We start from the raw sequence: 43,474 nt of genomic DNA, 5'->3' as shown, positions 1-43,474 counted from the left end.
GCCGGCACCGCCGCTTCGCGCCGCGGCGGCGCCGGCGCAGCATGACGGCCGGCGGGCGCCGGCGGGGGCGGATCGCGGGCGGGCCCGGACAGCCGGGCGCGCCGGCGCCGCATGCCGCAGCCTGGCCCGCCACGATGCGACGCGAACCCGCCCCGGTTCGCCCAGGGAGGATTGCGCATGACGGCCCGCCGCCGCGCCCAGGCATTCTGCGACCGCTTCGGCCTGCGGGTCCCCATCCTGCAGGCGCCGATGGCCGGATCGGCGCCGCCGGCGCTGGCCGCCGCCGTCGCCTCGGCCGGCGGGCTGGGCGGCTTCGGGGCGCTGATGTCCTCCCCGGCGCAGATGCGGGACTGGGTGGCGCGGTTCCGCAGCGCCAGCAATGGCGGCTTCCAGATCAATCTCTGGGCGCCGGACCCGCCGCCGGCCCGCGACGCGGCGCAGGAGGCGCGGGTGCGCGAGGCGCTGTCGGCGCTCGGCGGCGTCGCGGTGCCGGATCCCGGGCCCGGCCCCTTCGTGCAGGATTTCGCCGCGCAATGCGACGCGCTGGTGGAGGCGGCGCCGGCCGTCGCCTCCACCATCATGGGGCTCTTCCCGCCGGAGGTGGTGGCGCGGCTGAAGGCCCGCGGCATCGCCTGGTTCTGCAACGCCACGACCGTGGCGGAGGCGCGTGCCGCCGAGGCGGCCGGCGCGGATGCGGTGGTGGCGCAGGGGGCCGAGGCGGGCGGGCATCGCGGCACCTTCGAGGATGCGGCGGCCGAGCGCAGCCAGGTCGGCCTGTTTGCCCTGCTGCCGCAGGTGGCGGATGCGGTGCGGGTGCCGGTGATCGCCGCCGGCGGGGTGATGGATGCGCGCGGCGTCGCCGCGGCGCTGACCTTGGGCGCCAGCGCGGTGCAGATGGGCACCGCCTTCCTGCGCAGCCCGGAGGCCGGCATCCACCCGGCCTGGGCCGAGGCGATCGGCCGCACCGCGCCGGAGGACACGGTGCTGACCCGCGGCTTCTCCGGCCGCCTCGCCCGCGGCATCCGCAACCGGGTGACGGAGGCCTTCGCCGCGGAACTGGCGCCGGCGCCCTATCCGGTGCAGCGGGCGCTGATGCTGCCGGTGCGGGCGGCGGCGGAGACGGCCGGCGACGTCACCGCCATGCAGGCCTGGGCCGGCCAGGGCGCGGCCCTGTCGGTCGCCGAGCCGGCGGGGGACCTGGTCCGCCGGCTCTGGGCGGAGGCGGAGGCGATGCTGGCCTGAAGGGGCGCGCAGGCCCGCCCGGCCGCGGCCCGGGACGCAGGCGCGGCGCCGGCCCGGCGCCGGCCGGGTCAGGCGGCGCGCAATCCGCGCACCAGGCCGGCCACTTCCTCCCGCAGGGTCGCGCCCTGATGCGCGACGCGCACCGTGCTCTCCTGTAGGGTGCGCAGGGCGCCGGCGGTGTCGCGCGCACCGGCATTGACATGCACGATGTTGTCGGAGACGGCGCGCGTGCCCGTCGCGGCCTCCGCCACGTTGCGGGCGATCTCCTGCGTGGCGGCGCCCTGCTCCTCCACTGCCGCGGCGATGGTGGTGGCGATCTGGTCCACCTCCCCGACCACGCCGGAGATCCCCTTGATGCTGTCGACGGCGCGGTCGGTCGCCGACTGGATGGCGCCGATCTGGGCGCCGATCTCCTCGGTCGCCTTCGGTCTGGCCGGCCAGCGCCTTCACCTCGCTCGCCACCACGGCGAAGCCCTTGCCCGCCTCGCCCGCCCGCGCCGCCTCGATCGTCGCGTTCAGCGCCAGCAGGTTGGTCTGCCCGGCGATGTCGCCGATCAGCCGCAGCACGTCGCCGATGCGCTGCGCCGCGTCGGCGAGGCCGGCGACCTCGCCATTCGCCGCCGTCACGTCGTCCGAGGCGCGGCGGGCGGTCTGCGCCGCCCGCGCCACCTGGCGGGAGATCTCGTTCACCGAAGCCGACAGCTCCTCGGCCGCCGCCGCCACGGTCTGCACATTCGTCGTCGCCTGTTCCGCGCCGATGGCGGCGGAGCCCGCCCGCTCCGTCGTCGCCTCGGCCGTCGCCGCCAGCCGGGTGATGCCGGCTTCCAGCGCCGTCGCGGCCTGCGCCAGCTCCTGCATCACCGCGCCGAGCTGCCGCTCCACCCGGTCCGCGAGGTCGAGCTGGGTCTGCCGCCGCTGCTGCTCGGCCGCCAGGCGCGCGGCCTCCGCCTCCCGCTCCAGCGTGCGGGCGCGCAGCGCGGTCTGCCGCAGCCCCTCCAGCGCGCGGGACATGGACCCGATCTCGTCGCCGCGGTCCTGGTGCGGCACCGTCGCATCCAGGTCGCCCTGCGCGACGCGGCCCATCAGCGCCGCCGCCGCCTGCACCGGCCGGGCCACGCCGCGGGCCAGAATCCAGGCGAGCAGCGCCGCCAGCAACGTCGCCGCCGCGCTGCCGGCCAGGATGGCGGTGCGCGCCCCGGCATGCGCGGCATCCGCGGCCTGCGCCGCATCCGTGCCGCCCTTCACGTTGTAGTCGGACAGCGCCTGCAGGCCCTCGCGCAACCGGCCGAAGTTGCTGCGCATCTCCCCGGTGTAGAGCGCGGTCGCCTGCGGGTCGCCGGCGCGGGACGCGGCGAGCAGCCGCTCCTCATAGCCGAGATAGGCGAGCCAGGCGGCACGCGCGGCATCGGCCAGGCGCCGTTCCTCCGGCGTGGCGACCAGCGGCGCGTAGTCGCGCCAATAACCTTCCACGTCGGCGCGGGTGCGGGCCAGGTTCTGCTCCTCCCGCCGCTTCGCGTCCGCGCCGGTCGCCATCACATGCACGGCCTCGAGCTGGCGGTAGCGCGTCGAATGCTCGGCGATCCGGCCGATGACGCGGGTGCTGGGCAGCCAGTGGTCGCGCAGGTCGGCGGCGGCGTGGTTCACCACGTCCAGCCGGTTCAGCGCCCCGAAGCCGAGGCCGAGGGTCAGGATCAGCATGAGGCCGAAGCCGAGGCCGAGCTTGCCGCGGATGGACAGGGTCAACAGGGCACGCATTCGGCTCATCTCCCGGCGATTCAGGCATCGCGGGGCGGGTTCATAAGTATGTGAAAGTTACAACTTCATTACACCTCCTTCGGCGGGCGCATTCCCGCAGCCGCATCGGGAGTCGGCGAAGCCGACCAAGCGGTGAAGATGGACGCGGCGCAACCATCCCGGAAATGCCCGCCGGCAGCGCCCCGCCGCCGCGCGGAGCGGGCCTGCCGCCCGGCCTCGGGGTCGACCCCGATGCCGGACGGGGCCGGGCCAGCCGCGCGCCGGGGCGGCGGCGCGGCAGGATGTGGGGCTGCGGACGGTCACGGGCTTCGAGGGGCGGCCTCCCGCCGATGGCGGCAGGGCGGCCATCGCAGGGTCCCGATCCGCCACGGCGTCAGTCCGGCGTGATGTTCGCCGCCTGCGCCAGGGCGCGCTGCTTCGCCAATTCCTCCCGCGTCAGCGCCGCCAGCGCTCCGGGGTCGAGCGGCATCGGCTGCAGCCCCTGCCGCTCCAGCTCCTCCCGCGCCGCGGCTGCGCCCAGCGAGTCCCGCACCAGCCCCGCCAGCCGCGCCACCACCGGCGTCGGCGTGGCGGCGGGGGCATAGAGCGCCCACCAGCCCTCCACCACCGCGCCCTCCAGCCCCGACTCCAGCAGGGTCGGCACCGCCGGGAACAGCGGATGCCGCGCCGGGCCGGTCACCGCCAGCGGGCGCACCGTCCCGGCCCGGATATGCGGCAGGAAGCCCAGCGGGTGGTATACCATGGCGTCCAGCGTGCCGTTCAGCAGGTCCGCGACGGCGCGGGACCCATCGCGATAGGGCACATGGGTCAGCGCAAGGCCGGCCCGCAGCGTGACCAGCGCCACGGTCAGGTGCCCCGTGGTGCCGGTGCCGGCGGTGCCGACCGAAAGCGGCCGCTGCCGCGCCAGCGCCAGGAATTCCGCGAACCCCGCCACGCCAAGCTGCGGCCGCACGCCCAGCACCACGGCGGTGCGGGCATAGCCGGCGATGGGCGCCAGGTCGCGCAGCGGGTCATAGGGGATGGCGGGCATGATGGCCGGGTTGGTCGCCATGGTGCCGCTGGTGCCGAAGAGCAGCGTGTGCCCGTCCGGCGCCGCCTGCGCCGCCGCCTGGGTGCCCACCGTGCCGCCCGCGCCGGCGCGGTTGTCCGCCACCACCGGCTGGCCCAGCCCCTGGGCGAGGGCCGCGCCGCAGAGCCGCGCCAGGATGTCCGTGGTGGTGCCGGCGGCGAAGGGCACGACCAGGCGGATGGGCCGGTCCGGCCAGGCCGCCTGCGCGCGGGCGACGGGCAGCGCGGCCGCCGCCGCGAGCAGCGCGCGGCGCCTCATGGCGCGGGATCCGGGGAGACGACGGCGCCGAGGCCCGGCTGCGCCGCGCCGCGCAGGATCGGCACGCAGGCGGCGGGCGGGGTCGCCAGGAATTCGACGCCGCGGTCCTGCAGCCTGCCCAGCACGCGGTCCAGGTGTCGCATGGCGCCGTTCGGCAGGTCGTGCAGCACCATCAGCACCGGCGCCGTGGCGGCGGCATGCTGCGCCAGGGCCCGGTCCGGCCAGCCATCCGGGTCGTCGAAGTCGCGCGGGATGGCATTCCACAGCACCACCGTGTGCCCGCCCGCCTGCAGGTGCCGCGCCGCGGCGGCGTTCAGCAGATGCGGCCCCAGCGCGCCGCCGCCGCCATTCGGGCGGAACAGCCGCTCCGGCTCCTGCAGCCCGTCGAGCAGCGCGTCGCAGGCGGTGATCTCGGCCACCGCCTCCGCCCCGCCGCGGCGGCCGAGCGGCGTGCCATGGCTGAGGGTGTGGTTGCCCACCGGAAAGCCCTCCGCCCGCGCCCGCTCCGCCAGGGCGCGGCGGGCGGGGTCCCGCAGCTTCTCGCCGACGACGAAGAACATCGCCGGCAGGCCCCGGCGGCGCAGCGTGGCCAGCACGCCGGGCGTCACCTCCGGCTCCGGCCCGTTGTCGAACGTCAGGCAAACCGGCTGCACCGCCGCCATCCCGTCCCTCCCCCTTCCTGGCTTGCGCTATCCTGGGCGGCAGGGCCGGGAGCGACAAGCGGAGGGAGGCGGCGCCATGCGGCGGGCGATCCTGGTCATCGGCCTGGTTGCGGTCCTGCTGGTCGGCGGCCATGCGCTGCTGGTGGCCGGCGCGCGGTGGGAGGGTGCGCCCTCCCGGCTGGCCGGCGGCACCTGCGCCGCCTGCCACGCGCGGTGACCGGCCCGGGGGCATCGAGGCGGCCATCCCCCCGATGCATCCGCACGCGTGCCTCGCCCCCCTGGCGGGCCGGCGCCCGGCCGTGGCCGGTGCGGGTCGGACCCGGGCCGGCCCAGGGTGGCGCCGGACGTCTGCCGGCAGGGCGGCGCACGCCCGGGACGGTCGGCTCAGGTCAGCGCGAATTTCACCACGCAGAGCCCGGCGATGATCCAGACCGCGCCGCTCACCTCCGCCGCCCGGCCGGCCGCAACCTTCAGCAGCGCATGGGTGATGAAGCCGAGGCCGATGCCCGTGGCGATCGAGAAGGTGAAGGGCATCGAGAGCGTGGTGATGACCGCGGGGACGTAGTCCGTGGCGTCGTCCCAGGCGACGTCCCGCAGCGCCTGTGCCATCAGGCAGGCGACGAAGACCAGCGCCGGCGCGGTGGCGAAGGCGGGGATGCTGGTGGCGAGCGGCGCCAGGAACAGCACCGCCAGGAACAGCACGGCGGCGGTGAGGGCCGTCAGCCCGGTGCGGCCGCCGGCCTGGATGCCCGCCGCGCTCTCGATGTAGCTGACGGTGGTGGAGGTGCCGAGCGCCGAGCCGATGATCGCCCCGCCGCTGTCGGCCTGCAGCGCCCGGCCGAGATTGGGCACCGAGCCGTCCTTGCGCATCAGCCCGGCGCGGTGCGTGGTGGCGATCAGCGTACCGGTGTTGTCCAGCAGGTCCACCAGGAAGAAGGTGAAGACGATGCCGAGCACGCCGAGCTGCAGCGCGCCGGCGATGTCGAGCTGCAGGAAGGTCGGCGCCAGGGAGGGCGGCAGGCTGACGATCCCGCTGAATTTCGTCAGGCCGAAGGGGATGCCGAGCGCCGCCGTCGCCAGGATGCCGATGACGATCGCCCCCGGCACCCGCCGCGCCGACAGCCCGGCGATGATGACGAAGCCCAGACAGCCCAGCAGCACGGAGGTCTCGGTGAGCTTGCCGAGGCCGACCAGCGTCGCCGGATGGTCCACGACCAGGCCCATGTTCTTCAGCCCGATCAGGCCGAGGAAGAAGCCGATGCCGGCGGCGATGCCGAGCTTGAGGCTGAGCGGGATGCCGTTGATCAGCCATTCCCGCACCCGCAGCAGGGACACCGCCAGGAAGAGCAGGCCCGAGAGGAAGACGGCGCCGAGCGCCACCTGCCAGGTGACGCCCATCCCGAGCACCACGGCGAAGGCGAAATAGGCGTTCAGCCCCATGCCCGGCGCCAGCGCGATGGGGAAATTGGCCAGCAGCCCCATCAGCGCCGACCCGATGGCGGCGGCCAAGCAGGTGGCGACGAAGGCGGCGCCCTGATCGATGCCGGCCTGCGCCATGATCCCCGGATTGACGATGACGATGTAGACCATCGTCAGGAAGGTGGTGGCGCCCGCCAGCACCTCGGTCCGCACCGTCGTCCCGCGCTCCCGCAGCGCGAAGAATCGCTCCATGGTCCCTGTTCCCCTCTGGCCGCCGAAGCCCCGGCGGCACCCCCGAAGCCGGCCCTGCCCCGGCCGCCCTCCCCCCCCTGCCGCACTTGCCGCGCGGTCAGCCGTCATTCACCCCGATCACCTCCCGCACCCGCGGATAGATCTGCGTCGCCCAGCGGCGGCCGCTGAAGACGCCGTAATGCCCGACGCCGGTCTGCAGGTGGTGGCGCTTCATCGTCACCGGCACGCCGCGGCAGAGATCCAGCGCCGCCATGGTCTGGCCGATGGCGCAGATGTCGTCCTTCTCGCCCTCCACCGTCAGCATGGCGGTGCGGCGGATCGCCTCCGGCCGCACCGGCCGGCCGCGCCAGGTCAGCCGGCCGCGCGGCAGGGCGTGCTCCTGGAACACCTCCCGCACCGTCTCGAGGTAGAACTCGGCCGGCAGGTCCATCACCGCGAAATACTCCTCGTAGAAGCGCCGGTGCTGGCTGGCCTTCTCCGCCTCCCCGTCATGCAGGGCCCAGAACTGGTCGCGCTGCGCCTTCACATGGCGGTCGAGGTTCATGCCCATGAAGGCGGCCAGCTGCAGCGCGCCGGGATAGACCCGGCGGCCGCCGCCGCGATGCCGCCAGGGCACGGTGGCGATCATCTTCTGCTCGAACCAGGAGATCGGCTGGGCCTTGGCCAGGTGGTTCACCCGCGTCGGCTTCACCCGCGTATCCACCGGGCCGGCCAGGAGCGACATGCTGCGGGGGGAGCAGCGGTCGTGGTCCTCCGCCATCAGCGCCACCGCCGCCAGCACCGCCACCACCGGCTGGCACACCGCCAGCACATGCGCACCGGGCCCGATGGCGCGCAGGAACTGCATGACATGCTCGGTGAACTCGTCGAGCCCGAAGCGGCCGGCCGCGAGCGGCACGTCGCGCGCATTGTGCCAGTCGGTCACGTAGACGTCGTGGTCCTGCAGCAGCACCTGCACGGTGTTGCGCAGCAGGGTGGCGAAATGGCCGGACATCGGCGCCACCACCAGCACGCGCGGCAGGCGCTGGCCGACATCCTTGCGGAAATGCAGCAGGCTGGCGAAGGGGGTGGCGGCGACCACCACCTCCTCCACCGCCACCACGTGGTTGCCGACGCGGACGGGGCCGATGCCGAATTCCGGCCGGGCATGGGTGATGCCGGCATGGCCGAAGACATCCAGCGCCGCCGCCCAGGGGCGCAGCGGGTAGAAGGCCGGGTGCCGCAGGTCCATCCGCCCGAGCATGCCGGCGCCGCCCCGCGCCGCGCGGCGCAGCGGGTGCAGCCAGTCCTGGCCGGCCTGCAGCATGTGGTAGATCATCCGGCCCGCGGTCCCCTTCTGCAATCGCGCCCGGCCGCGCCGCGCCATGGTGCCAGCCCGGCATCTTTCCGCAACCGCGAAGCCGCTGCTAGCCTGCCGCCGACACGCAGCGAGGAGAGCGCGCCATGGCCGAACGGACCCGCCGCCGCGGCGTCGCCACGGCCAAGGCGCCGCCGGCGGTGCTGCGCATCAGCAGCCGCAACTATTCCTCCTGGTCGATGCGCGGCTGGCTGCTCTGCCGCATGGCCGGGCTGGAGTTCGAGGTGGAGGCGGCCTCGGCGGAGGACCCGACCTCCCGCGCCGAGCTGCTGCTGCAATCCTCCTCCATCCTGCTGCCCTGCCTGCGGCATGCGGGGGCGGAGCTGTGGGACACCCTGGCCATCGCGGAATACCTGAACGAGGAATTCCCCGAGGCGCGGATGATGCCGGCCGAGCGGGTGGCGCGCGCCCGCTGCCGCGCCGTGAGCGGGGAGATGCATGCCGGCTTCGCCGCGCTGCGCAGCACCCTGCCGATGAACCTGCGCGCCTTCGTGCCGAATTTCACCCTGTGGTCGGGCGCGCGGGCGGATATCGAGCGGATCAACTGGATCTGGACCGACTGCCTGGAGCGCTGGGGCGGCCCCTGGCTGCTGGGCGCGGAGAAGAGCGTGGCGGATGCGATGTATGCGCCGGTGGTGCTGCGCTACCGCAGCTACGATGTCCGGCCGGATGGCGCGCCGGCCGGGTACATGGCCACCATCCTGGCCTGGCCGGAGGTGCAGGAATGGATCGAGGCGGCGCAGCGCGAGCCCGAGCCGCACATCGTCGAGCTGGACCTGGAGGCGGAGTTCTGAGGCAGGCTCACAGCGGCCAGGGGCGGCCGCGCACCGGCTCCCGCGGCGCATCCGGCACCTGCGTGATCATCGGCACCGCGCGGGCATGCTCGCCCGGGCGGCCGCGGCATTCGCTCGGCGACTGGCCAGCCGGATAGGCGCCGACCACCAGCAGGTCCGGGCTGGCGCCGAGGTTGCGGTGGCCGGTGCCGGCCGGCAGCACCACCACGTCGCCGGCCGCAAGCTCCACCGCCTGCCCGCCCGCCCCGCCCAGCATGACCCGCACCGTGCCGCGGGCGATCGCCAGCGCCTCATGCGCGTCGGGGTGGTAGTGGTGGTAGGGGTAGATGCCGTTGCGCCAGGCGGGCGGCCAGCCATGCCGGGCGAACAGCGCCTCGGCCGCCGCCGGGTCGCCGGCCGGCAGGACGGCGCGGAACAGCAGCGCCGGCAGGCGCGGATTGTTCGGGATGCTGCCGTCGTCGGCGAGGAAGAAAAGTTCGGGCCCTTCGGTCATTTGCGCCTCCGCAAGCGCGCAACGGCCGGCAGCATGGCATGGTTCGCCGGCGAAGGGTGGGGGAGGAACCGATGGCAGGTATCGCCCGGCTGCGGGATTTCGTGCAGGGCATGACGCGGCTGGCCGATGGCGGCGGCGGCGAGGCGGAATTCCTGGCCGAGGGCGCCAGCCTGCTGCGCGGCCTGGTCGCGGCGGATGACTGGCTGCCGCCCGCCTGCGCCGTGGTCGGGCCCGGCTACCGGCAATACCTGCTGCATTGCGACCCGGCCGAGCGCTTCTCCGTCGTCAGCTTCGTCTGGGGCCCGGGCCAGCGGACACCGATCCACGACCATCTGGTCTGGGGCCTGGTCGGGCAGCTGCGGGGCGAGGAGATCTCCACCGAATACGTCCTCGGGCCGCCCGGCACGCCGCCTCGCCCGGGCCGGCGGGACCGGCTGCGGCCGGGCGAGGTCGCCGCGGTCGGCGCCGCCAGCTACGACATCCATGTGGTGGAGAACGCGGTGCCGGATGCGCCGAGCATCAGCATCCATGTCTATGGCGGCAATATCGGCGCGGTGCGGCGGCATGTCTTCGACCCCGGCACGGGCGAGGCGCGCGCCTTCGTCTCGGGCTACGGCAACGATGCCGTGCCGAACCTGTGGGACCGCAGCGCGGGGTAGCGCGCGGGCGGGTCCCGCTGCCATGTGGCAGCGGCCCCGACGCGGGGGGCCGTGGCGCCGTGCTGCCGGGCGCGGATGGCGCCCGGCCGGCCAGTGGCTGCCCGGGGGCGAGGCCGCGTCGCCTGCGGCCGCGCCCGCGCCGCACGAATTGCGGCGGTGCCTGGCCCGATGCCCGGCCCCTGCGGCGGAATGGCATTCGGACCTGGGCGCGATCCGCGCTAGCCTCGCCGCCAAGGACCACCTGGGAGGACCGCCATGACTGCCATGCCGCCGCTGGGCGCGGAGGTGCTGCCGCCCGGCATCCGTGCCCGCATCATCCCCGGCATCAACGGCCTGGCGATGCATGTGCTGGAGGCCGGGGAGCCGGGCACGCGCTGCCTGCTGCTGCTGCACGGCTTCCCCGAACTCGCCTGGTCCTGGCGCAAGGTCATGCCGGCGCTGGCCGCGGCCGGCTACCACGTGGTCGCGCCGGACCAGCGCGGCTATGGCCGCACCACGGGCTGGAGCGCCGACTACGACGGCGACCTCGCCCCCTTCCGCATGCTGAACCTGGTGCGCGACCAGCTCGGGCTGGTGGCGGCGCTGGGCTATGGCCATGTGGAGGCGGTGCTGGGCCATGACTTCGGCTCGCCGGTCGCCGCCTGGTGCGCGCTGATCCGCCCCGACGTGTTCCGCCGCGTGGCGCTGATGAGCGCGCCCTTCGCCGGCCCGCCCGCCTTGCCGGAGGAAGGCCCGGACCGCCCCTCACCGCCCGACATCCATGCCGCGCTGGCGGCGCTGCCGTGGCCGCGCAAGCACTACCAGTGGTACTATTCGGAGCGCGGCGCCAATGACGACATGTGGCGCAGCCCGCAGGGCGTGCACGCCTTCCTGCGCGCCTACTACCACATGAAGAGCGCGGACTGGTCCGCCAACAAGCCCTTCCGCCTGGCCGGCTGGACGGCCGAGGCGCTGGCGCAGATGCCGACCTACTACATCATGGACCTGGACAAGGACATGGCGGCGACGGTGGCGCCGGAGATGCCCTCCGCCGCCGCGATCGCCGCCAATCGCTGGCTGCCGGAGCGCGATCTGGCGGTCTATGCCGGCGAGTATGACCGCACCGGCTTCCAGGGCGGGCTGCAATGGTACCGCTGCCGCACGACGGGACGGTTCGAGGCGGAGGCGCAGGTCTTTGCCGGCCGCACCATCGACGTGCCCTCGGTCTTCATCGCGGGCGCCAGCGACTGGGGGATCGAGCAGGTGCCGGGCGCCATGCGCCGCATGCGGGAGGTGGCCTGCACGCGGATGAGCGACGTCCACCTGATCCCCGGCGCCGGCCACTGGGTGCAGCAGGAACAGCCCGAGGCCGTGGTGGCGCACCTGCTGAAGTGGCTCGGCTAGAGCGGATCCCGCTCAGGTGGACCCGCCTGAGCGGGTGACGCCGCTCGCAGCGTCGAATGACCGGAGCGGTTGCCGTGGGCCATGGCGAGCGGGAACCGCTCGACACCCGGGGGTTCCAGGGGGCTCGACGCCTGCGTCGAACCCCCTCGCGGGTGGGGTCCGGAACGGGCAGCGCCCGTCCCGGACCTACAGCTTCACCTTCAGCGCGTTGCCGATCTCGCCGACCAGGCCGCGCCGGAAGGCGAGCACGCAGAGCACGAAGATCACGCCCTGGATGACGGTGACCCAGGCGCCCATCTCGGCCAGGTAGTTCTGCATGGTGACGATGACGGCGGCGCCGACCACCGGGCCGAAGACGGTGCCGAGGCCGCCGACCAGGGTCATCAGCACCACCTCCCCCGACATCGACCAGTGCACGTCAGTCAGCGTGGCGATGCCGAAGACGATGGACTTGGTCGCGCCGGCGACGCCGGCCAGCGTCGCCGAGAGGATGAAGGCCATCAGCTTGTAGTCGTCCGTCCGGTAGCCGAGCGAGGTGGCGCGCGGCTCGTTCTCCCGGATCGACTTCAGCACCTGGCCGTAGGGGGAGTGGATGATGCGGTGGACCAGCAGGAAGCCGCCGAGGAAGATGGCGGCGACCACCCAGTACATCGCCATGTCCTGGTCCAGCGGGATGGCGCCGAACAGCTTGCCGCGCGGGATGGCCTGGATGCCGTCCTCGCCGCCCGTGAAGGGGGCCTGGACGCAGAAGAAGTAGACCATCTGCGCCAGCGCCAGGGTGATCATGGCGAAGTAGATGCCCTGGCGGCGGATGGCGAGGGAGCCGGCGACGGCGCCGAGCAGCCCGGCGGTGACCGCGCCGAGGAGGATCGAGATCTCCGGCGTCAGCCCCCAGGCCTTGGCGGCATGGCCCGCCAGGTAGCCGCCCATCCCGAAATAGGCGGCATGGCCGAAGCTGAGCAGCCCGACATACCCGATCAGCAGGTTGAAGGCGCAGGCGAACAGCGCGAAGCAGAGCAGCTTCATCAGGAAGACGGGGTAGAGCAGGAAGGGCGCGACCGCCAGGAAGGCGATCAGCAGCCCCAGCGCCGCAAGCTGCGCCCGGGTGAAGCCCCAGACGCCGTGCGATTCCTGCGCCGGGTCCGGAATGGCGGCGGCGGTGATGGTGGTGGTGGTGTCGGCCATGGCTTCAGGCCCTCCCGAACAGGCCGGCGGGACGCGCGAGCAGCACGATCGCCATGATGACGAAGATGACGGTGGCGGAGGCTTCCGGCCAGAAGACCTTGGTCAGCCCCTCGACGATGCCGAGGGCGAAGCCGGTGAGGATGGAGCCGAGGATGGACCCCATGCCGCCGATGACGACCACGGCGAAGACCACGATGATGAGGTTCGAGCCCATCTGCGGGTTCACCGAATAGATCGGCGCCGCCAGCACGCCGCCGACCGCCGCCAGCGCCACGCCGAAGCCGTAGGTCAGCGTGACCATGCGGGGGACGTTCACGCCGAAGGCCTGGACCAGCGCCGCATTCTCGGTCGCGGCGCGGAGATAGGCGCCGAGCCGCGTCTTCTCGATGATCAGCCAGGTGGCAAGGCAGAGGATCAGCGCGGCGATGACCACCCAGCCGCGGTAGACCGGCATGAACATGAAGCCGAGGTCCCAGGCGCCCGACAGCTCCGCCGGGATGCGGTAGGGCAGGCCGGAGGAGCCGAATTCGTTGCGGAACACGCCTTCGATGATCAGCGCCAGGCCGAAGGTCAGCAGCAGCCCGTACAGGTGGTCCAGCTTGTACAATCGGCTGATGAAGGCCTTTTCCAGGATGATGCCGGTGATGCCGACGATGATCGGCGCCAGCAGCAGCGCCGCCCAGTAGCCGATGCCCAGCCAGTTCAGCAGCATCCAGGCGGCGAAGGCGCCCATCATGAACTGCGCGCCATGCGCCATGTTGACGATGTTGAGCAGGCCGAAGATGACCGCGAGGCCGAGCGAGAGCATGGCGTAGAAGGCGCCGTTGATCAGGCCGAGCAGCAGCTGCCCGAAGAGCAGCGGCGCGGGGATGCCAAATAGGTCGTCCATGCGGGTATTCCCGGTCCTCAGATCTTGACGAAGGGGCAGCCGCCCTCGGCCAGCGGGCGCGCCGCCTGGTCCGCCGGGGTGGTCGCGATGACTTTGTGCAGGTCGAAGGGCCCGGTCGATTCCGCCGGGGTCTTCACCTGGAACAGGTAGCCGGGCGTCAGCTTGCGCCCGTCCTGGCGGATGGTCCCGGCGCCGAAGGCGTCGTCGTCGCAGGGCATGGCCTTCATCCGCTCCACCACCTCGAGCCCCGAGGCGCGGGCACGCGCGACGCCGAGCGACTGCACCGCCTTCAGGTAGTGCAGCGTGCCGCCGTAATTCCCGGCGCAGGAGGCATTGACGATGCGCCCCTGCAGCCGGCCCCTCACCCGTTCGGCGAAGGCGCGGGTGCGCGGGTTCAGGTCCCAGTAGAAGCTCTCGGTCATCAGCAGGCCCTGCGCCTCCGGCAGGCCGAGCGAGAGCGTGTCCACCACCGTCATCAGCAGGCAGGCGAATTTCACGCCCTGGCGGGCCAGGCCGAACTCCCGCGCCTGCTTGATGCAGTTCACCAGGTCCGCCCCGGCATTGGCGAAGCCGATCACCTTCGGCCGCGCCGCCTGGGCACCGAGCAGGAAGGAGGAGAAGTCGGTCGTCGCCGGGAAGGGGTAGCGCGCCGCGCCCAGCACCTTGCCGCCCGCCGCCTCCACGAACCTCGCCGTGTCGGCCTGCAGGGCATGGCCGAAGGCGTAGTCGGCGGTGACGAAGTACCAGCTGTCGGCGCCCTGCTTGACCAGCGCGTCGCCGGTGCCCTTGGCCAGCATGTAGGTGTCGTAGGTGAACTGCACGCTGTTCGGGCTGCACTGCGCGCCGGTGAAGGCGGTGGAGCCGACGCCGGAGCCGACCACCGCCTTGTTCTTCTCCCGCGCCACCTGGGCGACGGCGAGCGCCACGGCGCTGTTCGGCAGGTCGGCGATCATGTCGACGCCGTCGCGGTCGAACCACTGGCGGGCGATGTTCACGCCGACATCCGGCTTGTTCTGGTGGTCGCCGGCGATCACCTCCACCGCCATCCCGGTGGCGGCGGCGAACTCCTCCGCCGCCTGCCGGGCGCCGGCCAGGCTGCTGGGCCCGGTCAGGTCGCGATAGGGCCCGGACATGTCGGTCAGCACGCCGATGCGGATCGGCGCCGCCTGCGCCTGGCCGGCGCCGGGCCAACCGCCCAGCGCCGTGGCGGCCGCGGCGGTGCCGAGCAGTCCGCGTCTCCTGATCCTCATGCCCGTTCCCTCCCCCTCACCCGCTCAGCTGCGGACCAGGCTGCAGCCGCCTTCGGCCAGCGGGCGGAAGGCTTCCTCCGCCGGCGTGGTCTGCAGCAGCTTGTAGTAGTCCCAGGGGGCCTTGCTCTCCTCCGGCTTCTTCACCTCGAAGAGATAGCTGGGGCAGAGCTTGCGGCCGTCCTGCCGGATGCGGCCGGCGCCGAAGGCGTCGTCGTCGCAGGGCATCGCCTTCATGCGGTTCACCACCTCGACGCCCGAGGCCTTGGAGGCCGCGACGCCCATGTCGGCCACCGCCTTCAGGTAGTGCAGCGTCGCCGAGTAGTTGGCGATGGAGGCCATGTTCGGCTTCTGGTCGCGCAGCCGCGGCTGCAGCCGCTGGGTCACGGCGCGGGTGCGGTCGTTCAGGTCCCAGTAGAAGCTCTCGGTCAGCACGAGGCCCTGCGCGGTCTGCAGCCCCAGCGCATGCACGTCCGGCAGGAACATCAGCAGCGCCGCCAGCTTCACGCCGCGCCGCATCAGCCCGAACTCCGCCGCCTGCTTGATGCTGTTGATGGTGTCGGCGCCGGCATTCGCCAGGCCGATCACCTTGGCGCGGGAGGATTGCGCCTGCAGCAGGAAGGAGGAGAAGTCGGAGGTCGCGGGGAAGGGATACTTCACGCTGCCCAGCACCCGGCCGCCGGCGTCGCGCACGAACTTCGTCGTATCGCGTTCCAGCGCATGGCCGAAGGCGTAGTCGGCGGTGATGAAGAACCAGCTGTCGCCGCCCGCCTTCACCATGGCGCCGCCGGTGGACTTCGCCAGCATGTAGGTGTCGTACATCCAGTGCACCGTGGTCGGGCTGCACTGCGCGCCGGTGAGGTCGGAGGTGGCCGAGCCGGTGTTGATGTAGGCCTTGTTCTTCTCCCGCGCGACGTTGTTCACCGCGAGGCCGACCGAGGAGGTCGGGACGTCGATGATCAGGTCCACGCCCTGGTCGTACCACTGCCGCGCCAGGTTGGCGCCGACATCGGGCTTGTTCTGGTGGTCGGCGGTGATGACCTCCACCGCGAAGCCGCGGTTGCCGCCGGCGGTGAACTCCTGCACCGCCTGCTGCGTGCACTGGATGCCGTAGGGGCCGCTGATGTCGCGGTAGGGCCCGGACTGGTCGTTCATCACGCCGATCCGGATGGTGTTGGCCGCCTGCGCGCGGGACTGGCGCGGCAGGGCCGGCAGCAGGCCGGCACCGACGGAAGCGGCCACCAGGCCGCGACGGGTCAACGACATTCTCAACCTCTCCTCACCAGCCGCGGCGGGGGATTCCGGCCCCGCCGCGGATATGCTCTCCCGGCCATCCGGCCGGCGCGCGCTGCGGGCCGCGGCCGGGTGGCGGAACCTCTCTGCCGGCGCGGCTGCGCCGGGTGCCGGCATCAGGCGCGGATCAGGGCGCAGCCGCCCTCGCCCACCGGCCGGAAGGCCTCGGCCGCCGGCGTCTCCTGCACCAGCTTCAGGTAGTCCCAGGGGCCGCGGCTCTCCTCCGGCTTCTTCACCTCGAACAGGAAGCTGGGGCAGATGCGGCGGCCATCCGGGCGGATGCTGCCGGGGCCGAAGGCCTCGTCATCGGTCGGCATCGCCTTCATGCGGTTGACGAGGTCGAGGCCGGAGGCCTTGGCCGCCGGCACGCCCATATCGGCGATCGCCTTCAGGAAATGCAGCGTGCCGGAATAGCAGCCGGCATGGATCATGTTCGGGTAGTTGGTCGGCGTCCGCTGGATGACCCGCCGGGCAAAGGCGCGGCTGCGGTCGTTCAGGTCCCAGTAGAAGGTCTCGGTGCAGGTCAGGCCCTGCGCCGTCTGCAGGCCGAGGCCGTGGACGTCGTTGATGAACAGCAGCAGCGAGGCGAGCTTGATGCCGCGCCGCGTCAGGCCGAACTCGGCCGCCTGCTTCACGCAGGTCTGGGTGTCGGCGCCGGCATTCGCCAGGCCGATGACCTTGGCGCGCGACGACTGCGCCTGCAGCAGGAAGGAGGAGAAGTCGGTCGTGCCCGGGAAGGGCGTGCGCACGCTGCCCAGGATGCGCCCGCCGGCCTGGCGGACGAAATTCATCGTGTCGCGTTCCAGCGCATGGCCGAAGGCGTAGTCGGCGGTGATGAAGAACCAGGTGTCGCCGCCCGCCTTCACCGTGGCGCCGCCGTTGGACCGCGCCAGCATCCAGGTGTCGTAGGCCCAGTGGACGGTGCTGGGGCCGCATTGCGCGCCCGTCAGGTCGGCGGTCGCCGAGCCGACATTGATGTAGGGCTTGTTCTTCTCCCGCGCGACCTGGTTCACCGCGAGCCCGACCGAGCTGGTCGGCACGTCGATGATCAGGTCGATGCCCTGGTCGTACCATTGCCGCGCCAGGTTGGCGCCGACATCGGGGCGGTTCTGGTGATCGGCCTCGATCACCTCCACCGCGAAGCCGCGGTTGCCGAATTCCTGCGCCGCCATGCGGGTGCAGGCGACGGAGGTCGGGCCCGTATTGTCGCGATACATGCCCGACATGTCGGTCATCACGCCGATGCGAATCGTGTTCGCCGCCTGCGCACGCGACAGTGTGGGAAGGGCGGTCACCGCGCCGGCGGCGGCCCCCGTGGCAAGCAGTGCCCTGCGTCCCAGATGCATCCCGTTCATCCCCAGTTCTGCCCTGTTGAACGGCCGGGTTTTCCCGGTCCGTAAGCGTGGGGGCGGCCCGTCCCGGGCCCGCCCCGCATCCGTCCTGGCGCCGGCCCGGCGGGCCGCCGCATCGCCTTCATCCCCCGGGCCCGCCAACCCCGACCCGCCAAGGCGCCCGTCACGGCGCCGGGCCGCCGCGGACCATGCCGCGCGCCGGCCCGGATGGCCCGGGACGGCGCGCGCGGGGTCCGCGCGCCGTGCGAACCGCGCTAGCTGCGGACCAGCGGGCAGGCGCCCTCGGCCAGCGGCCGGAAGGCCTCCTCGGCCGGCGTGGTCTGCAGCAGCTTGTAGTAGTCCCAGGGGCCCTTGCTCTCGGCCGGCGACTTCACCTCGAAGAGGTAGGAGGGGTGGATCTTGCGGCCATCGGCGCGGATGCTGCCGGCGCCGAAGCAGTCATCTTCGGTCGGCATCGCCTTCATGCGCGCCACCGCCTCCGCGCCGCTCGCCTTCGCCTTGTCGGCGCCCATGTCGGCCGCGGCCTTCAGGTAGTGCAGCACGGCGGAATAGCAGCCGGCATGCGACATCGCCGGCATGTTGCCCGCCAGGTGCGGCCTGACCTTGTTCGTGAAGGCGCGCGTGCGGTCGTTCAGGTCCCAGTAGAAGGTCTCGGTGCAGACCAGCCCCTGCGCCGCCTGCAGGCCCAGGCCGTGCACGTCGTTGATGAACATCAGCAGCACCGCCACCTTGGTGCCGCGGCGGGTGATGCCGAACTCGGCCAGCTGCTTCACCGCGTTCACCGTGTCCGTCCCGGCATTGGCCAGGCCGATCACCTTGGCGCGGGACGACTGCGCCTGCACCAGGAAGGACGAGTAGTCGGTGTTGCCCAGCGGGTGGCGCACCGCGCCGACCACGCGGCCGTTCTGCGCCTTGACGAAATTGCCGGTGTCGCGTTCCAGCGCATGGCCGAAGGCATAGTCGGCGGTGATGAAGAACCAGGAATCCCCGCCCGCCTTCACCATGGCGCCGCCGGTGCTGCGCGCCAGCATCCAGGTGTCATAGGTCCAGTGGACGGTGTTCGGGCTGCATTGCGGGCCGGTCAGGTCGGCGGTCGCGGCGGTGCTGTTGAGGTAGACCTTGTTCCTCTCCCGCACCACGCCGTTCACCGCCAGCGCCACGGCGCTGTTCGGGACGTCGACGATCACGTCGACGCCGTCCCGGTCGATCCATTGCCGGGCGATGTTGGACCCGACATCGGGCTTGTTCTGGTGGTCGGCGACCACGACCTCGACATTCAGGCCGCGGCTGCCGAGGTCCTGGACCGCCTGCCGTACGCAGGCGACGGAGGTGGGCCCGGAGATGTCGCGATAGACGCCGGACTGGTCGTTCAGCACGCCGATCTTGAGGGTGTTCGCCTGGGCGCGGGCGCCGCGCCAGGGCAGGCCGCCCAGCGCCGTGGCGGTGGCGGTGGCGCCGGCGATGAGGGAACGGCGATTGGTCATTGGCTGGGGCATGGGTCTTTCCGTGTGCAGGGCGCGGCGTCGGCCGCCACGCGCGGCGGGCGGAACGCAGGCCCTGCCGGGTTCGTTCGCCGCCCGGCCTTGGTCACCTGCCCCGCCCGCATGGCCCGTCCCTCCCCCGTCCCGGCTCAGACGCCGAGATATTCGTGCAGCCGGTCCATGCTGGCGGCCAGGTCGGCATTCGCCACCATGTCCACCACCCGGCCGTGCTCCATGACGTAGTGGCGGTCCGCCACCGTCTGGGCGAAGCGGAAATTCTGCTCGACCAGCAGCACGGTGAAGCCGCGCTGCTTCAGCTCGCGGATCGTCCGGCCGATCTGCTGCACGATGACCGGGGCCAGGCCCTCGCTCGGCTCGTCCAGCAGCAGCAGGTTGGCGCCGGTGCGCAGGATGCGGGCGATCGCCAGCATCTGCTGCTCGCCGCCCGACAGCTTGGTGCCCGGGCTGTTCGCCCGTTCCTTCAGGTTGGGGAACAGCGCATAGATGGTGTCGAGGTCGAGGCCGCCTGGCTTGACCACCGGCGGCAGCAGCAGGTTCTCCGTCACCGTCAGGCTGGCGAAGATCCCCCGCTCCTCCGGGCAGTAGCCGATGCCGGACCGGGCGATGAGGTCGGAGCGGTCGCCGATCATCTCCCGCCCGTCGAAGCGGATGCTGCCGGCGCGCTTGCCGACCAGGCCCATGATTGCGCGCAGCGTGGTGGTCTTGCCGGCGCCGTTGCGGCCCAGCAGCGTCACCACCTCGCCCGGGCGGATCTCGATCCCGACGCCATGCAGGATGTGGCTCTCGCCATACCAGGCCTCGAGGTTCTTCACCTCCAGCAGGGCCTGGCCGGTGGCGGCCGGGGCGGGGCGCGTCGTCTCCAGCGCTGCGGACATCAGGCCGGCACTCCCTCGGTCACGGTATGCGCCTCGCTGCCCAGATAGGCGGCGATGACCTCCGGGTTGCGGGCCACGGACTGGTAGTCGCCCTCGGCCAGCACGCGGCCCCGGGTCAGCACGGTGATGGTGTCGCAGAGGCCGGAGACCACCTTCAGGTTGTGCTCCACCAGCAGCACGGTCCGGCCCACCGCCACGCGCTTCACCAGCGCGACGATGCGGTCCACATCCTCATGCGTCATGCCCGCGGTCGGCTCGTCGAGCAGCATCATCTGCGGCTCCATCGCCAGGGTCGTGGCGATCTCCAGCGCCCGCTTGCGGCCATAGGGCAGCTCGCCCGCCGTCAGCGTTTCGTACCCCGTCAGGCCGACATCGGCGAGCAGCGCCCGCGCCCGGTCGTCGAACTGCCGCAGCAGGCTGTCGGAGCGCCAGAAGTCGAAGCTGCCGCCGCGCTGCCGCTGCAGCGCCACCCGCACATTCTCCAGCACCGTCAGGTGCGGGAACACCGCCGAGATCTGGAAGCTGCGCACGAGGCCGAGCCGCGCCACCTGCGCCGGCTTCAGCTTGGTGATGTCGCGGCCGTCATAGGTGATGCTGCCGCGCGTCGGCTGCAGGAACTTCGTCAGCAGGTTGAAGCAAGTGGTCTTCCCGGCGCCGTTCGGCCCGATCAGCCCATGGATGCTGCCGCGGCGGACCTTCAGGGAAACGTCGCCGACGGCGACGAAGCCCATGAATTCCTTGGTCAGGCCATTGGTTTCCAGGATGGTGTCTGACACCCGGATCGCTCTCCCGTTTGCGGCAGGCCCCGGCAGGCCGGGCCCGTGGCCCGATGGGCTTACGTCCGGCATGCGTCTGGGCCGTTTCTGACGCGGGCCGCCGGCCCCTGCCGCTGGCATGCGCCGTCATGGCGCGCGTGGGGCCGCGGACCGCCGTCCGTCGTTGCTGGGGTGTATGCCCATGCCCCGCCCCCTTTGCAAGGGAGGGGGGCGGCCTGCGCGGGTCTCGGCCGGCGGGACCGGCAGCGCGTTTGCGGGAGCAGGCGGCGCGGCGCGCTCAGCGCAGCCCGTCGCGCCCCTCGATCTGGTCCTTCGTCAGCCCGCCGATGCGCGGCAGCGGCCGGCCGCCATCGGTCAGCGCCAGGCAGAGCAGGATCTCGTCCGCCCGCGGCGCATCCGGCACCCGCGCCTCGATGGCGTCGAAATGGCTGCGCACGAAGGCGGCATCCTTGTGCCCCAGCGGCACGTCGATGGCGGTGCCCGGCCCGCCGGCCTTCTTGGCCGAGGGGATCAGCGCCGGCCCCTTCCCGAGCGCCGCCCGCACCGGCGCGCCCATCTTCGGGTGCAGCAGGGCGGCGGCATGCTCCAGCTCCCCCGCCTCCCCCACCACCGCGGCCTTGCCGAAGCTCTCCACCCGCTCGCCCGGGATGCCGAGGGCGGCGATGGCGCGCGCCGCCAGCAGCGCGCCCAATTCCTCGCCCTGCGCGATCAGCTCGGACAGATCCTCGACATAGCGGCCGGCGAAGGGGTTCTCGATGACGGCGCAGGCGACGGCGCGGCGGACCGGCGGCGCGAGATCGCGGCGCATCTCGCGCCGCGTCTCGTCCAGGATCACCACCAGCTTGCGGATCACGGCCGCCATCGCTCGTCTCTCCCGCCACCGGGAGGGGCACTGCTCCTCCCGGGCTCACCCCGCCAGGGGCCGAAGGGCCCCTGGACCCCTCGGATCAGCCGGCGCCGGCCAGCCGCGTCAGCCGCTTCCCATGGCCCATGATGGCGCCGATCGAGCCGCCGACGCGGCCATCCGCCAGTGCCTGGAAGGCGGCCAGCGGCTTGCCTTCCTTCAGCCGGGCGAAGGCATCGCCGATCGCCACCGGCAGATGCAGCATGATGCTAGCATCGCGGTAGCAGTCCGTCGTGCAGGCCTGGCAGCCATCCCGCACCATCTTCTCCGGCGTGAAGTCCCAGACCGAGGAGAGCGGCTCCTTCCAGTCCTCGCAGCGCCAGAGGTCGTAGTTCCAGTCGAGGTAGAAATACTTGTAGCCGGCATGGCAGACGAAGCGCTCGCCCTGGCCGGACAGGCGCCGGCGCATGTCGGCGATGCCGGCGCGCGGGTTGTGCACCGGGATGATCTCCCGCGCCCGCTCCGCCCCGTCGAAGGCGGCCAGCAGCTCCGCCTGGGACATGTCGACGAGGTCGCTGTCCTCGGACCACACCAGGCTGTTGGAGCCGAGCGCGGCCTTGCGCGGATAGGAGAAGGTGATGGCGGAGAAGCCCAGCTCCTTCACGAAGCGCGCCAGCGCGGCATAGTCCGTCACCAGCCGCGTCATGGCGACGCTGGCGATGACGGTGACGCCCTTCTCCCGCAGGATCGCATTCGCCTCGCGGATGCGCTCGCACACGCCCTTCAGGCCGCGGTTCTTCTCGTGCGCCAATGGCTCCGGCGCGTCGATGGAGATGAACAGAGTGGTCACGCCGGCCTCGGCCAGCGCCGCCGCCTTGGGCGGCAGCAGCCAGCCATTCGTCACCATGGTCGGCTGCACGCCCATCGCGGTGGCGCTGCGCACCATGTCGAGGATCTTCGGGTGCAGCAGCGGCTCGCCGCCCATGAAGGTGACGAAGCGGACCCCCGCCTGCTCCTTCAGATGCGCCAGCGCGTCCTCGAACCGCGTCGCGTCCAGGAAGCGGCGGTCGGTGACGAAGCCCTTGTCATGAGCGAAATTGCAGAAGTCGCAGGTCGCGTTGCACATGTTGGTCACGGAGGCATTGACGATCGCCGGCCCGCCCTTCGGCACCAGCCGGAGAAGGTCCATGACGCCCGAACGCGTGCTGCCCATGCCGATCAATCCCCCGGCCGCGGTCCCGGTGCCGCGGCGCCCTTGCCGGCTGCCATAGCCGCCCCTTCCGCCCTCTGCCAAGCCAGAAGCCCCGGCAGGCTCAGCAGCACCTCCCGCGCCCGGCGCGCCAGCGCCATCGCCAGCGCCGCCGCGGCCGGCACCCCCACCAGCGCGGCGGCGCCGATGATCGCCCCTTCCTGCACCGCCAGCGCCCCAGGCAGCATGAAGCCGGCATTGCGCAGCGCCTGGGCCAGGGTCTCGATCACCATGCCATCCGCCAGGCTGACGGGCTGGCCGAGCAGCCAGAGGATCCCCGCCACCTCCAGCACGCCGGACAGCCAGGCGGCGGTGTGCCACAGCACCGCCGCCACCAGCCGCGGCCAGTCGGCATGCAGGGCCAGGATGGCGGCCTGGAAGTCGCGGATCGCCCCGGGCCGGATGGCCGGCCAGCGGCGGGCCAGCCGGGCCAGCCCCCGCTCCAGCAAGGTCAGCGGCAGGCGGCGCTGCAGCAGCACCATCGCCCCGGCCCCGCCGAGCGCGATGGCGAGGCCGGCCAGCGCGAAGCCGACCATCCCCTGCCCGCCGCCGACCCCCAGCAGCAGGGCGACGCCGGCCAGGGTGAAAAACAGCTGGGAGACCGCTTCCAGGGTCAGGTCCACGGTGGCGGTGGCGCCCGCCATCTCCCCCGGCACGCCGCGCCGGGCCAGCAGCCGGGCGGCGGCTGCCTGCCCGACCAGCGCGCCGGCCGGCAGCAGCGCATTGGCGGATTCGCGGTACCAGCGCAGCCGCGCCATCGCCAGCACCGGCGGCCGGTGCTGCGGCGGCAGCAGCGCCCGCCAGGCCATGGCGGTGAGGAAGATCTGCGGGATGTGGACGGCGATGGAGATGGCGATGGCGAAGGGCGCCTCGGCGACCATGCGCCGCAGCCCGTCGAGGTCGCCGAGGTTGAGGGCGATGGCGGCGGCCAGCACCAGTCCGCCCAGCACCAGCCCGTTGCGGACGCCCCGGCGCCACCAGGGCGCCTGGGCGATCGCCGCCTGTTCCGTCGTGCTCAGTGTCCCAGGACCTCCGGCACCCGCTCGGCCGGCGGGGTGTTGCGGCTGCGGCCGCAGCGCATCACGCCGTCGATCATGACGCCGCCGATGCCGGGGATGTCGCCCAGTTCGATGCTGTGCAGCAGGTCCCGCCCCGCGGTGTGCTGCGCCCGGTCGAGGAAGACTAGGTCGGCGGCGCGCCCCGCCTCGATCAGCCCGGCATCCAGGCTGCGGATGCGGGCGGTGTTGCCGGTGGCCAGCGCGATGGCCTGCGCCGCCGGGATCCCGCCCAGGGAGGACAGCAGCGAGATGAGCCTGAGGATGCCGAGCGGCTGCACGCCGCTGCCGGCCGGGCTGTCGGTGCCCAGGATCACCCGGTGCAGCTGCCCCAGGTCGCGCGCCGCCTGCGCGGCGGCGATCGCCACCCGCTCATTGCCGTTGTGGACGATCTCGATGGCGCGCGTGCTGCGCTCGCAGAGTTCGCAGACATGGCTCTCCGGCAGGCTGGTATGGCCGCCATTGATGTGGCCGATGATGTCGGCATCGGCCTCCAGCACCGTGTCCCGGTCGATCAGCCCGCTGCCGGGGATGGAGGGGCCGCCGGTATGGATCGTGCTCTGGATGCCGTGCTTGCGGGCCCAGGCGACCATCTCCCGCGCCTCGTAGCCCGCCTTGACGCTGCCGAGGCCCACTTCGCCCAGCAGCGTGACGCCGGCGGCGGCGAGGTCGGCGAAGTCGCTCTCGACCATGCCCTTCTCGAGGACGGGGGCGCCGGCCAGCACCTTCACCCCCGCCGGGCGGGCGTTGAAAAAGGCGCGCTGGGCGGTGATGGCCAGGGCCTTCAGCCCGACGATGTCCTTCGGCCGGCCGGGCAGGTGCACCTCGCCGGCCGAGATCATGGTGGTGACGCCGCCGTTGAGGAAGCTCTCGACCCAGCCGATCTGGTTCTGCCGCGGCGTCCAGTCGCCGAAGACCGGATGCACATGGCTGTCCACCAGGCCGGGCGAGACGGCGCAGCCATGCGCCTCGATCACCGAATCGACCGGGCCGCGATCGGCGAGGTCCCGGCCGCGGCCGATGGCGGCGATGCGGCCGTCCTCGATCAGGATGGCATCGGCCTCCAGCACCGGCGCGGCGAGGTCGCCCGACAGCAGCAGGCCGATGCCGCGCACCAGGATGCGCCCCTTCGCGGGTCCTGCCGCCTGCTCCACCGCCATCGCCCGCCCCTTCTCAGCGCCGGGCGAAGCCTAGAGCAGATCGCCGGGGGGCGGAAACGCCCGCAGGCCAGGCGCTGCCCGTGCCGGCCATCGCCGATCGGCCGGGGGGCGGGGCGAATGCCCGCGGGCGCGGCACGGCGGGCATGGGCACCGCGGGCATGGGCACGGTGGGACGCGGCCGCCGCGACCCGTGCGACACCGTTGCGGCGGATTGCGCCGTCGCGGAAGGGCCGGCGGGCGCGACCGGGTGCATCGGCATGTGCCAGGGCATGCGGCCGGGCAGCCCCGGCCGGCAGCCGCCCCGCGGCGCTGGCCATGGCGCCGGCCCGGTCGGCGGCCCTGGCCGGGGCGCCAACAGGATGGCCCACAGCCATGGCGCGTGGTTTGCTGCGCGGGGCAGGCCGCGGGGCTGGTTCCGCGGCCGGACCGGTGACACATCCCAGGGCATGACCGCCTACCACCGCCCCACCACCCTGCCGGAGGCGCTGCGCCTGCTGGCCGAGGCCCCCGCCCCGCCCCGGATCCTGGCGGGAGGCACCGACCTCTACCCTGCCCGCGCCGCCGGGGAGGCCTGGATGCGCCCGGACGACCGGCCGCTGCTGGATCTTTCCGCCTTGCCGGATCTTGCGGCCATCGAGGACCGCGGCGACCACCACCGCATCGGTGCGCTGGTGACCTGGGCGGCGCTGCGCGATGCGCCGCTGCCGCCCTGGTTCGCCGCGCTGCGCCAGGCCGCGGCGCAGGTCGGCGGGGCGCAGGTGCAGAACCGCGCGACGCTGCTGGGCAATCTCTGCAACGCTTCCCCCGCCGCGGATGGCGTGCCGCCGCTGCTGGCGCTGGACGCCGTGGTGGAAATGGCCGGCCCGCGCGGCCCGCGCCGCCTGCCCCTGGCGCAGTTCATCCTCGGCAACCGCCGCACCGCCCTGGCGGCGGACGAGATCGCCACCGCCATCCTGGTGCCGAAGGCGCCGGGCGCGGTGGCGCGCTTCGAGAAGCTGGGCGCGCGGGCCTATCTGGTCATCTCCATCGTCATGGTCGCCGCGGTGATCGAGGCCGAGGCGGGCAGGATCGCGCGGGCCCGCATCGCCATCGGCGCCTGTTCCCCAGTGGCGCAGCGCCTGCCGGCGCTGGAGGCGGCGCTGGCCGGGCTGCCCCTGGCGGCGGCCGCCGGCGCGGCGCGGCCGGAGCACCTGGCGGCGCTCTCGCCCATCGACGATGTCCGTGCCACCGCGGCCTATCGCCGCCAGGCCGCGCTGGTGCTGCTGCGGCGTGCGCTCAGCACCCCCCTGGCCGCCCCGGCGGAGGCGCGCGCGGCATGACCGGCCAGGCGATCCTGCTGACGGTGAACGGCGCGGCCCAGGCCGTGCCAGCGCCGCCCGGCACCCGGCTGAGCACGGCGCTGCGCGACCATCTCGGCCTGACCGGCACCAAGGTCGGCTGCGATGCCGGCGATTGCGGCGCCTGCACGGTGCTGCTGGATGGCGCCCAGGCCTGCGCCTGCCTAGTGCCGCTGGGCCAGGCCGCCGGCCGCGGCGTGACGACGGTGGAAGGCCTGGCCGCAACGCCCATGGGCGCCGCCCTGCAGCGCGCCTTCCTGCACCATGGCGCGGCGCAATGCGGCATCTGCACGCCCGGGATGCTGATGGCCGCCAGCGAATTGCTGGCCGCGACCCCGCGCCCGACCGAGGCGCAGGCGATGGCGGCGCTGGGCGGCGTGCTCTGCCGCTGCACCGGCTACCGCAAGATCCTCGACGCCGTCTGCGACGCGCATGCCTTCCTGGGCGACGGCCCGGCGCCGGTCGCGCCCGCGGCGGGCTGTGCCGTCGGTGCCCGCATGCCGCGGGCGGATGGCGCGGCGAAGGTGACCGGCGCCGACCTGTTCGGCGCGGATGCGGCGCCGCCGGATGCGCTCTGGCTGCGGGCCGTCCGCAGCCCGCATCCGCGCGCCCGCTTCGCCTTCGGCGACTGGGCGCCCTTCCTGGCGCGGCATCCCGGCATCGCGCATGTGCTGACCGCCGCCGATGTGCCCGGCCGCAACGGCTTCGGCATCTACCCCGACATCAAGGACCAGCCGGTCTTCGCGGAAGGCGAGGTGCGCTATCGCGGCGACTGCCTCTGCGCCCTGGTCGGCGACCGCGCGACGCTTGACGCGATCCGGACCGAGGACCTGCCCATCGCCTGGGAGGTGCTGGACCCCGTCACGCTGGCCGGCGGCCCGGCGCTGCACGAACGCTGGCCGGACAATGTGCTGACCACCGGCCGCGTCCTCGCCGGCGATGCCGAAGCGGTGCTGGCCGCCAGCGCGCATGTCGCGGAGATCGCGATCGAGACCGGCTTCGTCGAGCATGCCTATATCGAGCCCGAGGCCGGCTGGGCCCGCCGCGTCGGCGACCGCATGGAGGTCTTCGGCTGCACCCAGGCACCCTATATGGACCTGGAGGAGGTGGCGGGCGTCCTCGGCATCCCGCATTCCGCGGTGCGGATCATCCCCTCGGCCTGCGGCGGCGGCTTCGGCGGCAAGCTGGACGTGCTGCTGCAGCCGATGCTGGCCATCGCCGCCTGGCTGCTGGACCGGCCGGTGCGCGCCATCCTCCCGCGCGCCGAGAGCATGGCCGCCAGCACCAAGCGCCACCCCGCGCGCATCGCCGCCCGCGCCGGCTGCGATGCCGGGGGGCGCCTGACGGGCTTCGCCTTCGAGGGCATCTACGACACCGGCGCCTATGCCAGCTGGGGCCCGACCGTCGCCGGCCGCGTGCCCGTCCACGCCACGGGGCCCTATCGCGTGCCGGCGGTGGCGGCGCGGGCGCGCGCCATCTTCACCAACAACCCGCCCAGCGGCGCCTTCCGCGGCTTCGGCGTGCCGCAGGCCGCCATCGCGCAGGAAGCGCTGTGGGACCGCCTGGCCGATGCCGCGGGGCTCGACCGGCTGGAATTCCGCCTGCTGAACGCGCTGCGCGCAGGCGACACGACCGCGACCGGCCAGGTGCTGGAACACTCGGTCGGCCTCGCCGCCTGCCTGGAGGCGTTGCGGCCCCACTGGCAGGCGATGCGGACAGACGCCGCGAGCATGAACGCAAGCGGCGGTCCGCGCCGGCACGGCGTCGGCATCGCCTGCATGTGGTACGGCATCGGCAATACCGGCATGTCCAACCCCTCCACCATGCGGATCACGCTGGGGCGGGACGGGCTGGTCTTCCACAACGGCGCGGTGGATATCGGCCAGGGCAGCACCACGGTGCTGCTGCAGATCGCCGCCGATGCGCTGGGCCTGCCGCCCGCCGCCTTCCGCCTGGTGCTGGGCGACACCGACCTGACAGCGGATGCCGGCAAGACCAGCGCCTCTCGCCAGACTTTCGTGAGTGGCCGCGCCGCACAGGAAGCGGGGGCGGCGCTGCGGCAGGCGATCCTGCTGCGCGCGAATGCCGGGCCCGAGGCGCGGCTGGACTGGCGCGACGGCACAGTGCTGGTGGATGGCCGGCCGCTGGCGCTGGCGGCGCCGCTGGAGGGCATCGGCCGCTTCGACCCGCCGACGGTGCCGCTGGATGCCGATGGCCAGGGCATCCCCTACGCCACCTACGGCTTCGCCGCGCAACTCGCCGCGCTGTCGGTGGATATGGAGCTCGGCACGATCCACCTCTCCCGCATCGTCGCGGCGCATGACGTGGGCCGCGCCATCAACCCCACCCTGGTGGAGGGCCAGATCCATGGCGGCATCGCCCAGGGCATCGGCCTGGCGCTGATGGAGGAATACCTGCCCGGCCGGACCGAGAACCTGCACGACTACCTGATCCCCACCGTCGGCGACGTGCCGGCGATCGAGTGCATCCTGGTGGAGGACCGCGAGCCGCTCGGCCCCTTCGGTGCCAAGGGCATCGGCGAGCCGGCGCTGGTGCCGACCGCGCCGGCCATCCTGTCGGCCATCCGCGACGCCACCGGGGCCACCATCACGACGGTGCCCGCCCTGCCGCACCGCGTGCTGGAGGCGATCGGGCGATGAGCACGGACAGGACCGCGATCTTCGGCGCGCGCGAGGGCAATGAGGGCATCGTCCGCTGCGATGCCTGCCCGGTGCTCTGCCGCATCCGCCCCGGCCGCGCCGGCGCCTGCAGCCGCTACGCCAACCGCGACGGCGAGCTGGTCCGCACCGACCCGCTGGTGCTCATGCACCGCACGGTGGAGGCGGGCGGCGAGACCGTGCCCTTCCTGGAGAATGCCGAGGACTGGGACGGCGGGATCGCACCCCCGAAGCAGACCTTCGTCACCGCCATCGGCGCCGGAACCACCTATCCCGACTACAAGCCCGCCCCCTTCATCGTCGCCGCGCAGCACAAGGGCGTGGACACGGTCACGGTCGTGACCGAGGGCATCTTCAGCTATTGCGGGCTGAAGGTGAAGATCGACACCGACCGCCACCTGGGGCCGGAGACGGCGGCGGTGCGCGTCGACGGCGAGCAGATCGGCCATGTCACCACGGCCGAATACGGCAGCCAGATGCTCAGCCTGGGCGGCGTGCGCCACCTGACCGGCGGCAGCAAGCGCGAAGGCAACGTCACCTGCGCCGCCTTGCTGAAGCTCTGCGCGAAGCAGGCGGTGGAGGTCAGCATCGACGGCGGCGCCAGGGTCGTGCTGCAAGCCGGCCAGGCGCCCATCGTGAACGGCGTGCCGGAACGCCGCATGCGCGTCGGCTGCGGCAGCGCCGCCATCGGCATCTTCGCCCAGCAATGGCATGGCCATGTGGACGAGGTGATCGTGGTGGACGACCACATCACCGGCGTGCTGTCGGAGCACCAGGCGGGAAAATGCCTGGACGTCCCGCCCACCGGCATCCGCGTGCGCGGCCGCCGCTCCACCCCCGGGCGCTATTTCCAGGTGGCGCATCCCGGCACCGGCTGGGGCGGGACGGACATCACCGACCCGCTCGCGGTCATCGAGAGCATCGACCCGAAGCTGGCCTGGCCCGGCCTGCGCCTGCTGCTGACCAGCACGACGGGCGAGGATTTCCTCTACGTCGAACTCGACGAGGCCCTGCGGCCGGTGCCGGCGCAGGCGCCGCCGGCCGTGGTGCAGACGGTCGAGCGCATCGGCGAGAATTGCGAGCCGGCGCTGACCTCCATCCTGTTCATGGCCGGCGCGGGCGGCAGCCTGCGCGCCGGCGTCACCGAGAACCCCGTGCTGCTGACGCGGGAGGTGCAGCGCAGCCTGGTGCGCGTGACCATCGGCGGCGCCCCCTGCGTCCTGTGGCCCGGCGGCGGCATCACCATCATGGCGGATGTGCTGCGCGTGCCGGACGGCGCCTTCGGCTATGTCCCGACGCCGGCGCTGGTCGCGCCCATCGAGTTCACCCTGCGTGCCGACCTCTATGCCCGCCTGGGCGGCCATGTCGACCATGCGGTGCCGTTGGACCGCCTGCTGGCCGAATACGGCGAAGCCGCGCGCCACGACCCCTGGATGGAGCCGAACCCATGGCCGGCGGCATGAACTCCCCTTGGGCAGCAGCCCTCCCGGACGGCCGCCTGCACCTGCAGGACGGGCCGATCGACCTGGTCATCGGCCTGGACGGCACCCGCGCCGCCATGGCGGAAGCCCGCACCCGCGCCTGCGCCGCCTTCGAGGGCCTGCTGGCCGACCTGGTCGCGGAACTGCCGCTGCTGCGCACGCCCATCGGCGCCGATCCGCCCGCGCTGCAGGGCCGCGTCGCGCGCCGCATGGCCGCCGCCGTCTGGCCCTTCCGGCGGGACTACATCACGCCCATGGCCGCGGTCGCCGGCGCGGTGGCGGAGGAGGTGCTGGACGCCATCGCCGGCACCCCCGGCCTGCTGGCCGCGCATGTGAACAATGGCGGCGACATCGCGCTGCACCTCGCGCCCGGCCAGTCGCTGCGGGTCGGGCTGGTGCCGAGCCTGGAGCGCGCCGTGCCGGAAGGCCTGGTGCGGCTGCGGGCGGAGGATGCGGTCCGCGGCGTCGCCACCTCCGGCTGGCCGGGCCGCAGCTTCTCCCGCGGCATCGCCGATGCGGTGACGGTGCTGGCCGCAACCGCGGCGCAGGCCGATGCCGCGGCGACCGTCATCGCCAATGCGGTGGATGCCGAGCATCCCGCGGTGCGCCGCGCCCCCGCCCGCGCGCTGGACCCGGACAGCGACCTGGGCGAGCTGCCCGTGACCATCGGCGTCGGCCCGCTGCCGGCGGATGTGGTGGCACAGGCGCTGGATGGCGGGGAAGCGGTGGCGGAGGCGCTGCTGTCGCGCGGCCTGATCCTGGGCGCCATGCTGGTGCTGGGCGATGCGGTGCGCATGGTCGGCGAGGGGCTGATCCAGGGCTGACCCGCCCTAGACGGAAAGATACTGCTCCCGCACCTCCGCTGCCGCCATCAGCGCCGCCATGGTGCCATCCCAGCGGATCCGCCCCTTCTCGATGATGGTCGCGCGGTCGCTGACGGCGCGGGCGAAATGCAGGTTCTGCTCCGACAGCAGGATGGAGAGGCCTTCCGCCTTCAGCGCGCGGATGGCGTCGGCCATGCGCTCCACCACCACGGGCGCCAGCCCCTCGCTCGGCTCGTCCAGCAGCAGCAGGCGCGGGTTGCCCATCAGCGTGCGGGCGATGGTCAGCATCTGCTGCTCGCCGCCGCTCATCCGCCCGCCCGGCCGGTCCTGCATGGCGCCGAGGCTGGGGAAGAGCGCAAACAGCCGCTCCGGCGTCCAGGGCCGCGCGCCCGCCGGGGCCGGCTTCCGCCCGACCTCCAAGTTCTCCAGCACGGTCAACTCGGAGAAGACCCGCCGCTCCTCCGGGACGTAGCCGAGGCCGAGGCGGGCGATCTCGAAGGGTTCCCGCCCCGCGATCTCCTGCCCCAGGAAGCGCAGGCTGCCGCCGCTCGGCGGCACCAGGCCCATGATCGCCTTCATCGTCGTGCTCTTGCCCGCGCCGTTGCGGCCGAGCAGCACCACCACCTCCCCGGCGCCGACCGAGAGCGCCACGCCGTCCAGGATATGCGCGCGGCCGTAATGCGCGGAGAGGCCCGTGACCTCCAGCATCAGTGCCCCGCCCCGAGATAGACCTCGCGCACGCGCGGGTCGGCGCGCACCGCCGCCGGCGCGCCCTGCGCGATCAGCGCGCCGCGGTCCAGCACCAGGATGCGGTCGGCATGGGCGAAGACGACATCCATGTCGTGCTCGGTGAACAGCACGGCGATGCCCCTCTCCCGCGCGATGCCGGCGGTCAGCGCCATCAGCGCCACGCGTTCCTGCGGCGCCATGCCGGCGGTGGGTTCGTCCATCAGCAGCAGCGCCGGATCGTTGGCCAGCGCGATGGCCAGTTCCACCCGCTTCAGGTCGCCATAGGCCAGGATGCCGCAGGGCCGCTCCGCCTGCTCCGCCATGCCGAGGCGCGCCAGCAGCGCCTCCGCCGGCGCGCAGTCCATCGCCCGCACCGGGGTCCACAGCCCGCCCAGGCGGCGCTGGTGCGACAGCAGCGCCATCTGCACATTCTCCAGCACCGTCATGGACCCGAAGGTGGCGGTGATCTGGAAGGTGCGCCCGACGCCGAGGCGCCAGACCCGGCGCGGCGCCAGGCCGGTGATGTCCTGCCCGCGCAGCCACACCCTGCCGGCATCCGGCCGCAATTGGCCGTTCAGCATGTTGAAGCAGGTGGACTTGCCGGCGCCGTTCGGGCCGATCAGGGCGAGCATCTCCCCCGGCGCCACCGCGAAGGAGACGCCGCGCACCGCCTGCACGCCGCCGAAGCTTTTTGCGAGCCCCTCGACCTCAAGCGTCGCCACGGCGCGCCTCCCAGGCCGAGCGGGCGGCGCCGGCCAGGCCCTGCGGGAAGAACAGCACCAGCGCGATGATCGAGAGGCCGAGCACGAGGCGCCAGTAGTCGGTGAGGCGGACAAGCTGTTCCTGCAACCCGGTATAGGCCAGCGCGCCGATGATCGGGCCGCTCAGCGTCTGCACGCCGCCCAGCAGCACCATGATCAGCGCATCGACGCTGCGCGGGATGCCCATGAAGGTCGGGAAGACGCTGCCCTTGGCATAGGCGAAGAGGCCGCCGGCGATCCCGGCCATCACCGCCGCCAGCGCGAAGGCCAGCCAGCGCGTGCGGAAGGCATCGATGCCGATCGCCTCCGAACGCAGCGCGCTGTCCCGCTGCGCCCGCAGCGCATAGCCGAAGGGCGCGTGGACGATGCGCCGCAGCAGCAGCGTGGCGGCGAGGCAGAGCGCGAGCGTCAGGTAGTAGAAGACCAGCTTGGAGGATGCCCAGGCGTCGGGCCAAACCCCCAGGATGCCGTTGTCGCCGCCGGTCACCTCCACCCATTGGAAGGCGATGGACCAGGCGATCTGCGCGAAGGCCAGGGTCAGCATGGCGGCATAGACGCCGGACAGCCGCACGCAGAACCAGCCGAAGAGCAGGCCGAACACGCCCACGGCGAAGGGCGCCAGCAGCAGCCCGACCTCCATCGGTGCCGCCAGCCATTTCGCCGCCAGCGCCGCGCCATAGGCGCCCAGGCCGAAATAGGCGGCATGGCCGAAGCTGGCCATGCCGCCCGGCCCCATGATCAGGTGCAGGCTCGCGGCGAACAGCACGAAGATGGCGATCTCCGTCAGGACCGACAGCGCGTAGTCGCCGAAGAAGGGCGGCAGCGCCACCGCCGCGGCCAGCGCCACGAACCCCAGCCAGCGCAAGGCCGGCGGCGCCGGGCGGATGACCGGCTCCGCCGTGTTGGCGCCGCCCACCGGCGGGCCGGGCGCGCGGCCCAGCAACCCGTGCGGCCGCACCACCAGCACCAGCGCCATCACCAGGAACACCAGCACCAGCGTGATCTTCGGCAGCACCAGGATGCCGAAGGCATGCAACTCCCCGATCAGCAGCGCCGCCAGCGCCGCGCCGGCCAGGCTGCCGAGGCCGCCGACCACCACCACCACGAAGGCCTCCGTGATGATGGCGAGGTCCATGTGCAGGTTCACGCTTTCCCGCGGCAATTGCAGCGCGCCGCCGAGGCCGGCGAGGCAGGCGCCGAGAAAGAACACGCTGGTGAACAACCAGCGCTGGTTGACGCCCAGCGCGCCGACCATCTCCCGGTCCTGCGTCGCGGCGCGCACCAGCGTGCCCCAGCGCGTGCGGTGGAACAGCAGCAGCAGCAGGCCCAGCACCACCGGCCCGACCGCGATGAGGAACAGCTCGTAGTCGGGGAAGCGCAGGCCGAGGATCTCCGTCCCGCCCCGCAGCCCGGGCGCGCGCGGCCCCAGCAGGTCCTGCGCCCCCCAGGTGAGCAAGGCGAGATCCTGCACCACCAGCACCACGCCGAAGGTCGCCAGCAACTGGAACAGCTCCGGCGCGCGATAGATGCGGCGGAGGATCAGCACCTCCACCAGCACGCCGATCATCCCGGTGAGCAGCGCCGCGGCCAGCACGCCGCCCCAGAACCCCAGATGCCCGCGCGGCAGCGTGGTGACGAAGGTCCAGGCCAGATAGGCGCCCAGCATGTAGAAGGAGCCATGCGCGAAATTGACGATGCGCGTGACGCCGAAGATGACGGTGAGCCCGCTGGCGACCAGGAAGAGCGAGGACGCGCTCGCCAGGCCGCTGAGGGCCTGGAGGACCAGGTTCTCCAAGGGCGGGTCAGGTCTGCGGCCGCAGCGCGCGCACCACGTCGTCCGGCGGCAGGTAGTTCTTCCCGTCCGCGTAGCGCCAGTCGGCCATCGTTCCCTTGCCGTTGCGCAGCACGGTGCGGCCGACATAGGCGCCCATGGTGGACTGGTGGTCGATGCCGCGGAACTCGACCGGCCCGAACACCGAGCCGAATTGCAGCCCCTGCATCGCATCCACCATCGCTTCCGTGTCCAGCGACGGGGATTTGCGCAGCATGGCGGCGATGGCGATGACCGTGTCGTAGCCGACGACGCTGCCGAGCCGCGGGTAGTCGTTCCAGCGGCGGCGATAGGCGTCGCGGAAGGCGGTGTGCTCCGGCGTGTTGATCTGCTCCCACGGGTAGCCCGTGACGATCCAGTTCTCCGGCGCCTCGTCCTGCAGCGGGTCCAGGTATTCCGGCTCACCGGTCAGCAGGGAGACGACGCGGCGGCGCTCGAACAGGCCGCGGGTCAGCCCCTGGCGGACGAAATTGGTCAGGTCGGCGCCGAAGGTGACGTTGAAGATCGCCTCCGGGTTCGCCGCCGCCAGGGCCTGGACGGTGGCGCCGGCATCGATGCGGCCGAGGGCGGGGAATTGCTCCGCCACGAAGGTCACGTCCGGCTTGGCGCGGGTGAGCAATTCCTTGAACCAGCGCACGGCGGACTGGCCGTATTCGTAGTTGGGCGCCACCGTGGCCCAGCGCCGGGCGGGCAGCTTCGCCGCCTCCTCCACCAGCATCGCCGACTGCATGTAGGTGCTGGCGCGTAGCCGGAAGGTGTAGCGGTTGCCGCGCGACCAGACCAGCGCATCGGTCAGCGGCTCCGACGCCACGTACAGCTTGCGGTTCTGGTTGGCATAGTCGGCGATGGCCAGCCCGACATTGGACAGGAAGCCGCCGGACAGCAGCGCCACCTTTTCGGCATTCGCCAATTCGCCGGCCAGGCGCACCGCATCCTCCGGCTTGCCGGCATCGTCGCGGTGGATGGTCTCGATCCGCCGGCCATTGATGCCGCCGGCGGCATTCACCTGCTCGGCCGCCAGGGTCCAGCCATTGCGGTAGGGCAGCAGGAAGGCGGGCTGGGCGGTGTAGCTGTTGATCTCGCCGATACGGATCGGCTCACCCTGCGCCTGGCCGATCCCTGGTGCAGCCAGCGCCGCGGCGGCGCCCGCCAGGGCCTGCCGCCGCCCGATCACCCAACCCGTCATGTCGCCCCCGGTCGCATCCATGCTGCGATGCACCCATGCAACCGCAGAGGCCGGGAGCGCGCAAGGCCCGAAACGGCCCGGAAGCATGCGGGCAAATCGAACCTGCGCGCGGACCAGCGAAGGAATGCCCCTGCAAGGGCCCGGCGCCTCGTGGGCCAACGCCCTATGCAGGGCATTCCTCCGCCAGAGCGGATCGCGGGAGGACGTGAACGCCCGGATGCGTGAATCCGCTCTGCAATCAATAGGCTACAGCGGCTTGCGCGTTCAGAAGAGCGCGCAAGCCGCTGTAGACCTCAGGCGGCCTGCACGAGCCCGCCATTGTTGGCCAGGAAGCGCACCCAGTGGTCGGCATCGCCGAACATGGCGTCGTTCACGGTCAGCCGCTTGAAGTAGTGGCCGCAGGCATACTCCATCGTCATGGCGATGCCGCCATGCAGCTGGATGCTCTGCTGCCCTACGAAGCGGGCGGACCGGCCGATCTGCGCCTTGACCGACGCCATGTTCTTCCGCCGCTCGACCGGGTCGCGCTCCTCCACGCCCATGGCGGCGTAGTAGGACATGCTGCGCGCCTGCTCGAGCTGGACGAGCATGTCGGCCGCCCGGTGCTGCAGCGCCTGGAAGCTGGCGATGGGGCGGTCGAACTGCTTGCGGGTCTTCATGTAGTCGATGGTCATGTCGTGGGCGACCTGCATGCAGCCCACCGCTTCGGCCGCCAGCGCCACGATGGTCTCGTCCACCACCTGGTCAACCAGCGGCAGCCCGTCCTCCGGGTTGCCCAGCACGGCCTCCGCCCGGGCATCGGTCAGCTCGACCTCGGCGGCGCGCTGGCCGTCCACGGTGCGGTAGCCGCGGCGCGTCACGCCGGGGCCGGCGGCATCCACCAGGAAGACGCCGATGCCCTTCGCGTCGCGCTGGCCGCCCGCGGTGCGGGCCGTGACCACCAGCTTGCCGGCGCTGTCGCCATGGATGACCATGCCCTTGCGGCCGTTCAGCACCCAGCCGGACCCGTCCTTCTTCGCCGTCGCCGCCACGTCGTGCAGGTCGTAGCGCGACTGCCGCTCGGTATGGGCGAAGGCGAGCATGAGGTCGCCGGCGGCGATCTGCGGCACCAGCTCGGCGCGCAGCTCCGCGCTGGCGCCGTGCCGCAGGAAGCCGCCGCCGATGACGACGGTGGGAATCCAGGGCTCGAGCGCGATCGCCTTGCCCAGTTGCTCGGCGACCAGCATGGTCTCCACATGGCCGCCGCCGAAGCCGCCCTCGTCCTCGGCGAAGGGCAGGCCCAGCAGGCCGAGCTCGGCATATTGCGCCCAGACCTCGCGGCTCCAGCCCTCGGCCGACTTCATGTAGGCCTTGCGCTGCTCGAAGCCGTATTTGTCGGCCAGCAGGCGGGCGACGCTATCCTGGAGGAGGCGCTGCTCCTCGGTCAGATCGAAGTCCATGTCGTCCTCAGAGGCCCAGGAAGGCCTTGGCCATGATGTTGCGCTGGATCTCGTTGGACCCGCCGTAGATGCTCTGCTTGCGCCAGTTGAAGTAGACGCCGGCGAGGCCGAAGGCCCAGTCGGGCGCGACATCGATGTCGTTGCTGCCCTCGGCCTCCGGGTCGCCATCCACCCAGGCATAGGGCCCGGCCGCCTTCATCAGCAGCTCGGAGCACATCTGCTGGATCTCGGTGCCCTTGATCTTGAGGACCGAGGTCGCCGGGTCCGGCTTCTTGTCCTTCCGCTTGGACTCGGTGGCGATGACGCGCATCACCGTCATCTCCAGCGCCTTCAGCTCAACCTCGATCTCCGTCACCTTGCGGGCGAAGTCGGGGTCCTCCATCAGCGGGCGTCCGCCATCCATGCTCTCGGTGCTGGCGATCGCCTTCAGGCGCCGGATGCGCTCGCGGCTGGCGCCGACCCGGGCCTGGCCGAAGCGTTCGTTGCCCAGCAGGAATTTGGCGCAGTCCCAACCGCGGTTCTCCTCGCCGACCAGGTTCTCCACCGGGACCTTCACGTCGTCGAAGAAGACCTCGTTCACCTCATGCCCGCCCTCGATGGTGATGATCGGGCGGACGGTGATCCCCGGCGTCTTCATGTCGCACAGGAGGAAGCTGATCCCTTCCTGCTTCTTGGCGGTCGGGTCGGTGCGGACCAGGAGGAAGATCCAGTCGGCATGCTGCGCCAGCGTGGTCCAGGTCTTCTGCCCGTTCACGACGTAATGGTCGCCCTGCTTCACGGCGCGGGTCTTGAGGCCGGCGAGGTCGGAGCCGGCGCCCGGCTCGGAGAAGCCCTGGCACCACCAGTCGTCCAGGTTCGCCATGCGCGGCAGGAAGCGCTTCTTCTGCTCCTCCGTGCCGAACTCCGCGATGACCGGGCCGCACATGTTGGTGTTGAAGGCCAGCGGCTGCGGCGCGGGCGCCATCTGCAGCTCCTCGCGGAAGATGTAGCGCATGGCCAGGGTCCAGTCCGGCCCGCCCCATTCGCGCGGCCATTCCGGCACCGCCCAGCCCTTCGCGTTCAGCTTGCGCTGCCAGTCCACCACCATCTGCTTGGTCGGCGACTTGCCGGCCAGCATGCGCTGGCGCGTCTCCTCCGGCAGTTCCCTGGCGATGAACTCGCGGACCTCCTGCCGGAAGGCGCGCTCGGCCTCGTTGAAGCGCAGTTCCATGGGTCTCTCCCTCGGATGTCTCTCAGTCGGCAGCGGCCTTGCGCCGCTCCTCCTCGATCAGGTCCAGCTTCGCCAGCTTGCCCACCGGCGTGCGCGGCAGCGCATCCCGGATCTCCAGCGCCGCCGGAAGCTCATGCTTCCCAAGTCGGTCGGCCAGGAAGACCCGCAAGCCCTCCAGCGTGAAGGGCGCCGCCCCCGGCCGCAGGATGACGAAAGCCTTGGCCGCCTGGCCGCGATACGCATCCGGGATGCCGATGACGGCGCATTCCACCACCGCCGGATGGGCGTGGATCGCATCCTCGATCAGCCGCGGATAGACGTTGAAGCCGCCGGAGATGATCATCTCCTTCTTCCGGTCGGTGAGCACGAAATATCCGTCCGGGTCCATCCGGCCGATATCGCCGGTCAGGAAGAAGCCGTCCCGGAAGGCGCGCGCCGTCTCCTCCGGCTGGTTCCAGTAGCCCTGGAAGACATTCGGGCCGTGGATCGCGATCTCGCCGGTCTCGCCCGGCGGCAGCAGGCGGGCCGGGTCGTCCAGCGCCACCACCCGCAACTCGATCCCCGGCAGCGGCACGCCGATGGTCCCGGCGCGCGGCCCGGCGCCGTCCCAGTTCGGCTGGCTGGTGCCGGCCGGCGCCGTCTCCGTCATGCCCCAGCCGGTGGTGATGCGCTTGCCGGTGATGCGCTCGAAGCGCTGCGCCACCTCCGTCGGCAGCGCCGCCCCGCCCGAGGCGACCCCCTGCAGGGAGGACAGGTCGGCCTCGTCGATCCGCGGGTGGTTGGCCAGCGCGATCCACATGGTCGGTACGCCGCACATGTCGGTGGCCCGGTCCACCTCGATCAGCCGCAGCACCGCATCGGCGTCGAAGCGCGCCTGCAGCAGGATCTCGTCGCCGCGCAGCAGGGACACCAGCAGGTCCACGGTGAAGGCGAAGATGTGGAACAGCGGCAGCACCACGATGACCCGGCGGTGCCGCCGCTCCGCCTCCGGCCCGCGGCCGCCATTCCATTGGCCGAACTGGGCGCTGGCCGCGGTCAGGTTGGCATGCGTCAGCATCGCGCCCTTGGGCAGCCCGGTGGTGCCGCCGGTGTATTGCAGCAGCATAACGGCGTCGGGCCGCACCGCCGGCAGGGAGGCCGGGTCGGGCGATCGCAGCCAGTCCTCCACCCGCAGCGCCTCGGCCGGCACCGACGGCGTGGCCGGCCCGGCGCCCCAATGCGCGTCGTCGCCGACCGCCAGCGCGTCCACCAGCCCCTGCGCCCGCAGGGCGCCGGCCAGCGCCAGCAGCCCGTCATGCGCCAGCGTCACCAGCAGCCGCGCGCCGCTGTCCCGCAGCTTGTGGACGATGGTGCGCGGCGCATCGATCGGCGAGAGCTGCGTCACCCGCAGCCCGGCCAGGGCCGCGCCGAAGACGATGCAGGGATGGAAGGCGGTGTTGCCCAGCAGCAGCGCCACGCCGTCCTTCGCCGCCGGCAGGGCCAGCAGCGCGCCGGCGACGCGGCGCGCCATGGCCAGCAGGTCGGGATAGGCAATGGCGGTGTCGCGGTAGCGGAGGGCGATGCGCGGCCCGAAGGTCGCCGCGCTCCGTTCCAGCAGCGCGCCCAGCGTCCCGGTCGCGAGCGGCCCGTCCCAGCGGAGGCCAGGCGGATAGGCGGACTCCCAGGCGAAGGGCCGCGCCGGCGCCATCAGATCTTGGCCGGCCCCTTCAGCGTGGCGAAGCTGCCGCCATCCTTCGCCAGCTGCTCGATCAGCGCCGCCGGCTGCAGGTTCCGGTCGCCCGTCGCCTCGGCGTAGTGCGCCAGCTTGTCGCGCACCGCCTTCAGGCCCAGCCGGTCGGCGAAGAACATCGGCCCGCCGCGGAAGGCCGGCCAGCCGAAGCCGTTGACGAAGATGACGTCGATGTCGATGGGCCGGTAGGCGATCCCCTCCTCCAGGATCCGGGCGCCCTCGTTCACCATGGGCAGCAGCACCCGCTCCAGGATCTCCTGGTCGTCGATCTTCCGCCGCCGCACCTGCATCTTCTCCGCGAGGTCGAGGATGAGCGCCTCCACCTCCTTCGACGGGATGCGCTTGCGGTTCTCGTCGTAGTCGTAATAGCCCTTCGACGTCTTCTGGCCGAGCCGCCCGGCCGCCACCACGGCATCGGCCACCGGCGCGACCGTGCCGCGCGCCTTGCGGACCGCGGCGCCGATGTCGAGGCCGGCGAGGTCGCCGGTCGCCAGCGGGCCCATGGCCATGCCATAGGCTTCCATCACCCGGTCGATGTCCTGCGGCAGGCAGCCTTCCAGCAGCAGCTTCTCGATCTGCGGGCCGCGCTTGCCGGTCATCCGGTTGCCGACGAAGCCGTCGCAATTGCCGACCAGGATGGGCAGCTTGCCGATACGCTTGCCGACCTCGGTCGCCGTGGCGATGGCGGTGGGGTTGGACTTCGACCCCTTCACATTCTCCAGCAGGCGCATGACGTTCGCCGGGCTGAAGAAATGCATGCCCACCACGAGCTCGGGCCGCTGCGTCGCGCTGGCGATCTCGTCGATCGACAGCGTCGAGGTGTTGGAGGCGAGCACGACGCCCGGCCGCGCCGCCTTGTCCAGCCGCGCGAAGACCTCCTTCTTCACCTGCATGTTCTCGAACACCGCCTCGATCACCAGGTCGGCCACGCCCACCGCCTTCTCGAACTCGGTGGTGCCGGACAGCAGGGCGCGGCGCTTCTCGTACTCCGCCTGGGACAGGCGGCCGCTGCTGACGGTGCGCTGCCAGTTCGCCTCGCAGCGCGCGAGGCCCTTCTCCAGCGCCTCCCGGCTCGTCTCCACGATCGTCACCGGCAGGCCATGGTTGGCCGCCGACATGGCGATGCCGCCGCCCATGGTGCCGCCGCCGATCACCACCAGCCGGTTCACCGTGGCCGGCTTCGCATCCGCCGGCAGGTCGGGGATGCGCTGCGCCTCGCGCTCGCCGAAGAAGATGTGGCGCAGCGCATGGCTCTGCTCGCCCTGCACCAGGCGGGTGAACTGCTCGCGCTCCACGTTCAGCCCGTCCTCGAAGGGCTGGGTGAAGGCGGCGCGCACCGCGGCGACGCAGCCCTGCGGGCTTTCCTGGCCGCGGCTGCGGGCGGTCAGCTTCTTCGCCGCCTCGTCGAATTTCGCCGCGTCATAGCCGGCGATCCGGTCGGTGCGGTTCTTCGCCAACACGAATTGCCGTCCGGCATTCTCCCGCGCCCAGGCGATCGCCGCATGCTCGAGGTCGGAGCCGGTCGCGTTGGGCAGCACGGCATCGACGAAGCCCAGCCTCTGCGCCTCCTCCGCCGTCACGGGATCGCCGGAGACGATGATGCGCAGCGCCTCCAGCCCGATCAGCCGCGGCAGGCGCTGGGTGCCGCCGGCACCCGGCACGAAGCCGCGCTTCACCTCCGGCAGGCCCACCTGCGCGCCGGGGGCGGCGACGCGGGCATGGCAGGCCAGCGCCAGTTCCAGCCCGCCGCCCAGCGCATTGCCATGGATGGCGGCGACGACCGGCACCTTCGACTGCTCGATGGCGTCGAAGACCTCCGGCAGGGAGGGCGGCTTCCGCGGCTTGCCGAACTCCGTCATCTCGGCGCCGGCGGAGTAGTTGCGGCCGCTGCCGATGATGACGATGGCCCGCGCGCCTTCCTTCGTCGCGGCCTTGATGCCGTCCAGCAGCCCGGCCCGCACCTCGGTCCGCAGCGTGTTCACCGGGGGGTTGGCGATGCGCAGCACATGCACGTCGCCATCGCGGGCGTGCTCGACGAATTGCGGCTCGCTGGCCATGCGGTCCCCTCCGGATAAGTTCTTGATTTCGGGTGTGGCGTCGGGGGCGCAGTCTTAGGCCGCCTGCCGCTTGCGTCAACCAGTCCCGCCGATCACGCCTGCCTGCTGCAGCCCGGCATAGAGCAGCGCCACCAGCAGCAGCACGAGATAGGGGCTGGCGCCGCGCAGCAGCGCCGCGGTGCAGGCGCCCAGCACCAGCAATTCCAGCCAACCGGCGCCATCCGCCCGCAGCAGCGTCAGCACGCCGGCGAAGATCAGCCCGACGGCGATCGGCGCCAGCCCGCGCTCGATCACCTTGCGCGCCGGACTGTCGCCCTTGCGACGCCACCAATGGCCGACCGCCAGCAGCAGGCAGGTGCTCGGCAGGTAGAGCGCCAGCGCCGCCGCCAGCGCCCCGGCGAAGCCCGCCGCCTGCCAGCCGACCAGCGCGGCGATCAGCGAGCCCGGCCCCGGCGCGGCGCGCGAGATGGCAAACAGGTCGACGAACTGCGCATCCGTCATCCAGCCATGCACCTCCACCGCCTGGCGCTGCATCTCGGCGAAGATGGACGGGCCGCCGCCGAGCGAGACCAGCGACAGGGGCGCGAAGACCAGCACCAGGGCCAGCAGCCGCTCAGGCATGGCGGCCGGCCCGCCAGGCCAGGGCGATGCTGGCCGGCACCAGCACCAGCACCACGGGGATCATCGGCAGGCGCAGCACGCCGATGGCCAGGAAGGTCAGCACCGCCACCGCCCAGGGCCACCAGCCCCGCATCCGCCGCGCCGTGCGCAGCCCGACGGTCAGCGAGTTCGCCAGCCCCGCCGCGGCGACGCCGGCCAGCACCACGCCCAGCCCCGCCGCGCCGCCCATCCAGCCATAGAGCAGCGCGAGGCCGAGGATGAACAGGAAGGGCGGGCCGAGGATGCCGAGGAAGGCGCAGGCGGCGCCCGGCCAGCCGCGCAGCTGCTGGCCGATATAGAGCGCGAGGTTGACGCTGTTCGGCCCCGGCAGCACCTGGCCCAGGGCGATGCCGGCGAGAAAGCTCTCCTCGCTCATCCAGCCGCGCTTCAGCACCACCTCCCGGTGCATCCAGCCGGGCAGGCCGCCACCGAAGCTCGCCATGCCCATGGCGGTGAAGACACGGAGGATGTCTGCCAGTCGCGCCTTCGGCCGGGGGGTGGTCGTCATGCCCGATGGTCCCGCGGCGCGCGGCGGCTGTCGAGGCCGCCCCGGCGGCGCCATCATCCCGCCGCGGGATCGTCGCGCCCGCGGCGCGTTATGGCGGCATGACCCGCGCCCCCCGGCTGCCCCTGCTGGCCCTGCTGCTGCTCCTCCCCGCCTGCGTCGTGGTGCAGGAACCCGCCTATGCCCCGGTGGCGCCGATCGGGCCGAATGCCGGCACCGGCGCGGCGGTGGGGGCGGTGGCGGGCGGGCTGCTGGGCGCCGCGGCGGCCGGGCGGCA

The 43,474-nt window shown here is 72.6% G+C and carries 37 protein-coding genes and 1 pseudogene; 9 read left to right on the top strand and 29 right to left on the bottom strand.

The genetic code is table 11. From position 1 onward, the window contains the following. Positions 1-177 precede the first annotated feature (177 nt). Positions 178-1,242 carry an NAD(P)H-dependent flavin oxidoreductase gene (locus E2C05_RS08405; RefSeq protein ID WP_133219165.1) on the top strand — a complete coding sequence of 355 codons (1,065 nt, stop codon included), beginning with the start codon at positions 178-180 and terminating at the stop codon, positions 1,240-1,242. A gap of 68 nt (positions 1,243-1,310) precedes the next feature. Here E2C05_RS08405 and E2C05_RS08400 read toward each other — a convergent pair whose 3' ends face one another. The 4 genes and pseudogenes from E2C05_RS08400 to E2C05_RS08380 form a co-directional block, all read right to left on the bottom strand. Then, a complete protein-coding gene (locus E2C05_RS08400) occupies positions 1,311-1,580 on the bottom strand; it encodes a hypothetical protein (RefSeq protein WP_158292013.1) in 270 nt (89 codons plus the stop codon). A 145-nt stretch (positions 1,581-1,725) separates the two neighbouring features. After that, positions 1,726-2,940 (bottom strand): annotated as a pseudogene (locus tag E2C05_RS35400) (methyl-accepting chemotaxis protein); the annotation flags it as partial. 430 nt (positions 2,941-3,370) lie between these two features. Beyond that, positions 3,371-4,324 carry a Bug family tripartite tricarboxylate transporter substrate binding protein gene (locus E2C05_RS08385; RefSeq protein WP_133219163.1) on the bottom strand — a complete coding sequence of 318 codons (954 nt, stop codon included), beginning with the start codon at positions 4,322-4,324 and terminating at the stop codon, positions 3,371-3,373. Beyond that, positions 4,321-4,986, bottom strand: coding sequence for a polysaccharide deacetylase family protein (locus E2C05_RS08380; RefSeq protein WP_207191733.1), 666 nt, complete (start codon positions 4,984-4,986; stop codon positions 4,321-4,323). The genes E2C05_RS08385 and E2C05_RS08380 overlap by 4 nt, the downstream gene beginning before the upstream one ends. Before the next feature lie 76 nt (positions 4,987-5,062). On the opposite strand from E2C05_RS08380, the gene E2C05_RS32885 reads away from it, so the two are divergent. Further along, positions 5,063-5,203 carry a hypothetical protein gene (locus E2C05_RS32885; protein ID WP_158292012.1) on the top strand — a complete coding sequence of 47 codons (141 nt, stop codon included), beginning with the start codon at positions 5,063-5,065 and terminating at the stop codon, positions 5,201-5,203. Between the two features lie 167 nt (positions 5,204-5,370). Here E2C05_RS32885 and E2C05_RS08375 read toward each other — a convergent pair whose 3' ends face one another. Next, positions 5,371-6,657, bottom strand: coding sequence for an NCS2 family permease (locus E2C05_RS08375; RefSeq protein WP_133219162.1), 1,287 nt, complete (start codon positions 6,655-6,657; stop codon positions 5,371-5,373). A gap of 97 nt (positions 6,658-6,754) precedes the next feature. Beyond that, on the bottom strand, positions 6,755-7,975 hold the full coding sequence (locus tag E2C05_RS08370; RefSeq protein WP_133219161.1) for a polyhydroxyalkanoate depolymerase: 1,221 nt from the start codon (positions 7,973-7,975) through the stop codon (positions 6,755-6,757). 125 nt (positions 7,976-8,100) lie between these two features. On the opposite strand from E2C05_RS08370, the gene E2C05_RS08365 reads away from it, so the two are divergent. Continuing rightward, a complete protein-coding gene (locus tag E2C05_RS08365; protein ID WP_133219160.1) occupies positions 8,101-8,808 on the top strand; it encodes a glutathione S-transferase in 708 nt (235 codons plus the stop codon). A gap of 7 nt (positions 8,809-8,815) precedes the next feature. Here E2C05_RS08365 and E2C05_RS08360 read toward each other — a convergent pair whose 3' ends face one another. After that, positions 8,816-9,301, bottom strand: a complete 486-nt coding sequence (locus E2C05_RS08360; protein ID WP_133219159.1) for a cupin domain-containing protein — start codon at positions 9,299-9,301, stop codon at positions 8,816-8,818. A 71-nt stretch (positions 9,302-9,372) separates the two neighbouring features. On the opposite strand from E2C05_RS08360, the gene E2C05_RS08355 reads away from it, so the two are divergent. Both E2C05_RS08355 and E2C05_RS08350 read left to right on the top strand, forming a co-directional pair. Further along, a complete protein-coding gene (locus E2C05_RS08355) occupies positions 9,373-9,960 on the top strand; it encodes a cysteine dioxygenase family protein (RefSeq protein ID WP_133219158.1) in 588 nt (195 codons plus the stop codon). A 255-nt stretch (positions 9,961-10,215) separates the two neighbouring features. Continuing rightward, positions 10,216-11,343, top strand: coding sequence for an alpha/beta hydrolase (locus E2C05_RS08350; protein ID WP_133219157.1), 1,128 nt, complete (start codon positions 10,216-10,218; stop codon positions 11,341-11,343). Positions 11,344-11,529: 186 nt separating this feature from the next. Here the strand turns inward: E2C05_RS08350 and E2C05_RS08345 are convergent, their stop codons facing one another. From E2C05_RS08345 to E2C05_RS08290, 12 genes are all read right to left on the bottom strand, one after another. Further along, a complete protein-coding gene (locus E2C05_RS08345; protein ID WP_133219156.1) occupies positions 11,530-12,528 on the bottom strand; it encodes a branched-chain amino acid ABC transporter permease in 999 nt (332 codons plus the stop codon). A gap of 4 nt (positions 12,529-12,532) precedes the next feature. Further along, positions 12,533-13,417, bottom strand: a complete 885-nt coding sequence (locus E2C05_RS08340; protein WP_133219155.1) for a branched-chain amino acid ABC transporter permease — start codon at positions 13,415-13,417, stop codon at positions 12,533-12,535. A gap of 17 nt (positions 13,418-13,434) precedes the next feature. Next, complete coding sequence (locus tag E2C05_RS08335; RefSeq protein WP_133219154.1) at positions 13,435-14,667, bottom strand: ABC transporter substrate-binding protein; 1,233 nt, start codon at positions 14,665-14,667, stop codon at positions 13,435-13,437. A 24-nt stretch (positions 14,668-14,691) separates the two neighbouring features. Further along, positions 14,692-15,930, bottom strand: a complete 1,239-nt coding sequence (locus tag E2C05_RS08330; protein ID WP_133219153.1) for an ABC transporter substrate-binding protein — start codon at positions 15,928-15,930, stop codon at positions 14,692-14,694. A gap of 143 nt (positions 15,931-16,073) precedes the next feature. After that, positions 16,074-17,252: an ABC transporter substrate-binding protein gene (locus E2C05_RS08325; RefSeq protein WP_456306486.1), complete on the bottom strand. Its 1,179-nt coding sequence runs from the start codon at positions 17,250-17,252 to the stop codon at positions 16,074-16,076. Between the two features lie 311 nt (positions 17,253-17,563). Further along, a complete protein-coding gene (locus E2C05_RS08320) occupies positions 17,564-18,793 on the bottom strand; it encodes an ABC transporter substrate-binding protein (RefSeq protein WP_133219151.1) in 1,230 nt (409 codons plus the stop codon). Positions 18,794-18,939: 146 nt separating this feature from the next. Further along, complete coding sequence (locus tag E2C05_RS08315; RefSeq protein WP_133219150.1) at positions 18,940-19,686, bottom strand: ABC transporter ATP-binding protein; 747 nt, start codon at positions 19,684-19,686, stop codon at positions 18,940-18,942. Next, entirely contained in the window at positions 19,686-20,462 is a 777-nt protein-coding gene (locus tag E2C05_RS08310) for an ABC transporter ATP-binding protein (RefSeq protein ID WP_133219149.1), read from the bottom strand. Before E2C05_RS08310 ends, E2C05_RS08315 begins: the two co-directional genes overlap by 1 nt. 277 nt (positions 20,463-20,739) lie before the next feature. Next, the gene (locus E2C05_RS08305) at positions 20,740-21,324 is read right to left on the bottom strand and encodes an amino acid synthesis family protein (RefSeq protein ID WP_133219148.1); all 585 of its coding nucleotides are present in this window, start codon (positions 21,322-21,324) and stop codon (positions 20,740-20,742) included. A gap of 85 nt (positions 21,325-21,409) precedes the next feature. Next, complete coding sequence (locus E2C05_RS08300) at positions 21,410-22,519, bottom strand: radical SAM protein (RefSeq protein WP_133219147.1); 1,110 nt, start codon at positions 22,517-22,519, stop codon at positions 21,410-21,412. A gap of 5 nt (positions 22,520-22,524) precedes the next feature. Next, positions 22,525-23,505 (bottom strand): lysylphosphatidylglycerol synthase domain-containing protein, encoded by a 981-nt coding sequence (locus tag E2C05_RS08295; protein ID WP_158292011.1) that lies wholly within the window; start codon positions 23,503-23,505, stop codon positions 22,525-22,527. Positions 23,506-23,570: 65 nt separating this feature from the next. After that, positions 23,571-24,770 carry an amidohydrolase family protein gene (locus tag E2C05_RS08290; RefSeq protein WP_133219145.1) on the bottom strand — a complete coding sequence of 400 codons (1,200 nt, stop codon included), beginning with the start codon at positions 24,768-24,770 and terminating at the stop codon, positions 23,571-23,573. A gap of 446 nt (positions 24,771-25,216) precedes the next feature. Here E2C05_RS08290 and E2C05_RS08285 point away from each other — a divergent pair, with 446 nt between their 5' ends. Genes E2C05_RS08285 through E2C05_RS08270 form a run of 4 tightly spaced genes read left to right on the top strand, consistent with a single transcriptional unit; the run spans position 25,217 to position 31,090 of the window. Further along, entirely contained in the window at positions 25,217-26,089 is an 873-nt protein-coding gene (locus tag E2C05_RS08285; protein ID WP_133219144.1) for an FAD binding domain-containing protein, read from the top strand. Then, a complete protein-coding gene (locus E2C05_RS08280) occupies positions 26,086-28,767 on the top strand; it encodes a molybdopterin-dependent oxidoreductase (protein ID WP_133219143.1) in 2,682 nt (893 codons plus the stop codon). The genes E2C05_RS08285 and E2C05_RS08280 overlap by 4 nt, the downstream gene beginning before the upstream one ends. Further along, on the top strand, positions 28,764-30,248 hold the full coding sequence (locus E2C05_RS08275; protein WP_133219142.1) for a 6-hydroxynicotinate reductase: 1,485 nt from the start codon (positions 28,764-28,766) through the stop codon (positions 30,246-30,248). Before E2C05_RS08280 ends, E2C05_RS08275 begins: the two co-directional genes overlap by 4 nt. Continuing rightward, the gene (locus E2C05_RS08270; protein WP_133219141.1) at positions 30,245-31,090 is read left to right on the top strand and encodes a UPF0280 family protein; all 846 of its coding nucleotides are present in this window, start codon (positions 30,245-30,247) and stop codon (positions 31,088-31,090) included. Before E2C05_RS08275 ends, E2C05_RS08270 begins: the two co-directional genes overlap by 4 nt. A 6-nt stretch (positions 31,091-31,096) precedes the next feature. Here the strand turns inward: E2C05_RS08270 and E2C05_RS08265 are convergent, their stop codons facing one another. From E2C05_RS08265 to E2C05_RS08220, 10 genes are all read right to left on the bottom strand, one after another. Beyond that, complete coding sequence (locus E2C05_RS08265) at positions 31,097-31,798, bottom strand: ABC transporter ATP-binding protein (protein WP_133219140.1); 702 nt, start codon at positions 31,796-31,798, stop codon at positions 31,097-31,099. Next, the gene (locus E2C05_RS08260) at positions 31,798-32,541 is read right to left on the bottom strand and encodes an ABC transporter ATP-binding protein (protein ID WP_133219139.1); all 744 of its coding nucleotides are present in this window, start codon (positions 32,539-32,541) and stop codon (positions 31,798-31,800) included. Before E2C05_RS08260 ends, E2C05_RS08265 begins: the two co-directional genes overlap by 1 nt. Further along, positions 32,528-34,375 carry an ABC transporter permease gene (locus E2C05_RS08255; RefSeq protein WP_133219138.1) on the bottom strand — a complete coding sequence of 616 codons (1,848 nt, stop codon included), beginning with the start codon at positions 34,373-34,375 and terminating at the stop codon, positions 32,528-32,530. The genes E2C05_RS08260 and E2C05_RS08255 overlap by 14 nt, the downstream gene beginning before the upstream one ends. A 7-nt stretch (positions 34,376-34,382) precedes the next feature. Then, positions 34,383-35,618 carry an ABC transporter substrate-binding protein gene (locus tag E2C05_RS08250; protein WP_200305340.1) on the bottom strand — a complete coding sequence of 412 codons (1,236 nt, stop codon included), beginning with the start codon at positions 35,616-35,618 and terminating at the stop codon, positions 34,383-34,385. A 272-nt stretch (positions 35,619-35,890) separates the two neighbouring features. After that, complete coding sequence (locus tag E2C05_RS08245; RefSeq protein WP_133219137.1) at positions 35,891-37,036, bottom strand: acyl-CoA dehydrogenase family protein; 1,146 nt, start codon at positions 37,034-37,036, stop codon at positions 35,891-35,893. Between the two features lie 7 nt (positions 37,037-37,043). Further along, positions 37,044-38,246: an acyl-CoA dehydrogenase family protein gene (locus E2C05_RS08240; protein ID WP_133219136.1), complete on the bottom strand. Its 1,203-nt coding sequence runs from the start codon at positions 38,244-38,246 to the stop codon at positions 37,044-37,046. A gap of 22 nt (positions 38,247-38,268) precedes the next feature. Next, on the bottom strand, positions 38,269-39,933 hold the full coding sequence (locus tag E2C05_RS08235; RefSeq protein WP_133219135.1) for an AMP-binding protein: 1,665 nt from the start codon (positions 39,931-39,933) through the stop codon (positions 38,269-38,271). Further along, entirely contained in the window at positions 39,933-42,032 is a 2,100-nt protein-coding gene (locus tag E2C05_RS08230; RefSeq protein ID WP_133219134.1) for a 3-hydroxyacyl-CoA dehydrogenase NAD-binding domain-containing protein, read from the bottom strand. The genes E2C05_RS08235 and E2C05_RS08230 overlap by 1 nt, the downstream gene beginning before the upstream one ends. 75 nt (positions 42,033-42,107) lie before the next feature. Then, the gene (locus E2C05_RS08225) at positions 42,108-42,653 is read right to left on the bottom strand and encodes a chromate transporter (RefSeq protein ID WP_133219133.1); all 546 of its coding nucleotides are present in this window, start codon (positions 42,651-42,653) and stop codon (positions 42,108-42,110) included. Beyond that, positions 42,646-43,200, bottom strand: a complete 555-nt coding sequence (locus E2C05_RS08220) for a chromate transporter (RefSeq protein WP_133219132.1) — start codon at positions 43,198-43,200, stop codon at positions 42,646-42,648. Before E2C05_RS08220 ends, E2C05_RS08225 begins: the two co-directional genes overlap by 8 nt. Between the last annotated feature and the right edge of the window lie 274 nt (positions 43,201-43,474).

The sequence above is a fragment of the Paracraurococcus ruber genome, assembly GCF_004353985.1.
Lineage (GTDB): Bacteria > Pseudomonadota > Alphaproteobacteria > Acetobacterales > Acetobacteraceae > Paracraurococcus > Paracraurococcus ruber.
Note: the sequence above shows the minus strand (reverse complement) of the source record. Positions and strands in the feature narration are given on the sequence as shown.

What these genes read in the sequence shown, in the direction of transcription:
- E2C05_RS08405 (WP_133219165.1), top strand. Translation starts at nt 178, where the DNA reads ATGACGGCCCGCCGCCGCGCCCAGGCATTCTGCGACCGCTTCGGCCTG.
- E2C05_RS08385 (WP_133219163.1), bottom strand. Translation starts at nt 4,324, where the DNA reads ATGAGGCGCCGCGCGCTGCTCGCGGCGGCGGCCGCGCTGCCCGTCGCC.
- E2C05_RS08380 (WP_207191733.1), bottom strand. Translation starts at nt 4,986, where the DNA reads ATGGCGGCGGTGCAGCCGGTTTGCCTGACGTTCGACAACGGGCCGGAG.
- E2C05_RS32885 (WP_158292012.1), top strand. Translation starts at nt 5,063, where the DNA reads ATGCGGCGGGCGATCCTGGTCATCGGCCTGGTTGCGGTCCTGCTGGTC.
- E2C05_RS08375 (WP_133219162.1), bottom strand. Translation starts at nt 6,657, where the DNA reads ATGGAGCGATTCTTCGCGCTGCGGGAGCGCGGGACGACGGTGCGGACC.
- E2C05_RS08370 (WP_133219161.1), bottom strand. Translation starts at nt 7,975, where the DNA reads ATGATCTACCACATGCTGCAGGCCGGCCAGGACTGGCTGCACCCGCTG.
- E2C05_RS08365 (WP_133219160.1), top strand. Translation starts at nt 8,101, where the DNA reads ATGGCCGAACGGACCCGCCGCCGCGGCGTCGCCACGGCCAAGGCGCCG.
- E2C05_RS08360 (WP_133219159.1), bottom strand. Translation starts at nt 9,301, where the DNA reads ATGACCGAAGGGCCCGAACTTTTCTTCCTCGCCGACGACGGCAGCATC.
- E2C05_RS08355 (WP_133219158.1), top strand. Translation starts at nt 9,373, where the DNA reads ATGGCAGGTATCGCCCGGCTGCGGGATTTCGTGCAGGGCATGACGCGG.
- E2C05_RS08350 (WP_133219157.1), top strand. Translation starts at nt 10,216, where the DNA reads ATGACTGCCATGCCGCCGCTGGGCGCGGAGGTGCTGCCGCCCGGCATC.
- E2C05_RS08345 (WP_133219156.1), bottom strand. Translation starts at nt 12,528, where the DNA reads ATGGCCGACACCACCACCACCATCACCGCCGCCGCCATTCCGGACCCG.
- E2C05_RS08340 (WP_133219155.1), bottom strand. Translation starts at nt 13,417, where the DNA reads ATGGACGACCTATTTGGCATCCCCGCGCCGCTGCTCTTCGGGCAGCTG.
- E2C05_RS08335 (WP_133219154.1), bottom strand. Translation starts at nt 14,667, where the DNA reads ATGAGGATCAGGAGACGCGGACTGCTCGGCACCGCCGCGGCCGCCACG.
- E2C05_RS08330 (WP_133219153.1), bottom strand. Translation starts at nt 15,930, where the DNA reads ATGTCGTTGACCCGTCGCGGCCTGGTGGCCGCTTCCGTCGGTGCCGGC.
- E2C05_RS08320 (WP_133219151.1), bottom strand. Translation starts at nt 18,793, where the DNA reads ATGACCAATCGCCGTTCCCTCATCGCCGGCGCCACCGCCACCGCCACG.
- E2C05_RS08315 (WP_133219150.1), bottom strand. Translation starts at nt 19,686, where the DNA reads ATGTCCGCAGCGCTGGAGACGACGCGCCCCGCCCCGGCCGCCACCGGC.
- E2C05_RS08305 (WP_133219148.1), bottom strand. Translation starts at nt 21,324, where the DNA reads ATGGCGGCCGTGATCCGCAAGCTGGTGGTGATCCTGGACGAGACGCGG.
- E2C05_RS08300 (WP_133219147.1), bottom strand. Translation starts at nt 22,519, where the DNA reads ATGGGCAGCACGCGTTCGGGCGTCATGGACCTTCTCCGGCTGGTGCCG.
- E2C05_RS08290 (WP_133219145.1), bottom strand. Translation starts at nt 24,770, where the DNA reads ATGGCGGTGGAGCAGGCGGCAGGACCCGCGAAGGGGCGCATCCTGGTG.
- E2C05_RS08285 (WP_133219144.1), top strand. Translation starts at nt 25,217, where the DNA reads ATGACCGCCTACCACCGCCCCACCACCCTGCCGGAGGCGCTGCGCCTG.
- E2C05_RS08280 (WP_133219143.1), top strand. Translation starts at nt 26,086, where the DNA reads ATGACCGGCCAGGCGATCCTGCTGACGGTGAACGGCGCGGCCCAGGCC.
- E2C05_RS08275 (WP_133219142.1), top strand. Translation starts at nt 28,764, where the DNA reads ATGAGCACGGACAGGACCGCGATCTTCGGCGCGCGCGAGGGCAATGAG.
- E2C05_RS08270 (WP_133219141.1), top strand. Translation starts at nt 30,245, where the DNA reads ATGAACTCCCCTTGGGCAGCAGCCCTCCCGGACGGCCGCCTGCACCTG.
- E2C05_RS08265 (WP_133219140.1), bottom strand. Translation starts at nt 31,798, where the DNA reads ATGCTGGAGGTCACGGGCCTCTCCGCGCATTACGGCCGCGCGCATATC.
- E2C05_RS08250 (WP_200305340.1), bottom strand. Translation starts at nt 35,618, where the DNA reads ATGGATGCGACCGGGGGCGACATGACGGGTTGGGTGATCGGGCGGCGG.
- E2C05_RS08245 (WP_133219137.1), bottom strand. Translation starts at nt 37,036, where the DNA reads ATGGACTTCGATCTGACCGAGGAGCAGCGCCTCCTCCAGGATAGCGTC.
- E2C05_RS08240 (WP_133219136.1), bottom strand. Translation starts at nt 38,246, where the DNA reads ATGGAACTGCGCTTCAACGAGGCCGAGCGCGCCTTCCGGCAGGAGGTC.
- E2C05_RS08235 (WP_133219135.1), bottom strand. Translation starts at nt 39,933, where the DNA reads ATGGCGCCGGCGCGGCCCTTCGCCTGGGAGTCCGCCTATCCGCCTGGC.
- E2C05_RS08230 (WP_133219134.1), bottom strand. Translation starts at nt 42,032, where the DNA reads ATGGCCAGCGAGCCGCAATTCGTCGAGCACGCCCGCGATGGCGACGTG.
- E2C05_RS08225 (WP_133219133.1), bottom strand. Translation starts at nt 42,653, where the DNA reads ATGCCTGAGCGGCTGCTGGCCCTGGTGCTGGTCTTCGCGCCCCTGTCG.
- E2C05_RS08220 (WP_133219132.1), bottom strand. Translation starts at nt 43,200, where the DNA reads ATGACGACCACCCCCCGGCCGAAGGCGCGACTGGCAGACATCCTCCGT.